The sequence below is a fragment of the Pseudomonas sp. SCA2728.1_7 genome (assembly GCF_018138145.1).
Classification (GTDB): domain Bacteria; phylum Pseudomonadota; class Gammaproteobacteria; order Pseudomonadales; family Pseudomonadaceae; genus Aquipseudomonas; species Aquipseudomonas koreensis_A.
In genome coordinates this window covers 3,022,980-3,079,574 of sequence record NZ_CP073104.1, presented here as the reverse complement: position 1 = coordinate 3,079,574, position 56,595 = coordinate 3,022,980, and the positions used below count along the sequence as shown (strand labels likewise).

Below are 56,595 nucleotides of genomic sequence, written 5' to 3'. Positions count from 1 at the left end.
TGGAATAGTAGATCCGAAGGCCTGCCACACTGCTCGTAAGCCATATCCAGCGCTTTGATCACCAGCTCAGCGTCTGGCTTTCCGACAGCGCCCAGCCCACGATCCGACGAGTACAAAGATCCAGGACGACAGCTAGGTAATGGCACTTTCCTTGCGCCCAAATGTTGGTGATACCGCCGCACCAGGCTTGATTAGGCGCTGGAACGTCGAACTCGCGGTTCAATTTGTTTGCTGACTAAATCAAGCTCGCGCATCAAGCTACGCACTTTGAATCGACCGAGTTGCTCACCGTCTTCACGCATCAGCGACAGGATTCTGCGACTGCCCGCAGAGCTGCGACTTTGCGAGAACAGGTCACTGACGCGACTACGCAATCGAAGCCGTTCAACATCGGGCGTGCGGCGCCGCGGGCGCTGGGCGTAGTAGCACGAACGAGTGACGTCAAACACCTTGCACAGCCAATCAACCGGCTCATGTGCGCTCAACTGGTCAATCAGCGCGAACGCTCGTGATCTTCCGACATCAAGAGCGCGGTAGCCTCTTTTAGTATTGATTTCTCTCGCTCAAGCCGAGCAATTCGGGCTTCCAGCTCCTGAATTTTTTGCTGTTCCGGAGTCAGTGCCTTGCTCTGCGGGGTGACGCCTGTATGTTCTTTCTGAATCTGGTCAACCCAGCGGCGCAATGCCGACTCACCAATGCCGAGTGAACGGCTGGCTTCGATGTCGCTGTAGTTTTGTTTGAGCACAAGGTCGCCAGCCTCGCGCTTGAATTCAAGAAGGAGCGGCGTTGTTTAGTCAGACACCTTGATCTGGCGAGCATTCTCACCTAAATGGATGTCCGTCTTCATTAGACCACTACAATCATTAGAGAGGTGGGTGGTTATTACCGAAATGTGGCAGTTATTTTCAGTTCCTACATTTGGACTTACGCTTGCCTTTCATGCTCAATCTCATAAAGCTGGAACGGTCAGGGAGGCCAGAGATACACCGTACCACTAGCACGGTGGAGCCTTGTTTCAAAATGTAAATGGGGTATTGCGTGTCTTTGTGTTTCGCATGTAGTCTGATTCTATTGCACAGTCTGAGTGCACCGGCCAGGGAAAAGGCCGCGAAAAAACAATGATTACATAGCACAGGATTGTCTATGGATTTTCATGTCCCAGAAGTAAACCATGGCCTGCTTGAGGATGTCCTGGACCGTTTTTGCGTCCTTCTCGAGAAAAGAGCCATCACCGGCATCGACAAAACTAGACTCGACCGCTGGATCGCAAGTTTTCGTACTTATGAAGAGCACTACTTGGCGGCATGCATGCTGAACCGCCTGATCTATCGCTCGCAGGCGATAATCGACAGCTCTATCGACCATCTGCTCAACTGCCTATTGCCGACGTACCTGCGGAAAATTGACCATTTTCCTCAGCTCGACATTGAGAACTTCCTCGAAGTGCTGCAACTCGACGACACCGACTTTCCGATTCGGATTGTTGGTGTGGACGGCAGTCGCGCGTTCGACGCGGGCAAAAGCGGCGGTGTAATCATTCGCCAGTATAAACGGTACGCCGCAATACCCAGATTCTTGACCTGTCGGTCCGATGCGCTTAGTGAACTTTCAAGAGTTGTCCGGCGCCTCGTTTCTGTCGATGACATGCTGGGGACGGTTACTCAGTTCGACAAACTCGCAAAGGAACATGCCCTGCCTGAAAAAGAGCGCGTCCACATCGTTTACTGTCCTCTGATCGCTCACGCCGGGGGTCTGAAAGCACCCAAAGACGCGTGTCCTTGGCTGATCGTCCTTCCGGTGGAAGTCTTCGATCACCGACATAACTTCTTCAGCGAGCTAAAAGACCACCCCGGTATCTGGGAAATATGCGAGCCGAAAATAAAGCCGCAGCTAATGCACTAAATAATTATGCAAATGTTTCATGACTACCATGGCCAAGAAGGGCTAGAGATTCAACTCACACAATAGTTGAATCAACGCGCATAGCGAAGAATCTAAGGGAATAGATTGTCATGCTGAACTACCCGAGTGAGCGCAAGCTGAACGTCCTGGGTCATGCTTTTTCTGAGCGAGATCAGCGGCCCATAGACGCTCATTTAACTTCAGTAGATCGGACCAGTAGAGATATTTTTATCTCGCTGAGATTAACCTTCTAGTGCAACTCCAAAAAGATCTATACCGATACCCGGGTGACATACGGTGCATACGTTAGCTCACTATCTTATTACACAATGACGCCAATTATCATGGAACTACACATGAAGCCCGAAATACTAATTTTTATCGACAACGATTATCTATCAACCTCATTATATTTATATAGAAAACTTCACTTTCAAGCCGCGGCAAAAGAGGGCGTCAGATGCATAACAATCATCGCAAAAGATAGCAAAAATATCAGGGAGTCCAGCGATGAAAGTGACGAAGTTTTCTTGGTTGATAGTATTGAAACTAGCGAAGTACTCTGCGCAATAGAAAGTTTAAGTCGCATATACAACGTGAAGGGACTGTTTTGTTACCCAGCGCATGTCACCCCGCGTGGGGACGCCAACCATGTAGTTGAAGAGGTCGCTATTCAATGCGGGCTCAAATATTACAGCGCCGAGCCGCTAGAGAACTGCAATAATAAGCACCTGATGCGTTCACAACTTAGCAATATAAAAGGTGTTAAGCCAGTAAAATTCCGGCTCTTCAACGGGGATTTCGAAACTATTGATGATCTTATATTTCCCGTAGTGATGAAGCCAGTATATGGAGGCGGCTCGGCGTTTGTCTCGATATGTGATGACCGGAAGGGTCTTGAACTGGCATACAATCACTTCATACAAAGATTTCCTGACGTACCTGGAGCGTGTTCTTTCTCAGGAACTAAAAAATGGCTTAGCTCTTCAGAGGAAGGCCCAGTTCTATATACTCCGGGTGTTTCCGTTTTAATTGAAGAATTTATCGAGGGGCCGGAAGGTTCTTTAGAGTGCTTAGTTATCAACGGTAGCATTCACCCGATGCTAATCTTCGAAAAGATGATAACAAGCAATACTTCTAATACGGTATTAGAAAAGGTCATAGTCACACCGCCTCAAAGCTTTTCCAACGACCAGATTTCGATAATAGTATCAGCTATTAGCGATTCTATAAAAGCGCTGAAGATAAAGAACGGATTTTTACACGTTGAGTTCAAGTTATCCCCAGACGGCCCCCAGGTAATTGAGGTAAATCCTAGGCTGGGCGGGTTCTTCGTGGACGAAGCCCTTAAGGATTTGTGCTCATGTGATGCGTATTCTTTAAACGTAAATTACCTAACAAATAAGCCAGTGACCATAGGGCATTATTTGGCGGATGACCTTCCGATCTTGCCTGAGGACGCCGTATACGCAATGCTCCTATTCTATCCAAATCGCTCAGGCTACATCAAAGCTATAAAACTCCCAGAAATTGATTCTGCATGTGAGATTTTATCGCAGGTACTGCCTGCAACTAACGGGCACAAAGATGGATTCTTCGATGTAGAGAACGAAGAAGCTTATATCGCTAAGATGTGGGTGAGGGCAACGTCTATAGACGAGATACTTAACTTCCATAAAGAGTATGAGAGAAATATTGAAATCGAAGTGTCTGAATATAGCGAAGACAAATTGATGGGGGAGTGCTAGATGTGTGGGATAGCTGCAGTATTTGAAACGTCTACTAGTTCTGATGGACAGCGCGACATTGAGGCTACTTTATTAGAAATGTTGGGGAGAATCTCTCATAGAGGCGCGGCTGAAAGATTTGGAGAGCGTTTTATATTTTCTAATGCTGCTATTGGTACCAATCGCTTGCCTATCGTGGAGAGAGAAGAAAATAATCAACCATTTATAGATAAAATTTCTGGCCACGCAATTATATTTAATGGCGAGATTTATAATCTGGATGAGTTGCGATTGATTTTATTATCGCAAGGAGTGGAGTTTTTAGGCTGCTCAGATACTGAGCTAGTTCTTAGAGCCTATATTCACTGGGGAAGGTCTTGTCTGAACCGGTTCAATGGAATATTCGCCTTTATTATCTACTCACCGGAAGACAACACTGTTTTTGCTGCGAGGGATCGGTTGGGCGTAAAGCCTCTATACTGGGCTCAAGTGGGATCCGTCCTCTATTTCGCATCGGAACTGAAAGCACTGATTGGGTTGACCAACAAGACACAAGAAATTCTCCCCGGATATTATTGGGAGGATGGTCGACAAAAAGCATATTATTTAATTAGCGAAAGCATAGAGCGGAAATTAGATTGCAAGTCCGCGGTAGCTAAATGCAACGAGTTACTGCACCTTTCGGTAAAACGCCAAGTTAATACGGATCTTCCAGTTGGAGTAGTTTTCTCTGGCGGGCTAGACAGCGCAATTATTCTTTATCTTGCTAACCTATATCATAATAACGTCACCGCGTACACGGTAGGCGTGCCTGGCTCATCTGACGTAGTATTCGCTCAGAGACTATGCAATGAACTCGGTATAAAAATAGTTTTTTGTGATGTTGATCGCGCAGACCTCATGCAATCTATTAGAACACACATATACGTGTCTGAACAGTTTGAGCCTGTGGATATAACTGACGCATTAACTATAAATGCTGCTTTCTCCCGGATGAAAGAAGACGGCATACGTATAGCTTTATCTGGAGATGGAAGTGACGAGCTATTTGCTGGTTATGACTTCTTTCAAGGGGTCATTGACCGTCGTGCACTTCAATTACATAAGGTTAGGAACTTGTATCGAACTGATCTACAACGTGTGGATAGAATGAGCATGTTCAATACGGTGGAATGCCGTGTGCCGTTTCTTGATAAAGATCTTTTCGATTTTATAATCTCGTTACCAATGGAATTTCATGTAAGAGATGATTTTACGAAAGCTTTGCTTAGAGACGCCTTCTCTCTCGAATTACCAGATTATATCACTCGGCGACCAAAAATGAGGATGTCCGAAGGGTCAGGTATAGGCGGACTCATATTTGACGTACTTCAATCCATGAATGAGAGCCTGGATAACAAGCCATTTCCGCTAGAAGATGATGCAGTTAATAATGCTGCTTTGATATTCCAAGAGTTCGGCTTTGGGCTTCCAACTAGTCGATATAAGATACAAGGTCTCGACTATCATAGCGGCGGATGGACGACCTCAAAAACTGCAGATATTGACAAAAATCTTATCAGTCACCCAGCCATCCAAGGATAATAAAATGATTATTGCAAAGGACACTTTGAGTAAACAGGATTTACTTTCTTCCGACCAATGGGGTGACTACAAGTTCCAGATGAAGAATGCCATCCGCACCAAGTCTCAGCTGGAAACCTGGGTGAATCTCAGTGAAACGGAGTTAAGGGGGATTGAGCAAACAGAGAGCCAGTATAAGTGGATGATTACTCCCTATTATGCATCACTGATGGATGAGACCAATGAGAATTGTCCGATTAGGCTGCAAAGCATACCCCACCCAAAAGAAGTTGAGGAGAGCAATCAGCAGGAGGAAGTAGATCCGGTTGGTGATATGGTTTACATGAAAACCAGGCGCGTCGTACATAAATATCCAAACCGAGTCATATTCCTAGTTTCGGATACTTGTCCAGTTTACTGTAGGCATTGTACGAGAAAATTCCATACAACTGATAAGTCAGGTACTTATTACAATAAAGAACTTCCCGCTTCATATGATCAAGACATAGAGTACATCGCGAATAACAAAAATATCAGCGACGTATTACTCACCGGAGGCGACCCGCTAATTCTTTCAGATAAGCTTCTGCATAGTATTATATCTAGGCTCAATGCAATCCCCCACGTCGATTTTGTACGAATTGGCTCACGGTATCCGGTTTTTCTCCCGCAGCGGATAACAGATGATTTTTGTAAGATGTTGTCTGAATTCAAATCGATCTGGTTTAGCACTCATTTCAATCATCCCGTAGAAGTGACTCCTGAGGCCTTAAGCGCGGTAGATAAACTCCTTTCCCACGGAATACCGGTGCAAAATCAGACAGTGCTGTTGCGTGGAGTTAATGACGATGTTGAAACTCTTAGAACGTTGAACCGGATGTTAGTGAAAGGCAGGGTAAGACCTTATTACCTTTATCACGCGGATAACGTTCAAGGCGTGTCGCACTTTAGGACGTCGATTGAAAAAGGCCTTGAGATTATGGAGCAGTTGCACGGTTATGAAACTGGTTTCAGTGTCCCACAGTATGTTTACACCACCAAACTTGGGAAGATTCCTCTGAATAACCAGTACTTTTATAAACTAGGCTCAAAGAATTTTGTGCTCGGTTATGATCATAAAACGCTTGAGATCTCTTGAGCTAAATTGACGAGTGAGTGGTTCACTACACCTCGTGGCTTTGAAGCTAACTAACTTACAATTTCTTCGGTGTTGATATGATACTTACTAAATTAGACTACTCGATGTTAAAACCAGAAGCTGTTGTAGCTCAATTTAAAGAGGACTTTAGTTTTTCGTCTGACATAGTAGTATTAGACCTCCCTAAAGCCGATGAACAGCGTCCAACGCCGAAACACTGGAAAGACGACTGTCATTCAAACTACGATGATTTGTTTCTTCAGCTTTCAAGGCATGTTGGTGATGTCTTCGGTTATAGCGACCTGCAGAACGGTAAGCTTATTCAAGAAATATTCCCCATATTCAAAGATAGAAATAAGCAGTTGGGGAGTGGTTCTGTGCATTTAGAACTTCATACGGAAGACCCCGCTCTAGCCTATAGGGCAGATGTGCTAGGGTTTTTATGCGTAAGAAACGACGATAAAATCCCTAACTTGCTGTCTTGCCCAGACTTCTCAACTATTGATGCAACACTCAAACATCGGTTAACTGAGAATCGTTATACAATTCTTTCCGACCGACCTTCTACGATCGAATATAAGCCGAAAGCTCTAGAGACGGCGGTATTGCAAGAGTCTCCAGCCGAAGGTTACAGCTTCATTTATGATCCGGTCTACGTTGACTACAGCAAAATGTCTCATTGTGAAGAACTGGTGTTTAAGGATTTTATCACGCTGGTTGAGTCAGCCACCTTTAACTTGTCAATGAATGAAGCGCAGGTTTTATTTATCAACAACTATAAGTGCGCTCACGGCAGGCCGGAATTTACACCAAGGTACGATGGAACGGATCGATGGCTAAAAAGAGTACAGATTTCCAAGGATATATCTAAGCACCTAGATCGGGAGTACAGTCTTGACATCATCGCTGATATATAATCGTGCCGTGAGGCTTTCCCGTAGATATACATCCGAGATGCGCGAGAGTTTCCGGCTTTCGCTTGCCTTTGTATTTGGCAATATCGCGCATGTGATTATTGCTACTACGGACGTAATAATGGCTGGATGGATTAGTACAGAGGCGTTAGCTGCGTCGACTTTGGCACAGGGCCTCTACTATCTCCTGTTTTTATTATTTTCCGGATTGCTAGTCTCTACAATCCCATTTATAACTGATGCGTTGGGCTCTAAGGGAAAAGAAGAACAATATATATCTGTATCAACCAGTTGCGTTCAGCTCATAGTAGCCGCTTTTTTAATATGCTTATCAATACTCTGTTTTACGAAAGAGATATTAGTTTTTTTCGGCCAGGATATTCTTTTGTCTCTCGAGGCCCAGAGATATATGAGCAGCCTGATGTGGAGCATTGGACCAGCGATTTTATTTGTACACCTCAGAAATGTTTTATCTATAATGGGGTCCGCGCGATATGCAGTTATCGCAATTATTATAGCGTCGATCTTTAACTTCGTTGCGCACCTGATTCTAATATTTGGGTTTTTGTGGATACCCCCCTTGGGTTTGTTCGGTGCAGGTATAGCCACGACTCTAACAAACGTCCTGCTTTGTATGTTGCTGATCACATTCGGTTTAATGAATCCGCAGTTTAGGGTGCGTCGGCACTGCATAAAATTGATGGTAGTGAGATGGCGGTTGATGCTGCCTATTCTAAAAAACGGTATTCCGGTCTCTTTAACTCAAGCAAACGACACGCTTTTTTTCTTCATCCTTACAATTGTAGTGGGTAAATTTGGAGTCGTTGCATTGGCTGCTCATGGTATCGCAATGCAAGTTCTTCAAGTTGTATTTACAATACCTAATGGTATCTCTCAAGCATCTACCACAAGAATAAGCCTCTGCTCACCTTTAGGTTTGTATTCGCGGCGGACTAGTGACGCAGGATGGAGTGCCCTATGGCTCAGCTGGATAGTGCTCACTGTGACATCTTCTATTCTGATTATTTTTTCTAATGATATCGTTCAGTTATTTGTTGCTCGCGATGACGGTGTAAATGACGAACTCATCATGCTATCTAGTCTCTTTGTCAGCATCTTGGGAATCTTCCATTTCTTTGATGGTAGTCAAATGGTCCTGCTCGGTATATTCAGGGGGCTGAAAAAGACTGTTATTCCGATGCTGCTCTCAATTATTTGTTTTTGGCTAGTGGGGCTGCCGCTAGCTCTATTACTTGCATTTTATACTGACCTAGGAGCAGCTGGTATATGGTGTGGCTTAGCGCTCGGACTTTTAGCGCTGTTCTCTCTACTTTTATTTAGATGGATTCGATACGAGCCTTCGGCGCAGGTTGCGACATGAGAAATCTATACGGCATTCGAGGCATAAATTATATACTGAAACACAGTATATCCGTGATAGCTTGCTTATTGTTATATGTATTTATTGTTCTGGCTGTTCCGATCGATCTCTTGTCGATATATGCTGTTTCCTACTGCTGTTTGCTATTTTTTCTTCTATATTCCGTCAGCTCCTGGCCGATTATTCGTTCCCAATTCGATATGCTTAATATCGTCGTACCTTACTCTGCCGTGCGACGCTATAGTAGCTACTTGTGTTGGCTCGTTCCTCTCTCTATTTTTACTTTGGTGGCGGGTCTATATTACAGAGCCGAATCATTAGGATTTGGACTTTTAGGAGCGAGCCAGTTATTACTCATTTACCTCATAATCCGGCTATATGCGACTGTAGTGATTGCCTGCAGGTCTGCTCTAAAGTGGCGGGAGCCAGTCGTCACATTGTGGCGCGATGTATTAGATGAACTTGGCGATATCGATGATAAAACACGTGAGTGTGTCCTTGATCTAATAGAGTTGGAATGTTATGAAGGTAAATCATCATTACCTAGCCGCTTATCCAGCGGCCTATCTAAGCATGTTACGCCTGTACCTTATGCTACGAATATAAATATCAATGGGTTTAAGTCGTTGTTTGGACCAAGAAAGCCTCTTTGGTCTAAAGACGATTTCAGCTTTCTCTCAGGCGTTGATACTCTACTCGCCGAGATGACGCAGGAATTAATCCAGCTCTATGATAAATATAAGAACACGCAAGAAAAATATCCCTTTCATGGCGACCCTTTGTGGAAATCAATTCCACTTTATAAAGGTGGTCAAAAAGTTGCTGTATACGCTGACCTTGTACCAAATACTATTCGCTTTGTTGAGGATATTGTGCCAGGTGCGACTATCAGAGAGGTTGTGCTTTCAAGCCTAGAGCCGGGCGGTCATATCGAACCGCATCTAGATTATGTTTATCCTATGCTGACGTTACATCTACCTATACTTTGTTCTGACGATGGTTTGTCTGGGCTGAGAGTCGGGGAAGAGATCGTTAGTTGGAGAACCGGTGACATAGTAATCATTGATACGACTTTTCAACATGAGTCTTGGAACTATAGTAAATGTACTCGTGTAAATTTAATGTTTGATTTCTGGCCCCAGGATCTGGGCCCGTCGGCAAAAGCTTTTTTCACTGAAGTCTACTCGCGGCAGATGCTGCGACATTTAAAATAATTACAGTTGGTGAGAATTATGTTAAACCCGAGTCAGAAGTTGTCGCAGGTCTTAAGTAAAAGTCCTCAAATGGGCGACTTAATTCAGATGCACGATGGTGAGTTCAATCTTGAAGTTCCGCAGGAGATTTCTCGCGCGACGATTAACGCCTTAACGAATGGATATACTGGCTATTGTGATCTTACCGGCATAGAGTCTTTAAAAAAATCTTTGATCGAGGGGTGTTTTCACAAGCATAGTAAGTTGTACGACCCAGCCGAGATTTTAGTCTCTAATGGCTCGAGTCAGGCTTTGTTTATGTTGATGAAATGCATATTATCCAAAGGTGACGAGGTTCTTGTTCCGAACCCATGCTGGCCCGCTTATATATCTTACATAGAGCTTAACGATGGCATTGCCGTCGATTATGAAATGGGCACTAAGCGTATCGACATAGCTGAAATTCGTAAGTTGGTCACTAGCAAAACTAGGGCGTTGATCATTAACTCGCCGCACAACCCCACTGGCTCGGTTCTAAGTCGACAAGAAATTCTAGAGTTGGTGCTCTTATCTCAAGAGTTTGGATTTTTACTAATTTCCGACGAAGCCTACGAAGGCATCGTTTTTGGTAGCAGTGAACATGTTAGTCCTCTGGATCTTATGGTGGATACTAGCCTGCTGGTGGTTACACGTACGTTTTCAAAACTATTCTCCATGTCTGGTTTTAGAATAGGCTATATGTTCGCGGATAGAAATATTATCAATCGCTGCTCCACGCTTCAGGGCGTCATGACGGATAATGCTTGTACATTTGCTCAGCACGGTGCCCTGGCAGCAACAGCTTTGCCTAAAAATATTCTTAAAACGCGTGTTGATGAGTTGCAACGCCGAGCCTATTACTGCCATCAGTTGTTAAGCACTACGTTTGATATTGTAATGCCGCAGGGTGGATTTTTCCTATTTCCTAATATTTCCCGCGTATTGGGTGCTACTTGGGATTCGGACGCCCAATTTGTAGACGATCTCCTCAACGTAAAATCTGTTTCTACCACGCCGGGCTCTTCTTACGGTATGAAGGACCATATCCGAATATCAATTGCTTCCGTTAATGAAGCTGAAATTAAAGAGGCTTGTGGGAGAATTGTAGATTTTGTCCACCGTCGCTGATTTTTATGCGGTAAGTGTTACTAGTGTGGAAAAATTTTTCAATTGGAGGTTGCGCTTTCTTGGTTAGCCCACGCTAACCTTGTTGAGGTTTTATTAAGTTTATATGCCTAAGATCCCATTGCGTCATCAGATATTATATGTGGTCACGCATTAATTTTAGGTCAAGACAGTTCGATATTTTATCATTTCCTATATTTCATTAAAGAATCTTATTGGCTACTAATTATGCATTCTATAGAAAATCTAGCGGTGAGTGTTGACGACTTCACAAACAAATCAGAGGTTGAACGTTTCAAGGTTTATACCTTGAAACAAATTGACCACATTTCTCAGCTTGCTAAATTAGACAGCCAGACTATTTGGGAGATGAAGGTTGTGGCAAGCGTCTTGCCATTTCGGGTCAATGAATATGTTATAAAGAATTTGATCGACTGGGACAATATTCCCAACGACCCTATATACCAACTTACCTTCCCCCAGAAGGATATGCTGGATAAAGAATCTTTTGATCTAGTGTCATCTTTACTTTTAAGGAATTCCGACCGTTCAACGTGTGAGGTTGCGATAAAACAGGTTAGAGCTAGACTGAACCCTCATCCAGCGGGACAGCTTGAGCGTAACATCCCTTCACTGTCTGGCGTGACGGTAACTGGTGTCCAGCACAAATATCGTGAGACTGTGCTTTTTTTCCCAAGCGCTGGTCAGATTTGCCATAGCTACTGTACTTTTTGTTTCCGTTGGGCCCAGTTCACTGGAGACCAATCGCTCAAAATTGCGGCTAAGGAAAACACCCAGCTGTTGGATTACCTGCGGGCCAACCCTCAAGTGACTGATGTTTTAATTACTGGTGGAGATCCGCTGGTTATGAAGACAAGCAATCTACGTGCTTATCTAGAACCTCTTTTGACTCCTGAGTTCGAGCACATCCACACTATCCGAATTGGTACGAAAGCGCTTTCTTTCTGGCCTCAGCGGTTTGTGACTGATAGCGACGCAGGTGAACTTCTTGATCTATTTAGGAAGATTAGCATGCATGGGAAACACTTAGCATTAATGGCTCATTATAATCATTGGGCGGAACTTGAGCCTGCAATTGCTCGAGAGGCTATTCGTCGTGTTCGAAAAACAGGTGCTCAAATACGTAGTCAGGGCCCGTTGCTGGCTCATATCAATGACTCTGCTGATGTCTGGGCGCGACTCTGGCAGACGCAAGTTGAACTAGGTATTATTCCTTACTATATGTTTATCGAACGTGATACCGGGGCTCGTCGGTATTTTGAAGTACCTCTTATACGTTCCTGGGAAATTTACCGAGACGCTGTCAAACAAGTCTCAGGTATTGCTAGGACCGCCAGAGGACCTTCGATGAGCGCAGATCCGGGGAAAGTTGAAGTCTGCGGTGTAGCTGAAATTAGAGGAGAAAAGGTGTTTGTTTTACGCTTTATCCAAGCACGAAACCCGGATTGGGTGCAAAGACCATTTTTCGCACGATTTGATCCCGATGCTACGTGGTTCGATCAACTAAAACCGGCTTTTGGGGAGGCTGCCTTCTTTTTCGAGGAGGAAGTTTCTTAACCCGTTTTTCCAGCCTTGCCGCTGATGATCAAACTACCAGGCTGGGAAAATGTGCTCTCACTCAATACGCTGTGCCCAGTTTTCATGGATCCGCGTTTCATAACCGAAGGAAGCGAGATCAACTGATCGCGGTAGGAATGGCAGTCACCTGCAACCCCCCGCACAGATCCGTACGTGCGGAATTACCGCATACGACTCCCGCCTTGGGTTTTGAGTAAGCGCTCCACAAACCCCACCGACTTCAGTGTGAGTAGCCCGCTCGTTAAGGCGATGCGGGTGGGCAGTTACATGGCAGCAGGGCTTCATAATTGTTGACTAAAGCCGCCATTGGTAGGCGCTAAAGTGCGTGGCGCAGCCACGCATAAGGTTCTTGGCCGTTGGCTTTGGCGGTCTCGACCAGGCTGTGACGTTGAGCGCTAGCCTTCGCGCCTTTGAGCGTAACGCTGAACAACCAGTTCTTTCTTCCGATCACGAAGGGGCGGATCACACATTCGGCGGCATTGTTGTCGATCGGCAGATTGCCTTCCTCGACCCTCGACGTACCGTCTCTGTCGCCGTCCACCAGGCAGCAGACCTTGTTATGAGTGGCCGACAGTAACTGGAACGTCTCGACCACTTTGGCATCCTCAGTGGGTACGACGCCGACCTCCAGTCCAAACATAGATGGCATGCTCGTGGACCAACCCTCGGTCAACATCAAAGGTCGTAGCACCGTTTTCAGTAATAGGAAATCTGCACGACCTTCAGGTACCAATACACACGGGTGCATTAAAGCCGACAGGACATCTACGCGACTTTGCTGAAAAAATTTCCTCTTCCAATTCTGAGCATTTGGTAGCAACGGCTCTGATAAAAAAGGAAGGGCCGAGAGATGACCGTCGACATTTCGCAGAATCAATACAGAGGTTGGATCTGATACCGCAGCGATCAATGGGAATGCGTAGTAATGAAGGTTTGGGTCGAAAGTGCTTGTACTCGTTGTACCAGCTGCTGCTGAACTGCTGGGGGCAGATGAAGCTCAGGCTCCTCCAAGGCCATTAGAAATCCTTCACCTTCAGCTGCACGTCCTCGACCTAGTTCCAGAAGCAGTAACAACCCTTGCAGAGACACCAAACCGCTGCCTTGTCTGGCTGGGGGTACGCCCAGTCCTCCGACGACAGCGAAATGTGCAGCGACAGAGTCGAGAAGCGATCGGCTATCAGTGCTCGTCACCCGAAGTTGAACATGTGGCGCGTTCGGTATGCATCTCGCTAACTCAGCGTTGACGTTCTGTATCAGTGGTGAAATTCGATCATCGTTCTCGATGGGGGCTTCCGGGCGTCTGAGCCGATCGCGCTCAGCTAAAATCGCTTCGGACGGTTGGGCTGCGGCTGCTTGCAGCGTGCGCCGGAACAGCTCTGAATGCAGCTGAAAGCGATCGGTTGTTTCGCTTCACGCAAACTAATGCCATGGCAGAGGTGATCTTCGGCGACGCAGGAAAGGCCAGAAATTGGCTTTCCACTCCTAAATCACGATTTTCGGGTGAAACCCCAAACGCCATTCTCTCTACATTCCCCCGGTATGCGCCTGGTAGAGGATATGCTTCTTCAGATAACTGAGGGGTTGTCGCTGTGATCCATCCGCACACTTGGTGGGTGTGCGTTGATGTCAGAATATTTTGTTCGGCACTAACGCCTCTGACATCCAGGCTATATATGCGTCAATGGTTCTGGACACGGTCATCTCGTTTGTACTGACGCCTCCGACTGTCGACGATATGGTGGAGCGTATAGCCGCAACGCTCCCGATGTACCTCTACCTGGTAGCGGAACTGGATGGCGGGGTCGTTGGGAATGAGAGCAATCTTGATTGCTGCTTGCAGCGTAGCGTTCTGATGAGGTGCACCATTCAAGAACCTAGTTGCCTGGTTTTTGCCCGCAATTGCGATAAAAACATAAAACATGTTAGTGGGATAAAAACCTTAAAAATCAATAGCTTGATCATTACTAACTGTTAGGGCCATTCAGATATAACGACGTCCTTCTCGTCAGTGTGACGGCATAGAGACCACCTATGAGCTGGATTGTTAAACCGTATTTCCTTAATCTTGCCCCCCTCGATACGCTGCACCCAACTTTTTACAGGACTGTCGAGCTCAAGCCTTCCCCAAGGTTTTCCACGGTCCTTTTTTATTCCCGCCGGCAGTCCGGCGATCCGTGCCTGTTTTTCGGCCCGGTCAACAGGAGCAGGTCATGTCTGAAGTCCGTCATTCGCGAGTGATTATTCTCGGTTCCGGCCCTGCCGGTTACAGCGCTGCGGTATACGCGGCCCGCGCCAACCTCAAGCCACTGCTGATCACCGGCATGCAGGCTGGCGGTCAACTGACCACCACCACCGAAGTCGACAACTGGCCGGGCGACGTCCACGGCCTGACCGGTCCTGCACTGATGGAGCGCATGCGCGAGCACGCCGAGCGTTTTGAAACCGAGATCGTTTTCGATCACATCAACGCCGTCGACTTCGCTGCCAAGCCTTACACCCTGACCGGCGACAGCGCGACCTACACCTGCGACGCCCTGATCATCGCCACTGGCGCCAGCGCGCGTTACCTGGGCTTGCCGTCGGAAGAAGCGTTCATGGGCAAAGGCGTTTCGGCCTGCGCGACCTGTGACGGTTTCTTCTACCGCAACAAGCCTGTTGCAGTGGTCGGCGGCGGCAACACCGCTGTTGAAGAAGCACTGTACCTGGCCAACATCGCCAGCACCGTGACCCTGATCCACCGTCGCGAAACCTTCCGCGCCGAGAAGATCCTGATCGACAAGCTCAACGCTCGCGTCGCTGAAGGCAAGATCATCCTCAAGTTGAACGCCAACCTCGACGAAGTGCTGGGCGACAACATGGGCGTGACCGGTGCGCGTCTGAAAAACAACGATGGTAGCTTCGACGAAATCACCGTCGACGGCGTGTTCATCGCCATCGGCCACACCCCGAACACTTCGCTGTTCGAAGGCCAGCTGACCCTGAAAGACGGTTATCTGGTGGTGCATGGCGGCCGTGAAGGCAACGCGACTGCAACCAGCGTCGAAGGCATCTTCGCCGCCGGTGATGTGGCTGACCACGTTTACCGCCAGGCGATCACCTCGGCCGGCGCCGGCTGCATGGCGGCACTGGATACCGAGCGTTACCTGGACGGTCTGCAGAACGCTTCGTTCTAAGATCGCAGGCATAAAAAAACCGGCCAGAGATTGGCCGGTTTTTTTGTGCCCGTTATTCACAGCCATCACACATCAAATGTGGGAGCGAGCCTGCTCGCGAATGCGGTGTATCCGTCGACATCAATGTTGAATGTCAGTCCGTATTCGCGAGCAGGCTCGCTCCCACAGGGATTTTGTGTGGATAGAGGTATCAGCGGCGGGTCAGGGGCTGGGCGGTGAATTTGACGCCGGCCAGACCGTGCTGGATCAACGCACGGATGTTGCCGTGATCGCTGCCCTCTGGCGTCGCGACCACCGAACGATAATGTTCGCCGAACGCCAACAGCGCTTCCTCATCGCTCAGACCTTCCAGCAGCGCCAGACCCAAGGTCTTGCACGAACCTTCGTTCTGCCCGGCGGCGTTTTCCACGCCACCGTTGTTGAAGGCTTGCGGCTGGTAGTCGTAACCCGCAGCAATGAAAGCCAGGGTGTCGGCGAAAGCGTGCTCGCCGCTCTTGAGGCTGGCGCGCAGGGTGTTCAGATCACTCATGGGTTTTTCCTTTGGCGAACGCCGCTTGCTGGTCGGCGTTGGCTCCTTGCTGATATTGGGCTTTCCACTCGGCGTACGGCATGCCGTAAACCACTTCGCGGGCGTCGTCGAGGCTGACCTCGATCTGGCGCTCATCGGCTTCGGCCTTGTACCACTTCGACAGGCAGTTGCGGCAGAAGCCAGCAAGGTTCATCAGATCGATGTTCTGCACGTCCTTGCGGCTGTCCAGGTGGGCGACCAGCCGGCGGAAGGCGGCGGCTTCAAGTTCGAGGCGTTGTTGATCAGTCATGGGGGTCTCTGCGAGACAGCTTTGAGCGGCAAGCTTCAAGCTGCAAGATTGGATCGGGGTCGGCCGTTAGCTTACCGCTTGCAGCTCGAAGCTTGAAGCTCAGCGGCTAGCCGCGAGCGTGATCGAAACCGATTCGGCAAACCGCAGCGCATGGGGCTTGTCGACTTCGACTTCGGCGTACAGTACCGAACCGTTGCTCATCACCAGATCGAGCAATTCCTGCGTCAGGCGTTCGAGCAGGGCAAAACGGTTGCCCTCGACGTGGGCGATGATCGCTTTGGTGATCGTGCGGTAATTCAGTGCGTGATCAATGTCGTTGTCACGCACCGCTTCCTGCGCGGCGTACAGAATGGTCAGGTTGATCAGCACATCCTGTTTGTTGAGGATCTCGTCCTCGTTGATCCCGATAAAGGTGCGCAAGCGCAAATCCTTGACCCGGATACGCGCCATTCCCGGCTGAAGTTGTGGCATTTACTTGCTCCGTCCAATCAATTGCAGGAACTCCTGACGGGTGTTGCTCGACTCGCGAAACGCGCCGAGCATGACCGAGGTGTTCATGGTCGAATTCTGTTTTTCGACACCGCGCATCATCATGCACATGTGTCTGGCCTCGATGACAACCGCGACGCCGGCGGCATCGGTGACCTGTTGCACCGCCTCGGCGATTTGTCGGGTGAGGTTTTCCTGGATCTGCAGACGCCGGGCGAACATGTCCACCAGTCGCGCGATTTTCGACAGGCCCAGCACCTTGCCTGTCGGAATATAAGCCACATGGGCCTTGCCGATGAAGGGCAGCAGGTGATGTTCGCACAATGAGTACAGTTCGATGTCGGCAACGATGATCATCTCGTCACTGTCCGAGTCAAACAGCGCGCCGTTAACAATGTCATCGACGCTCTGTTCATAACCGTGACACAGGTATTGCATGGCCTTGGCCGCGCGCAGCGGGGTGTCGAGAAGTCCTTCGCGGTCGGGATTTTCACCGAGACCGATGAGGATTTCGCGGTAATTATCGGGCAGTGAGCGGGTCATGGAAATCCTCGCGAATCGGCTTATTTGACGTGCCGTCCGCCGTTGACGGTCAGGGTCGTACCAGTGACATAAGGGTTGTCGAGCAGATAGCGCAGGCTTTGATAGATCACTTCGCTGCCGGGTTCGATGCCCAGCGCGGATTTGGCCAGGGCCTTGGCGCGGTACGCCGCGTCGTCGTCGGGATTGAACAATAGCAGGGCCGGCGCGATGCCGTTGACCTTGATGGCCGGCGCATAGCGGGCGGCAAAGGACAGCGTCAGGCTGTCGAGCCCGGCTTTGCTGGCGCAGTAGCCGATGTGCTTGCTGCTGCCTTTGCGGGTGACGTCGTCGCTGATATGGATGATGTCGGCGGGTGTCGAGCGCTTCAACAACTCACTGCAGTGCAGGTTGATCAGGTACGGCGCGAGCATGTGCAGATTGAACATGCGGGTGAAGGCTTCGGCCTCGTTGTCCGGGGTTTCGGCCAGCCATTCGGAGGCGTTGTGCACGATGGCGCGCAGGCTGTCGGTTCGGGTTTTCAGTTCGTTGATGAAGGTGAGAATTCCGGCTTCGCTGGAAAAATCGGCGAACAGGCCGATGGCGCCCAGATCTCGTAACGTCTGTACGCCGGGGCGTTCGCTGCGGTAGGTGAAGATGACGCGATAGCCGTCCTCGAGTAACCGCTGCGCGCAATGCAGGCCGACACGCTGGCCGGCACCGGTGATGAGGATCGGGGCTGCGGAATTTGGCATGAACGGCTCGCATCGAGGTAGGAGCAAAAACTATAACAGCGACATGGCTTGCCCACCTATCGTCGGCCCCCATTACTGTGAGAGCGAGCCTGCTCGCGAAAGCGGTGTCTCAGTCGACATCAATGTTGAAGGTCAGTCCGTATTCGCGAGCAGGCTCGCTCCCACACAGAGATCATCGATTCTGTGCAGAAGACGTCACTGGCAACGGGCGCACCGGGGTGCTGTTCAGCCAGTTCGCCAGCAAGCGCGTCGACAGCGGAATAAAGAAGTAAACCATCAGTGGCGTCAGGCACGCCGTGCTGATCAACACGCGCGGCAACAAACTCATGTCAGCGAGCAAAGGGCCGAGAACAAAGTTGAACAGCAGCGACACCGGAAAGAACGCCAGCCAGATCGCGACTGCCTGCTTCCAGCGCGGTGGACGCTGACCGGCCGCGCCGAACCAGCCTTCGATACCGCTGACCCGATGCTCTTTCGGGTGCGCGAAGAGATCGCTGCCACGGCTCAGCCACGCGGTGCGCGATGCCGAGTATTCCCACGCATGCAGCGTCTGTTCATCGACGAAACGGAAAATGATTTGAAACTCGTTATCACCGGGCGGCGGAGCGAGCACGCCAGAGCCGAGGTAACCGGGGAAGTCAGTGGCCAGTTGTTCGCCTTCGCGCAGCCAGGCGATCAAATCCTGATAACGGCCGTCGGCGACGCGACGGGCAACCATCAGCGTGACGGGGGAAGTAGACATTTTGTATCTCCGTATTTCGAGTGCGTCACTCCGGGTAGGAATTTCGCCTGACGCAGGGCCGGGGTAGAGGCCTGCGTTTTTCAACAAGCAAGGATTATTCCGGTTTTTCACGATTAAACCAGCGACTTTCGTCGCATTTCATCACTTGAACCCCATCGGGGCATAAGCGTTAGAATGGGATCCAATTGAACCGACATGGAAGTTGAACGCCATATGCCTGTCATCACGGACGCAAACCCCGCTACGCAGGCCTCTGTTGCGCTCGAACGCGCCGATCTGTTCCCGATCCGTGAGGTCGCACGTCTGACAGGCGTCAACCCGGTGACCTTGCGCGCCTGGGAGCGACGCTATGGCTTGATTCAGCCGACACGCACTGAAAGTGGGCATCGACTTTATTCGATGACCGATATCGAGCGCGTGCGCAGCATCGTCGATTGGATTGATCGCGGTGTTGCCGTGAGTAAAGTCGGCAAGATCCTCGCCAAGACCGAACCGATGAAAGTGCTCGCGCACATCATCCCCGATGATCTGGTGCAAGCGGATTACCTGCAATGGCAGGAGCAGATCCAGCAGGCGGTCAGTGCGTTCGACGACCAGCAACTGGACCGCGTCTATGGGCAGATTTTCTCTTCTTACGCGTTGCCCGTGGTGTTTCAGGACATCCTCATGCCGTTGTGGCTGCAATTGTTGCAGCGCCAGGAGGCTTTCGGGCAAACCAGCGAGTGGCTGTTCTTCGATGGATTCCTGCGCGCGCGCGTATTGCAGCGGATTGTCATGCTGCGCGGCACGCAACCGCGCCGGGTGATCGTCAGTGCGCTGTCCGGGCAGTGTCGGGAGCTGGAATTGCTGGTGGCGGCGTTGTTTCTCAGCGACAGCAATGCCGGTGTTCGAGTGCTGACTACAGGTCAGCCGTTCGATGAGCTGACGCTGGTGTGCGAAAAGATCAAACCTGATGCACTCGTGCTGTTTTCCAATCACGCGCCCAGCGCCGAATTACCTCGGCGTCTGAACCGGCTGGCGTTAAGCCTCGATTGTCAGTTGATGCTGGCGGGCGATGCTTCAGATCTGGCGCAGGACAGCCTGGCTGGCTCCTCTGTTGCCTGTCTGGGCAATGAAGGGGCGAACATGCGTCAGCGCATGTTGCAGTTTCTGGCCGGCAATCTGGATACCTGAAACTCAGGTGTGAAGGGCAGGATGCGTCAGGCGATGTTGCTGCAGGATGAACTGGCGCAGGCGTTCGGTTTCGTCGGTGTCGGTCTGGCTCAGTTCGTAGGCATAGAAACCACTTTCGGTTTCCCGTTCGAAATTGCCACGCAATGAAATCCGCTCGTAACCCGAAGGGCTGAACCACAACGCGAAATGCTTGGGAGGTTTGGTCTTGTTGCGCACTTCCAGTAGCACACCTTTGTGCGAAACCTCGTGGACCCACAACGTGCCCGGCTGACCTTTGGCGTTCTCCAGGGCTACTGGCTCTTCGAGAGTCAACCGCCATGGCCGCACCATCGGGCCGTCTTCATAAATACTCGGCACACCGAGGCGCAAGTGCAGCGCGTGAAACTCGTCTTCCACCAGATGCAGCGGGAAGGTCATCTGCTGATTTTCGAAGTTGGCCTGAATGGTCACTTGTTCGTGAGCGGCCAGACGCGTGAGCAAATCACGGATCTGCGAACCGCCGTTAACCAGCAGACTCGACGTCGCATCCCGCACGTTCAATTGCGGGTTGTGCTGCATGGTCTGGATGAAATCCAGCTCATCCTGAGTGAGGAGGGCGTCACGCTGCATGGCTAACTCGAAAGATATAGATACAAAGTCATTGGTGATTGTAGTTAATGACAATTAGTTCGCGATTTTGTTTTGACCGTTTGTCGCTTTCAACGTAGCCAGTTCTGCCTTGAGGGCTGCGACTTGCGCTTCCAGCTGTGCCACGCGCTGCTGAGCCTTGACCTGAACGCTAACGTCTTTCTGCACACCAACGAAATAAGTCTGCCCGTCATCGGCGTTTTTCACCGTTGAAAGCGACAGTTCATTCCAGAATGGTGTGCCGTCCTTGCGATAGTTACGCAGGATTTCCCGGCACGATCCGCCGTTATCCAGCGTCTCGCGAATCAGCTTCAGGCTTTCCTGATCGCGGTCCCCAGCCTGCAGAAAACGGCAGTCCTGATAGAGGATTTCTTCGCTGCTGTAGCCGGTCATGCGTTCGAATGCCGGATTCACATAAATCAGGATATTGTCCTGCTCACCTTCCTTCTCGGCCACCACGATCCCGTCGTTCGACGCGTTGATCACCATCTGCAGCAAGCTCGCTTTGATCATCCTTGAATCCTTTCAGAGTTGTCAGTGGCTCGCATTCTAGAAGAACCGTAGGCGCTGTCTACTGGCCATTATCGCCAGTTGAGATCCAATCGCAGCTTTGCGCTGGAGGCTGTTACTATCGCCGCTCTTTTTTTCCAGTTTCAGGATCAGATTGATGAAAGTCGCCATCCTCTCCGGTTCGGTCTACGGCACCGCCGAAGAAGTCGCCCGTCACGCCCAGAACCTGTTGAAAGCCGCCGGCTTCGAAACCTTCTACAACTCGCGCGCGAGCCTCGCCGACATTCAGGCGTTCGGCCCCGAAGCATTGCTCGCAGTGACCTCGACCACCGGCATGGGCGAATTGCCCGACAACCTGCAACCGCTGTATTCGGCGATTCGCGACCAGTTGCCAGCCGCATTGCTTGGTTTGCCGGGCGCGGTGATTGCCTTGGGCGACGCCAGTTACGGCGACACCTTCTGTGGCGGTGGCGAGCAAATGCGTGAACTGTTCGGCGAACTGGGCGTACGTGAAGTGCAAGAGATGCTGCGCATCGATGCCAGCGAAAGCGTCACTCCGGAAACCGACGCCGAGCCTTGGCTGGCGCAGTTGATCGACGCCCTCAAGGGCTGACCGCGCGCTCGCGCAACAAGCTCAGCCACGCCTGTGCGGCTTTTGACAGATAGGCGCCGCGACGCCAGATGAACGCGATATCCCAGCGCAGATAATCCGGCGCGCGCAAGGCCAGGCGTACAACGCCTGGTCGCACCAGCCCGCGTGCGACCACGCTGGGCAACAGCACCACGCCTTGCCCGGCGGCCACCAGCGCCGCGAGAAAATCCGCCTGACCGCTGCGTCCGCCTTCCTTCGGCGTGAAGCCCAGTTGCTGGCACGCCTGCAACAAGCGGTCGTTGAGCACGAAGCTGCGCTGATAGAGCAGAAAGGGCGTTTCGGCCAATTCTTCCAGCCCGATCTCACCCCGACCAGCCAGCAGATGATCGGCCGGCAACAGGGCGTCGAGTGGCTCATCGCAGAACGGCTGACAATCGAATTGCGGATCCTTTGGCAACAGACTGCCGCCCAGTTCCAGTTCACCGCTCAGCACCGCTTGCTCGACATTGCGGCTGCCACCCTCAAGCAACTGAATACTGATATTCGGGTAGCGTCGGCGGTATTCGGCAAACAATTCTGCGAACAGTGCATCGCTACCCAGCAGCGGCAAACCCAGGCGCAATTCGCCACGCGCCAGATGACTCAGATCATCCAGTTCCGCGAGCAATTCGTTACGCAAGCGCAGCATGCCCTCGGCCCGTTGCAGCACCACACTGCCAGCGGCGGTCAGGCGCAATTGCGAACCGAGCCGTTCGAGCAATGGCGTGCCGAGGCTCTGCTCCAGTTGCGCGATTTGCTTGCTCACCGCTGACTGGCTGATGTGCAGTGTTTTGGCGGCCTGGGTGAAACCGCCCTGATGCATGACTTCGACAAAACTGCGCAGCTGTTTGAATTCCATCGCCTGATTCCATTTTGGAATGGCTTTGAGTCTAACAATTCGCTTCGGCGATGGCAGGGCGCTTCGTAAAATAAGCGCCTGTCAGGAGCAAAATCATGAACGCCGTCACCCTCAAGCATCTCTCTCGTCTTCTCGCCGAACTCGCCGTATTGCTCGGTCTCTACCTGCTCGGCTGCCAACTGGCGGCCTGGCTGGCGTGGCCAATCCCCGGCGGCGTCATCGGTATGGCGCTGTTGCTGCTGGCATTTGCCTTTGGCTGGGTCAAACCGGCAGCCCTGCAACTGGGCGCGGGACTGCTGATGGCCGAGATGCTGTTGTTCTTCATCCCGGCGCTGATGAGTCTGCTCGACTACGGCGCGCTGTTGCGCAATGACGGCTGGCGGATCTTGTTGGTGATTGCTGCCAGCACCTTGATGGTGATGCTGGTAACGGCGTTCACCGTCGAGCTTGCGGTGCGCATGAGGCGGTCCCATGAAGCTTGAATGGATGCCGATGTTCTGGCTGGCCTTCACCCTGTTGGCGTATCTGTTCAGCCGCTGGTTGTATCGGCGCACCGGGCGCTACGTCTTGTCACCACTGATTCTGGTGCCGGCGTTGCTGCTGGCGCTCGCCGTGCCCCTGCACACCGCCTATGCCGAATATTCCAGCAACACCCACTGGCTGATGCTGGTACTCGGCCCGGTCACCGTGGCTTTCGCCGTGCCGATCTGGCAGCAACGGCGCTTGCTGATGCGGCACTGGTCGGCACTGCTGTTGGGCATGGTTGCCGGCAGTGCAGCCTCGATCGGCACCTCGTTCGGGCTGGCCAAGGCGCTGGCGCTCGACAGTTCGGTGACGATGTCGCTGGTGCCACGCTCGATCACCACACCGTTCGCCATGCCGCTGGCACAGAACCTGGGTGGCGTGCCGGAACTGACGGCGGTCTTTGTAATGTTCACCGGTGTGTTTGGCGCGATGCTCGGCGGCGTGTTGTTGAAGTGGTTGCCGTTGCGCAGTGCCTTGGCGCGCGGTGCGCTGTTCGGGGTGGGCGCGCACGGTGCCGGTGTCAGCCGGGCCCATGAAGTGGGCGGCGAAGAAGGTTCTGTCGCCGGACTGGTGATGGTGCTGACCGGTTTGCTGAATCTATTCGCTGCACCTTTGTTGGCGTCGTTGCTTTGACATGGATCCAAGGTGTTTGCGTTGCTGACTCGGTCAGTCATCAAGCTGGCTGCCAATGCAACTACGCGATCCTCTGCGCCTGACTAGACTGCTCGTACGTGCAGAACAATAAGAACGCAGAGGTGCATACAGTGAGCGTAGCCCCCGTCCAATCGTCCCTTAATGTCAAAGACCAGGTCAGTGCTGCGGAATGGCAGACCCGAGTCGATCTCGCCGCTTGTTATCGTCTGGTCGCGCTGCATGGCTGGGACGATCTGATCTTCACCCATATTTCCGCCAAGGTGCCGGGCACCGAAGATTTCCTGATCAACCCGTTCGGTCTGATGTTCCATGAGATCACCGCCTCGAGCCTGGTGAAAGTCGATCAGGCCGGCAACAAACTCATGGACAGCCCCTACGAGATCAACCCCGCCGGCTACACCATCCACAGCGCCGTGCACGAAGTGCGGCACGATGTGGTTTGCGTGCTGCATACGCACACCGCCTCCGGTGTCGCGGTGTCGGCGCAAAAGCAGGGTGTGTTGCCGATCAGTCAGCAGTCGCTGTTCGTTCTCTCGAGTCTGGCTTATCACTCCTATGAAGGCGTGGCGCTGAATCACGAAGAGAAGGCGCGGTTGCAAGCCGATCTGGGCGAGAACAATTTCCTGATGCTGCACAACCACGGTCTGCTGACCTGTGGTGGCACCATCGCCGATACGTTTCTGATGATGTTCACCTTCCAGCGCGCCTGCGACATCCAGGTCATGGCGCAAACCGGTGGTGCTGAACTGATCGCCATTGAACCGCACATTCTGGCCGGCGCCAAAGCGATGATCGCCGGCGTCACCAAAAGTGCTCAAGGCATGGGTGGCGCGCTGGCCTGGCCGGCGTTGCTGCGCAAACTCGATAAACAAGACCCCGGATATAAACTCTAATGCCTCTTGCCGAGATTCCTCTGTGTGTCTGGCGCAAACGCAGCCAGACGTTTGTCTTTCGTGGCCAGCCGATCCGCTACTGGACGGCGGGACAGGGTGAGCCGCTGTTGCTGATCCACGGTTTCCCGACCGCCAGTTGGGATTGGCATTACCTGTGGCAGCCGCTGGCCCAGCGATATCGAGTGATTGCCTGCGACATGCTCGGTTTTGGCGATTCGGCCAAACCGATCAATCACACCTACAGCCTGCTGGAACAGGCTGACCTGCAACAGGCATTGCTCGCGCATTTGCAGGTTGAACAACCGGTGCATGTGCTGGCGCATGATTACGGTGACAGCGTTGCGCAAGAACTGCTTGCCCGACACTACGAAGACCAGATCGAGATCGCCAGTTGCGTGTTTCTCAACGGCGGATTGTTTCCGGAAACCCATCGCCCGGTGCTGATGCAGAAACTGCTGCTTAGCCCGTTGGGCTGGATGATTGGTCGGGCGTTTACTCGTGATGCTTTGGTGAAAAGCTTCCGGCAGATCTTCGGTCCGCAAACGCGGCCGAGCGAAAGTGAACTGGACGATTTCTGGAGCCTGGTCGACAGCAATCGCGGGCCTCGGATCATGCACAAATTGATCAGCTACATTCCCGAGCGTCGGGTGCAGCGTGATCGTTGGGTGGCCGCCATGCAGCGCGGTGACGTGCCGTTGCGGGTGATCGACGGCGAAGTCGATCCGATTTCCGGGGCGCACATGGTCGAGCGTTACCGCGAATTGATTCCCGATGCCGACACGGTGCTGCTGCCGGGCATTGGTCACTATCCCCAGACCGAAGCGCCGGTGCAGGTGCTCAAGCACTATCTGGCGTTTCGCGAGCGTTTTGTGCTGCCACCGCGCAAAGTCGCCTGCTCCTGAAAGATCAACAGATCGCAGCCTGCGGCAGCTCCTACATTGGATTTGTGTAGGCGCTGCCGCAGGCTGCGATCTTTTGATCTTTTCACGCCCTCATCATCCCCCAACCTTATCGCGCACCATTCAGCCTCAGCCGTATTCGTTGTGACCCAAAGCCCTGTACCTGACACTCGGGATCACTACTGGTCTGCTGGAGTTGCTGCGATGAATGAGTCTGTGCGTTTCGAAGATAAAGTTGTCATCGTCACCGGAGCCGGTGGTGGCCTCGGACGCGCCCACGCATTGTTGTTTGCCAAGCAGGGCGCCAGGGTGTTGGTCAATGATCTCGGCGGCTCGACTCAGGGTGAAGGCGCCAATGCCTCCGCGGCCGATCGCGTGGTGGCGGAAATCCGCGAAGCCGGCGGCATTGCCGAAGCCAACCACGACTCGGTCACCGACGGCGACAAACTGGTGCAAAACGCCCTCGATGCCTTCGGCCGCGTCGACGTCGTGGTCAACAACGCCGGAATCCTGCGCGACAAGACTTTCCACAAAATGGACGACGCCGACTGGGATCTGGTTTACCGCGTCCACGTCGAAGGCGCCTACAAAGTCACCCGCGCCGCCTGGCCGCACCTGCGTGAGCAAAACTACGGCCGGGTGATCTTCACCGCCTCGACCTCGGGCATCTACGGCAACTTCGGTCAGTCCAACTACGGCATGGCCAAACTGGGCCTCTACGGCCTGACCCGCACGCTGGCCATCGAAGGCCGCAAGAACAACATCCTCGTCAACGCCATCGCGCCAACCGGCGGTACGCGCATGACCGAAGGCCTGATCCCGCCGCAAGTATTCGAGCAATTGAAGCCGGAGCTGGTCAGCCCGTTGGTGGTGTATCTGGCCAGTGAGCAATGCCAGGAAACTTCCGGGTTATTCGAAGTCGGTGGCGGCTGGATGGGCAAGGTACGTTGGGAGCGCAGCCTCGGCGCCGGCTTCGACCCACGCGAAGGCTTCTCGCCGGAAGATGTCGCGGCGCATTGGCAGCAGATTTGCGATTTCGAAGGCGCGGCGCATCCGAAGGACAATATTGAGGCGCTGAAGGAAATGATGGCGAATTTGCAGAAGTATTCGTTGTAAAGAGAGCGCAAAGCGAGCAGGCATCGAATGCCTGCTCGCTTTTTTATTCCGGCTTGAATCCAGGTTTTCCGTTTGCTGCGCGCCAAGCCTTGATGGCTTCTAATACGCCTGTCGGGCTATCTTCAACACCTTCTTCCGGGTAGTAAAGAATGTTTGTCCCATTCGGGTGTTCAGAAGTGTGAACAATGTTGTCGACGAATTGATCATGTTTTCGTTCTGATGAGAATTTTCCTTGGAATAGCCGTTCTATAACTGCCAGGTATTCGGACTCAGTGTAGTCTTCTAGTCTGTTTTTTAATTCCATCTTATAATTTTCCTTTTTTTAAGTGCAATTCAATATGCTGTTTTGGTGTTAGCACCGTTAGATTGTTTATATCGTAGACGTCGCCACCCTCGCTAATTGGCTTGTGGTGGTGTATTTCAAATTTTTTACGCTTGCCTATTTGCTCCGAAGGTAATGCGCTGGGAGCCAATCCGTCTCTCAAGTCTATTTTGTTGAGTCTTGAAAATTGTTCAAGTAATGCTGGGTCATTCCCAACTGCTTTCCAGAACGCCCTCCGAAATGCCCTGAAATTGGAAAACTCCTTTCCTCGAAGTTTATCCGCGATCTGCGCGGGAATGGGGGCGCCCTTCGACGTTGAAGCAGTTCCAAGCCAATTACCTGAAACCGGTTGCCCCAAACCGCTGGCAACCCCCGGATCCTGCCTTCGATCCCTGAATACCGTGAGTATCGGCGGTATGCCTGACTCAATCGGGAATAGGGTGATGTATCCGCCGAACTCATACAGATCCAATTCAGGAAATGGATCTATTCGTCCGTCGGCGGATTTAACTGTTGCACCGTCATAGACTGGTAGCTGTCTGTCGACCTGCGGAAGAGCAGACGACGGATCAATTGGCTCGATCAGCGGCGTCCAAGTAACGGTAGGGCCGTTGGAGCCGGCGGTAGCTACGTACACGTTTTTTTCTGGATCGAAGTCAGCGAGTCTTACCGGCACATCGCTGGGAACAGTTACGCCATCGGTGCTGACAATGACGATTTCTACCCGGTTGCCCACCGTTCTGGTGCCAAGTCTTACGGGAAGATGAGCGCGGCCGCCGACGGCCGCTAACTCATACAAATCGTCAGTCAGATCAGATGCAACATTTGATAACGGGACGCTTGCGGAAAAGAGATCACCGTTTCCCAGTTCAGAGGGGACTAGCAGGGCAGCAAAACCGACTACGGCAGGAGCAGCGAAAGCGGAAGCAGCTGCCACCGCGGAGGCGACGCCACGACGAAGTGCACCATTGAGAGCCAATGTTGTGGCTTGATCGATAGCGATCTCGCCAAGCGTTCCTGAGAAAGTTGATCCGGATACAGCCGCTGAACCGACGTGAGCGAATACCGGGTTTTTCCAGCGTGCCTCTGTCTGTTTTTTCCAATCGGCTTTCAAGCGAGCGTGTTCCGCTTGGACTTCGGCGTCGGCCCGGGCTTTCAGGCGCGCCAGCCGCTGTCTCTTTCTTCGCGCGGCTTGTTCTGCTTTTTTCTGTTGCTCGATGCGTTTTTTTTCATCGCTGAGTTTGAGTTCTTGCTCGCGATGCAGCGCTTCAACGGCTAACCGCTCTTGCTCGTCAGCCAAGCGCTGCTTTTCCGCCAACGCAGCAAGCCTTGTCTGTTCCCGGGCCTGGGCTTGTTCCTGCTCACGTCGCACCGCGTCCGCAATGTCTTTTTGCCGCTGTTGTTCTGCTGCGATACGGCTGCGTTGCGCAGCCAATTGTTGCGCTTGCTCCGCCGCAACTCTCGCCTGCTCGGCAGCCACTCGCGCGGCTTGCTCTTGGTTCTGCGCCGCCCTCAAATAGACGTGTGCAGTCGCCGATTGCTGCTGCAATAGCGCAATCGACTGCCTCAGAAGTTGTGCTTCGTGGGCCGCCAGAAAGGACTGTTCCCAGAGTTGTGTGGAGCGAGCCCCGGGCCAGATCAACGTGTCGATGGTGGTCGCTTTACGGACAAAGTCGGCAAACGATTTATCCCGAGGGTCGCTACCGAAAAAAGCGTTCGCAATGGTGGTTCTCTGCGCAAGCTCGGCAGTTTTTCTGGTGCGCAACGCCTCTCGAATATCCACCTCTCGTTGCCACGCCTGTACGGCGGATAAAGATGAGTTGGGATATTGAGATCGATGACTGGAAATTTCAGCGTCCAGATTCGTTGGTAGTGCTTGAGATTTGGTTTCGAACTCTTGTCGGACTGTTCTTGTTATTCCCTGGGTTCTGACGGATGTTTCTACCTGCTGAAGTTGACGGTTGGTTCCATTGCCAAACATTCCGCTGCCGCGAGGGCGTGAAGTAGTGGTAATGGGGGTCATCCATTCCGGCGCGGGTGCGTTAACAGGTGTGGCGGGTAGAGTAAGATCGGGTGGTCTGTGCATTTAAATTCCTTTTTAAATGCGATATCAAAATTTGCTGGCAGCTATCCGTTATTGACTGATGGCTGTCGAGCTGAGTGCCTGTGCCAATCTTGTGAACAGGTATCTATATGCTAAGTTAATAATCTCTCGGAAAGGGCGTAGAAGATTGTCGGAAGCTTCTTGTGAGAAATAGAGAAAAGTATTGAAGGGATCGAGAAGGGATAAGGCTTAATGAAGTTTCGGACGCTTCCTACAATACGCGGCGGTGAATGTTCAGCAGCGGCAACTTCTGACGAATTAATCGCCCATAAAAAAGGCCGCTGCAAACGCAGCGGCCAAGGTAAGACGTTGGATCAAGGAGCTACAAATCAACGTCAGTGAACACCGGGGCGATAAACCGAAGTCTTCGATTTATCTGAAATCTGTCAGCGATGGCCTGAGTTGCTCAAAGGCCAGTGCTTCGTGCTTCACGGCGTGTCCCGTGAAAGCGCGTTCAGAATAAGGTCTTGAGCGCGCAGGAAAAATACCGATTCCGGACATGCACTGTTGCGGGCCATGCAACAGTCCCACGAACCCATGCGCACCATGCGCTGCACTGATGATCCTCCATCCAGCCAATCCATGAGCGACGCAAAGCCCCGCGGCGCAAGGCCATTCATCCTTTCGAGCGACAACACGAATACCTCCTTGGTGCGCTTATCGACGCGGTTGCCCGGCAGTAGGGTGGGGCCTTCTGTCACTCACCGGGGAAGACGCATGACAAAAACAACAATGCGCGCCATCTTCACACCGCAGGCGCTGGCAGCCGCGGTGGCTCTGGGTTGCTGCGCCCAGGCGCAAGCGGTTGCGTTCAACATTGGCGAAATCGAGGGCACTTTCGATTCTTCGCTGTCGATCGGTGCGAGTTGGGGCATGCGCGATGCCGACAAGTCGCTGGTTGGCACGGTCAATGGTGGTACCGGGCAATCCTCGACCGGTGATGACGGGCGTTTGAATTTCAAGAAGGGCGAGACCTTCTCGAAAATCTTCAAAGGTATTCACGACCTCGAACTCAAGTACGGCGACACCGGTGTCTTCGTGCGTGGCAAGTACTGGTATGACTTCGAACTGAAAGACGAGGACCGCGAGTTCAAGCAGATCAGCGATAGCGGGCGCAAGGAAGGCGCGAAATCTTCCGGCGCACAAATTCTCGATGCATTCGTCTATCACAACTATTCCATCGCCGACCTGCCGGGCACCGTGCGCGCCGGCAAACAGGTGGTGAGCTGGGGCGAAAGTACGTTTATCGGCAACTCGATCAACAGCATCAACCCGATCGACGTTTCAGCGTTTCGTCGCCCTGGTGCGGAGATCAAGGAAGGCCTGATTCCAGTCAACATGCTGTTTGGTTCGCAAGGCCTGACCGATCAACTGACCGTTGAAGGCTTCTATCAACTGGAATGGGACCAGACCGTTCTCGACAACTGCGGCACCTTCTTCGGCGTCGACGTGGCGGCGGATGGTTGCAACAACGGCTACACCGTCGGCAACCCGGCGATCGCACCGTTTGTTCCGCTGACCCAGGCCTTTGGACAAGGCATTCAGGTAACTCGCGAAGGCGTGGTGATTCCTCGTGGCGGTGACCGTGATGCGCGGGATTCCGGGCAGTGGGGTACGGCGTTGCGCTGGCTCGGTGACGACACTGAATACGGTCTCTACTTCATGAACTACCACAGCCGTACGCCGACGGTTGGCACTACCACGGCCGGTCTTTCGACATTGGCGGCGTTACCGGGCATGGTCGGGATCGCCAATGGTCTGGCCCCCGGCAGCGGTTCCGGCCTGGCGCAGAGCGTCATGCTCGGGCGGGGTGGCTACTACCTTGAGTACCCGGAAGACATTCGTCTCTACGGCGCGAGTTTTTCCACCACATTGCCCACCGGTACCGCGTGGACCGGCGAGATCAGCTACCGCCCGAATGCGCCGGTGCAAGTCAACACCAACGACCTGACGCTGGCGCTGCTCAACCCGATTGCCGGTGGCACGGCGTCGCCACTTTCGACCTCACCGGGAGCGGACAACAAAGGTTATCGGCGCAAAGAAGTCACGCAAATCCAGAGCACCCTCACGCACTTCTTCGATCAGGTCTGGGGCGCTCAGCGCTTGACTCTGGTCGGTGAAGCGGCGGTGGTGCGGGTCGGCGGTCTGGAGTCGCGCGACAAGCTGCGTTATGGCCGCGACTCGGTATATGGCCAATACGGTTTCGGCGGCGACACCGACGGTTTCGTCACCTCGACCTCGTGGGGCTACCGCGCCCGGGCGATCCTCGATTACGCCAACGTGATCGGCGGGATCAACCTCAAACCCAACCTGTCGTGGTCGCATGACGTCGCCGGTTACGGCCCCAACGGGCTGTTCAACGAAGGCGCGAAAGCGATCAGCGTCGGCGTCGATGCCGACTACCGCAACACCTACACCGCGAGCCTCAGTTACACCGACTTTTTCGGTGGTGACTACAACGTCCTCGAAGACCGTGACTTCGTCGCTCTGAGCTTCGGCGTGAACTTCTGATCTGCCCGAGAAGGATGAAAGCAATGCGCAAAATGATTCTGCAATGTGGCGTGCTGGCCCTGAGTCTGCTGGCTGCCAACGTGATGGCGGCGGTGTCGCCGGACGAGGCCAGCAAGCTCGGCACCAGCCTGACGCCGCTGGGTGCCGAGAAGGCTGGCAACGCTGACGGTTCGATTCCGGCATGGACCGGCGGCATTCCGAAAAATGCCGGTGCGGTGGACAGCAAAGGTTTCCTTGCCGACCCGTTCGCCAACGAAAAACCGTTGTTCACGATTACCGCGGCCAACGTCGACAAGTACAAGGACAAACTTTCCGATGGTCAGGTGGCGATGTTCAAACGCTACCCGGAGACTTACAAGATCCCGGTCTATTCGACCCACCGCACCGTCGCCGCACCGGCGGAAATCTACGAGTCGGCCAAGCGCAGTGCGCTCAACGTGACCACCATCAACGACGGTAACGGCCTGGCCAATTTCACCGGCAATCGCTACTACGCCTTTCCGATACCGAAGAACGGCGTCGAGGTGTTGTGGAACCACATCACCCGTTATCACGGCGGCAACGTCAAACGCATCATTACTCAAGTGACCCCGCAGACCAACGGCAGCTATACGCCGATCCGCTTCGAAGAAGAGATCGCCGTGCCGCAACTGATCAAGGATATCGACCCGGAAAAAGCTGCCAACGTGCTGACTTTTTTCAAGCAGTCGGTGACCGCGCCGGCGCGTCTGGCCGGTAACGTGTTGCTGGTGCACGAAACCCTTGATCAGGTGAAAGAGCCGCGTCTGGCGTGGATCTACAACGCCGGTCAGCGTCGGGTGCGCCGTGCGCCGCAAGTGGCCTATGACGGTCCGGGTACCGCCGCCGATGGCCTGCGTACTTCGGACAACTTCGACATGTTCTCCGGTGCACCCGATCGCTACGACTGGAAACTGGTCGGCAAGAAGGAAATGTACATCCCGTACAACAGCTACAAACTCGATTCGCCGAAGCTCAAGTACGACGACATCGTCAAGGCCGGGCACATCAATCAGGACCTGACGCGCTATGAGTTGCACCGGGTCTGGGAAGTGATCGGCACCGTCAAACCGAATGAGCGGCATATCTACGCCAAACGCCACATGTATATCGACGAGGACAGTTGGCAGGTTGCACTGGCCGACCACTACGACGGTCGTGGTCAACTCTGGCGCGTAGCCGAAGGCCACTCTGAATATCACTACGAGCATCAGGCACAGGCATACACACTGGAAGCGCTCTACGACATCATTGCCGGCCGCTACATTGCCTTGGGGATGAAGAACGAAGAGAAGCACAGTTACGAATTCGGCTTTGAAGCCAAGGCTGCCGACTACACGCCAGCGGCCTTGCGTGCAGAGGGTGTGCGGTAACGGTTCTGATACATCAGTTGCACAAAAGGCGACCGCTCGGTCGCCTTTTTTATGGACGCCAATCAGCGCGCTGAATACTCGTCAACAAGCGCGCGGGAGAGGGCTAGGGTGAGCGCACAACGATAAGAAGGCTCACTCGATGACTGCCATGACTCCGTGCCTGGATCGACCCGGTTTTTTGCCCAGACTTTCTTCCCATCATCAGCCTCGCAGTCGCTTGAGTGCGCCTCTTCTGGCTTCGAACGCGCGGGTCAGGCTGTTGTGCGCACCCGCTGGCAGTGGCAAAACCGCACTGCTCAGCGAATGTTTTCTGCAGGTGCGTGCAGACTGCGAGACGATTTGGCTGCCGCTGGCGGGAGCAGCGCTCGACTGCGAGGAATTTTGCCTGCGTCTGACCCGAGCGCTCGGGCTGGTCGAAGACCTTGACGTTACGCAACTGATGGCGGAGCTGGCACGTTGGTCCAGGACGACTTCGCTGTTTATCGACGATTACAGTCGTCTGCCGGATCCGGCTCTGGATGCTTTACTGGATCGTTTGTTGGCGGTCAGCAGCCCGGCGCTTACCTGGTGGATCAGCACTCGTCGCCGGCCACAGTGCAACTGGCCGCGCCTGTTGCTCGATGACGAACTCTACGAATCCGAGCGCGCCAGCCTGGCACTGACCCACGATGAGGTTGTACCGGTGTTGCGCCATTTGCCGCCAGACCAGGCGGACCGCGTCGCTGCCCGTATCATCCAGCGTACCGGCGGCTGGTGCGCGGGTGCGCGCATGGCGCTCCTGCAAAAATGCGACTGGTCGCAAAACCTGCAGCCACAACAGCGTGTCGATACCCTGCTCGATTATCTGCAGCACGAACTCTTCAGCAATCTGACGCCAGAGCAGGATGAGGCATGGCGTGTTCTGGCTCACCTGCCACGGTTCAACGCGCCATTATGCGAGCATTTGTTCGGTCCCGGCGAAGGCGCACAGCTGTTGCATGATCTGCAAGTGCTGGGCTGCTTTATCGAGCCTTGGCAGGAGTCCGCCGATTGGCTGCAGGTCTTTCGCCCGCTGTCGCGAATCATGCAGGAGTCGCATTGGCCGTGTGCGCGTTCGTGGCACCGACGCGCCTGTCAGTGGTTCACTGCGGTGCAGGATTGGCGAGCAGCGTTCGAGCAAGCGTTGTTGGCCGAAGAGTACGAAACGGCCGTAAGCCTGTTGCAGCATTTGAGCTTCGAGGATTTGCTGGAAGACCAGACGGTCGTCCTGCTGTTGCGCTTGCATGAGCAGCAAAGCCGCGAGCTGACCTTGATGACACCGCAATTGATCGGGCTGGTCACCGGGGCATTGCTGTTCGCCGGCCGATTCGAACAGGCCGCGCAATGCATGGCCCATCTCGTGCGCTTCATGCCGCAGCCGACGAGGCATCTGGAGCAGCAACTGCTGGCACGTTGGCAGGCGCAACAAGGTTGGCTCTGCCATTTGCAGGGGCAAATGGAGCCGGCGCGCGCCTGTTTTCAGGAGGCATTGTCGGCCCTGACCGACGATGCCTGGCAGGCCCGTCTGATGTGTCTGTCGGGACTGACGCAGCAGGCCTTACTGTGCGGTGAACTCGATCAGGCCCATGCCCTCAACCGCGAGGCGCTGTGCCTGGCGCGCGCGCATGGCTCCCTGTTGTTCGAAGGGTTGCTCGAGCTTGATCATGCGCAATGGCTCGAGCAGCGAGGAGCGCCCGTGCGTGCCGAAAGTCTGCTGGTGGACATTGAGCATTTGCTGCGCCAGCGCACTCTGGTGCCCACGCCGCTGCTGGGCCGAATTGCCCTGCGACGAGGACGGCTGGCGCTGTGCATGGGGCTTGAAGAGCAGGCTGCGGATCTGTTCAGCCGAGGCCTTGAAGATTGCTTGCGCAGTGCAGACAAGCGGGTCTTGTATGGCTACCTCGGGCAGGCTCAACTGGCCGGCAATCGAGGCGATTATGCCTGCGCTTTCGAGCGCCTGCGCGAGGCCGAAAGGGTCATGCAGCAGCGGCAGATTCCCGATACGGTCTATCGCGGTGTCGTGCTTCAGGTCAGCAGCCAGTTCTGGTTGCAGCAGGGGCGACCGCAATTGGTGCAAGAGGCGTTGGGCCGGCTGTTACGGCATTACCGTGGACCCTCTGCACTCCAGGCGCCGCCCGCGACATTCGAGCTGATTATCCGCATTGAATACCTGTTGGCCTGCGCGCATACGCAGTTGAATCCGGATGAAAACTGTCTGCCAACCATTGAACGATTGCTGAGTCAGGCCCAGGCCAGAGGCATGTTGACGGCGGAAACGGAGTTGTTGCTGGCCTTCGCCCAGTTGGCCGAATCGAACGGTGACACGGAAGCGGCGCAGCAAGCTTTCCAGCGTGCCGCAATGCTGGTGGAACGCTGCCAATTGCAGCACGCCATGCGGGAGTGGGAATTACGCCGAGGCAGTCTCGGAACAGTGTCTGCCAAGCAGTTTCCTGCCAGGCAATGCGATAACCGTGATCTGGCGTCGGGCCTCAGTCGGCGTGAGCGCGAAGTGCTGATGTTAATTGCTCAAGGTGCTTCGAATCAGCAAGTTGCAGAACAACTTTTTATTTCGTTGCATACAGTAAAAACACACGCGAGACGGATTAACGGAAAGTTGGGTGTAGAGCGCAGAACTCAGGCTGTGGCGAAAGCAAAGTTGATGGGGATATTGGCTTAGTGTTGTGATTTTTTGCGAGTGCAAATGGTTCTGGTTATTTGTTGGCATGTTTTGTAAATTGTTCGGACTTCAGGTTGATTGAAAAAGAAACTACCTTGCGATCCTCTGCATGGCTGCACTCGCAGCCCTGGATAGTCAAGTAAGGAATTGTTGTGGCCAAGTTATTTAAAAGTTTGATGCGTGGTTCGTTGGGGGAGCAAGTTACATGGGCTGAAGAGTGGGATAAGGCAAGCCAGGCAAAAGCAGGTCTATTGAAGATCATCGATGCCATGCCAAGCGTGCTGGATATTCTTCGCAACATGCTTGAAAGTGAATTAAAGCGTTTGGGCAAAACGGTCGATATCGACAAAGTCTATGTCAATACGGATCCTGTTTTCCCCGCCAATGAAAAACGGCCTTCGGGCACTCTTTGGGACGTTACTGTTCATTGTCTTGATAACAACATCCGTCCCGCTTACATCGTGGGCGGCGATGGTGTGTTTTTTCTGCCGGACACGTTTAGTGAGCAATTCAAAGTCAATGCTCTGAATACGCTTATTGTCGAAGATCTGATCGCTGCTGTAGCTGCCGGACTGGAAAAAACATTGCGAACCGAGATCGCAAAGTTCTGGGCGGCGCCAGCGAAAACCATTCGCCCGGACACTGCATCGCTGTCGAACAAGCAGGCTTTCATCGCAGCGTACGCCGTGGTCACGAGTGCAGAGCTGTCCCTGTCGATCATGGCCAACAATTTCGATGCCCGGTTGGGTGAGCGATTCGCCCATCTGCTCGACGCAGACGCCGGTCGCGCAGTGTTCGAAGTGAAGTTGCAACCGGCGCAGGATTACCTACTGTCGCTCCAGCCCTGTTTCGTTCTGGACAACGCCGAGCGTGCGGGTGCAGAAATGACCGCTGGTCAACGAGTCGACCTCTTACCTCATGCACACGCCGGAAAGCGGCTTCGAGTTCTTTGAAAAAAATACCGATTTGCACCGCAAACTTCAGCAGCGATTGTCCTTGGGCAGTGACCAGATCCGATACCTGAAGGCTACGCGAAGTCCTCACGCCTTTTGTGTAGAGACTCATCTCGAAGGCCAGCTTGAAAGCGTGTCATCGTTGTTCAGTGGCCGGGAACAATTGGATAGTCCGCTCACCTCCGTACTGCAGGAGAATCAAGGCCTGCACGTGCTGCGCTACGGTATCGACACTCGCTTCTATCTGCTTTGGGCTGCGTTGAAACGCACCGACTGGCCGTTTTGGCTCCATGGTGCTGGTAGCGATATTCAACAGCGATATAACGAGCTTGAAGAGTCCAGGGATCAATACCAGACCGCGTATTCAACCGTCTTCGATGCGTACTTTTCGTTTAAGGATTATGTGGTGCGTAAGTTCGCCGAATGGGCGCACAGGACGCTCGGGGAACACCTCGATCCAGAAACAATAAGTGTCCATAGCTCGTACACCCTGCAAATTGCCGGACGTACTGTCGAGCAGGAAGACACCCGGACGCTGACGGAATTTATCGTTTTCGGTCTGCATGACAATGGTTATAAAGCCGCGCTGACTATCATCGGCGTTCCCGACGGCAGTCGGCTGACGACGGTGGCGCTCGAGCAGTGGCTGGAGAATCGCAACCTGCGACTGGAATTTACCGGCAGCCTTGCCTCCTCGCCCTCGATTGATTACCAGGAGGCCTACCGCAACTACCTCTTCAGCCAGATGGAGTTTGCAGTTTTTGTTGCTCGCCACTCCGGAAAGCTGGACTCCACCGATGCGAATATCATCGCGCGAGCCATGGCCAATGACTCAACGGTGACCATTCAGGGATTGCGAATCAAATTACAAGTACCCGCGTTGAAAGATGTCCTGATCATTTCGGCCAGAGAATATGTACCGTCGCTGATGCTGGTGAAAACGCCTGGCGGTGAATTTGAACTGCAAAAATTTTCCGATGTTTATGCAGCGAACCTCTGGCTGGAGTCGGCATTGTCCGCAGATCGTGAATACGCTGCATTGCTGATCCATCCAGACTACCTGCACGAAGCAGGTAAGTTGCTCGGCAGCGATCCCACACAGCTGAACTACCGCTACACGCTCGATGGCCGGCCGGTCGATCTTGGCCTGAATCTCAAGGCACCGTTGGCAGACTATGTAAATATCGCTTACCGAGCCGAAGTTGCCCTGCACAAGGCTATTGCTCCGGTAGGTTATCGGGCGCTGGGCATTGAAGGCCGCAAGCGCTATTCGCGTCTGACAACCGAGCTAAAGGCACTGTCTACGGTTGATGCACGGGATAATGGTTTTCCGACATTCGAGCAGTTCACTTATGACTCGGTGAAAGCGCAGATAGAAGACATTTTGCGTACTCGTGGGAGCAATGTTTCGGTCAATCCCGATCAGATCATTGTTCAAACCGAAGAGTTTCGTAAGAGCGTTACCGACGTTTTGCTCGAGGGACTCGCCTTTGAAGCGGTGCATCCGGCCTACGAAACGAAATTCAGCCCGAAATACTATTTGGTGAATGGCCATCCCGGCATTGAAAAACTGGATATCCGAGACCTGTCCTCACTGTCGAAAACTTTCCGTCCCGGCGACAGATATGCCGCGATGCTGAAAGCGCAATATCAGAACAAGGCTCATCCTGATTACGCGTTCAGGCGCGCAGTACACGCGCGAAGAATTCGCTGTGAAATGTACTGCAGTGCTTTTACCGACTTTACCAATGGCAGACTGTCAATAGAGTCTTTCTCTGCTATCCAGCGGACTATCGATAATCTGAAAGAAAGTGGCGGCTATCAGTCAATTGTGAATAGCGTCGCCGAAGGTGACGTCGGTCTGTATAAATTCAATATCGGTGAGCTGGGTTTGACGGCTGCCAGGGATCGCACGGTTGGCGGCGTTTATATTTTCCGACTGAAGATGTCTTCAGGGTTCGTCGATTTGCTCTATACGCCTGACGCGCCGGATCTGGTCAGCTTCCGACCAATCGCTGAGTTTATTCCTTCGATTCGTTTTCGATACGGCCCGTTCAGGAACTACTACAGCCAGCGGATACTGCTGCTCGACCAAAAGGTGATCAACACCTATTTCGACAATCTGGTTGCAACCGCCGATACCAAACCGGTCATTCGCACGCAGCAGCGTTCGTTATTGCCTGATCTGTTCACTTTCCATGACGAGCGAGTGCGCCGTGTATTGAGCGATATCGACGAACGCACCACCAGCCTCAATGAAATAATCGCCGGTATTATTTACGGCAACCTGTTGAAGGTCGCGAACATCGTGAGCCTGCTGGTGCCTCCCGTGGGCACTGTCGTGGTGGCTGTGCAGATGATGAAAAGTATCTACGACGCTTCGCAGTCGCACCGACGGGGTGATTATTCCGCTGCGCTGGGACATATACGGGATGTATTGAGCGAACTGCTGACATTGGGTCAGGCAGCGGCGGCGGGCGCACCGGTTAAAGAGCTTACTCGTGCGCAACGCTCGTTCCTCAGTTTGTTTGAAGACGCTCGGACAGTCGCGGAACTCGTTACGTATTACACCGGCCATGAAGACCCCACAGATGAACTGATTGGTTTCTTCAAGTCACTGATGGAAGATGCTGACTCGGCATTGAGCAAGACCACGGTTCGTTGAGCCGTTTCGAGCGCGCTTAGTCCGCGGATTTATCTTTCATAACCCATCCGCCAACTCACGGCCCGCGTCGCCGCCAGCAACCGCTGCGCCGCCGGGCCGTTTTCGTCGGCATGGAACAGCGAGGTCGGGCCAACGATGGTCAGCACGGCGGCGACTTGTCCGACAGCATTGAACACCGGTGCGGATAACGCATCCACACCCGGCATCAGCAGGCCATGCACATGATGCAGACCGCGTTCGCGGATCTGTTCGCACAGCGTTGCATACGTCTTCTCGTCTTTCAGCGGATGATCGGCAGCGGCGATTTCCTGCTCGCGCAATTCATCGGTTTCCCGATGCGGCAGGTAGGCGCTGAACACCAGTCCGGTCGATGAACTGAGCAGCGGCAACACTGAACCCAATTGCGTCACCACCGTCACCGCACGCACCGCCGGTTCGATGTGCACCACGGTCGCGCCCTGATTGCCCCACACCGCCAAAAAGCAGGTTTCGTTGAGTTCATCGCGCAGTTCGGCCAGCGGCAGGGCGGCGACCTTCAGCACGTCCATACTGTTGAGAGCAGCCAGGCCAACGCGCAACGCTTCACGGCCGAGACCGTAATGGTTGGTGGCGGCGTTCTGCTCGGCAAAACCCGAGGCAATCAACGCCTGCAGATAGCGATGCACTTTGCTTGCTGGCATCTGCACATGTTCGGCCAGTCGCGACAATGAAGTGGACGGCGACAACTCGGCCAAGGCCTTGAGGATGTCGGTGCCGACTTCGGCGGAGCGGACTTTCTGTTTGCCGTTGCTGTCGCTGGTTTTTTCCATGGTGCGGCCGGGTTCCGAAACGAATGGGCGTCTTTATAGCTTGACGCTGGATAGCGAGCAAATTACGTTATGCGTAATCGAATTACGATAATAACAACCCCGGCGTGCCGAAACCTCTGAGCCAGAGCGATGGGCCACTGCCGACTCCCTGTTCAGGAGGCTCCATGAACCTCGATTCAACCGCTCAGGCGCTGGCGTATCAGTCCGGTTTCGGCAACGAATTCAGCTCTGAAGCGTTGCCCGGCGCGCTGCCCGTCGGCCAGAACTCCCCGCAAAAAGCCCCGTACGGTCTCTACACCGAATTGTTTTCCGGCACCGCGTTCACCATGACTCGCAGTGAAGCGCGGCGCACCTGGATGTACCGGATTCAGCCGTCGGCCAATCACCCGGCCTTCGTCAAACTGGAGCGGCAATTGGCCGGTGGCCCATTGGGTGAGGTGACGCCCAATCGCCTGCGCTGGAACCCGCTGGAGATTCCGGCCGAACCGACCGATTTCATCGACGGACTGGTGAGCATGGTCGCCAACGCTGGTGCGGAAAAGCCGTCCGGCATCAGCATCTACAACTACGTCGCTAACCGTTCGATGGAGCGCGTGTTCTTCAATGCCGACGGCGAACTGCTGCTGGTGCCGCAACTCGGGCGTCTGCGCATCGCCACCGAACTGGGTGTGCTGGACGTGGCGCCGCTGGAAATCGCCGTGCTGCCGCGAGGTCTGAAATTCCGCGTTGAGTTGCTTGACCCGCAAGCACGCGGCTACGTCGCCGAGAACCATGGCGCGCCGCTGCGTCTGCCGGATCTGGGCCCGATCGGCAGCAACGGCTTGGCCAATCCGCGCGACTTCCTCACGCCGGTCGCCGCTTACGAGAACCTGCAGCAACCGACTACGCTGGTGCAGAAGTTCCTCGGCCAGCTATGGGCCACCGAACTCAATCACTCGCCGCTCAACGTGGTCGCCTGGCACGGCAACAACGTGCCGTACAAATATGATCTGCGCCGTTTCAACACCATCGGTACGGTGAGTTTCGATCACCCGGATCCGTCGATCTTCACCGTGCTGACCTCGCCGACCAGCGTGCACGGTCTGGCCAACCTCGACTTCGTGATCTTCCCTCCACGCTGGATGGTCGCCGAGAACACCTTCCGGCCACCGTGGTTCCACCGCAATCTGATGAACGAATTCATGGGCCTGATCCAGGGCGAATACGACGCCAAGGCCGAAGGCTTCGTGCCCGGCGGTGCGTCGCTGCACAGCTGCATGAGCGCTCATGGCCCGGATGGCGAGACCTGCACCAAAGCGATCAACGCCGAGCTCAAACCGGCGAAAATCGACAACACCATGGCCTTCATGTTCGAGACCAGCCAAGTGCTGCGCCCAAGCCGCTTCGCCCTCGACTGCCCGCAACTGCAATCCACTTACGACGCCTGCTGGGCCACGCTGCCCGCGACGTTCGACCCGACCCGGAGATAACCCATGACTCAGACTTCCATCACCCGCAGTTGGGTCGCTTCGGCCAACGGCCACGCTGATTTCCCGTTGCAAAACCTGCCGCTCGGCGTATTCGGCATCGCTGATTCGGCACCGCGCGCTGGCGTGGCGATTGGCGAGCACATCTTCGATCTGCAAGTGGCGCTGGAAGCAGGGCTGTTCGACGGTGCTGCACGTAGCGCCGTCGAAGCCATGCACAGCGGCCAGTTGAACGCGTTCTTCGACCTCGGTCGGGAGGCACGTGTGGCTTTGCGCACACGCCTGCTGGAACTGTTCAGTGAAGGCAGCACGCACCGTGGCAACATCGAAGCTCAAGGCGCGAAACTGTTGCCACTGGCCGCCGATTGCCAACTGCACCTGCCGGCACGCATCAGCGATTACACCGACTTCTACGTCGGCATCGAGCATGCGCAAAACGTCGGCAAACTGTTCCGTCCGGATAACCCGCTGCTGCCGAACTACAAGCATGTGCCGATCGGTTATCACGGTCGCGCCTCCACCGTGCGTGCATCCGGCACCGACGTGCGCCGTCCGAAAGGCCAGACGCTACCGGCCGGTCAGACCGAACCTGTGTTTGGCCCGTGCGCGCGCCTGGACTATGAGCTGGAACTGGGCATCTGGATCGGTCAGGGCAACGAGATGGGCGATTCGATCGCCATCGGTGACGCCGCTGATCACATCGCCGGTTTCTGCCTGCTCAACGACTGGTCGGCCCGCGATATCCAGGCCTGGGAATACCAGCCGCTGGGTCCGTTCCTGTCGAAAAGTTTTATCACCAGCGTCTCGCCATGGGTGGTAACAGCGGAAGCGCTGGAGCCATTCCGTACTGCGCAGCCGAAGCGTCCTGAAGGCGATCCGCAGCCGCTGCCGTACCTGTTCGACAAGCGCGATCAGGACGGCGGTGCCTTCGACATCGAGCTGGAAGTGCTGTTGCTCACCGAAACCATGCGCGAGCAGAACCTGCCGGCCCATCGCCTGACGCTGAGCAACACCCGCTACATGTACTGGACCGTTGCGCAAATGGTCGCGCACCACAGCGTCAACGGTTGCCAGTTGCAGGCCGGTGACCTGTTCGGTTCGGGCACCTTGTCCGGCCCGGAAAACGGTCAGTTCGGCAGCCTGCTGGAAATCACCGAGGGCGGTAAAAAGCCGATCGAACTGGCCTCTGGCGAGGTGCGTAAATTCCTCGAGGACGGTGACGAAATCATTCTGCGCGCTCGCTGCGCCCGTGATGGTTTTGCTTCGATCGGCTTCGGCGAATGCCGCGGCAAAGTGCTGGCGGCGCGCTGACAGGAGCGGCTTATGGATCTCTATACCTATTACCGTTCGACCTCGTCGTACCGGGTGCGAATTGCGCTGGCGTTGAAGGGCCTCGACTATCAGGCGTTACCGGTCAATTTGATCGCACCGCCGGGTGGCGAGCATCGGCAAGCGGCGTATCTGGCGATCAATCCACAGGGCCGGGTGCCGGCCTTGCGCACTGATGAGGGCGGTTTGCTGATTCAATCGCCTGCGATCATCGAGTACCTGGAAGAACGTTATCCACAGGTGCCGTTGCTGCCGGAAGATCTGCTCGCCCGTGCGCAGGTGCGCGGTGTAGCGGCGGTGATCGGCTGCGACGTGCATCCGCTGCACAACGTCAGTGTGCTCAATCGCCTGCGTCAGTCGGGGCACGATGAGGCGCAGGTAGTCGAGTGGATCAGTCACTGGATCAGCCAAGGGTTGGCGACAGTGGAACAGTTGATTGGCGATGAGGGATTCTGTTTCGGCGAGTGGCCGTGTGTGGCGGATGTTTACCTGATTCCGCAGTTGTATGCGGCGGAGCGGTTCAATGTCAGCCTTGAGGCGTATCCGAAAATTCGTCGGGTCGCCGCACTGGCGGCTGAACATTCAGCATTCATTAAGGCCCATCCTGCCAATCAACCAGACACCCCATAACCCTGTAGGAGTGAGCCTGCTCGCGATGAGGGAGTGTCAGTCACTCATGTTCTGACTGACCCACCGCTATCGCGAGCAGGCTCACTCCTACAAGGGAATATCGCCGTTCACATAATCATAAAAACAAAACAGGTACCTTGCGATGCACAACCAGATTGCCAGCTTCCGCGCGGCACTCGACGCCCGTCCAGTGTCCCGCTATCAGTGGTTACTGTTGATCCTGCTCGCGCTGTTGCTGGTCACCGACGGCTATGATGCCCAGGTGCTCGGTTACGTGGTGCCCGCGCTGGCTCAGGACTGGGGCCTGGAAAAATCTGCGTTCGGGCCTGTGTTCAGCGCCAATCTGCTCGGTCTCACCCTTGGTTCACTGGCGGTCACGCCGCTGGCTGACCGCTTTGGCGTGCGCCGGATCCTGCTCGCTTGCGTACTGATCTACGCCACGCTGACCGTGCTGATGGTCTTCGCCGATTCGCTGAACACACTGATGATCGCGCGCTTCATCTGCGGCATCGGCATGGGCGGAGCGATGCCCAGTGCCATGGCGTTGATGTCGGAATACTCGCCACCGCGTTTGCGTACCTTGATGGTGACGCTGGCAGCCTGTGGCTTCTCGTTCGGTGGCGCGGCGGGTGGTTTTGTCGCCGCCGGTTTCATCGACCAGTTCGGCTGGCAGGCGGTGTTTCTCGCCGGTGGCGTCACGCCGTTGCTGCTGTTTCCGTTTCTCTGGTGGATGCTGCCGGAGTCGCTGCCACGCCTGTTGCGTGATGCACCGCCGTATGTACGACTGCGCAAAGTTACCGCAAGGATGCTGCCGGATTGGCAACCGCCCGTTGTCAGTGTCGAGCAGAACGAGCGCGAGCAGGGCAGCAAACTGACCGTGGTCGAGTTGTTCCGCAACGGCTACGCGCGGCCGACTTTGCTGATCTGGGCGACGTTTTTCGTCAGCCTTATTCTGCTGTATTTCATGATCAGCTGGTTGCCGACGCTGTTGCTGGAAAGTGGCTTGAAACTCAACGAAGCCAATCTGGTGACGTCGATGTTCCTCTTCGCCGGTACCCTGGGTGCGATCTGCATGGCGTGGTTCGCCGACCGCTTGAAGCGCAAGGTGCGGTTGTTGTCCGGCGTGTTGGCGGGCGCTGCGCTGTGCACGATTCTGCTGGGGCTCAATCACGACAATCCGCGTTATCTGGTGGCCTGCGTCTTCGCCGCCGGATTCTGCATCATCGGCGGGCAGCTGACGCTGAATGCGTTTGCCAGCAATTTCTACCCGGCGCATGTGCGTGCAACCGGCACCGGTTGGGCGTTGGGTGTGGGGCGTTTTGGTTCGATTCTCGGGCCGCTGTTTGGCAGCCTGTTGCTCGCGATGCACATTCCGGTGGCGCAGATTTTCTTCTTTTGCGCGATCCCGGCGGTCATCGCCGCGTTGCTGATTATTCAGGTACGTTCGCCCACTGACACAGCGCAATCTCCTGTGGGAGCTAGCCTGCTAGCGAAGAACGATAACGCGGTTTAACTGAGAGACCGAGCCGCCTGCATCGCTAGCAGGCTAGCTCCCACAAGGTATCAGTGGACGACCGAGTTGGGCGGCAGGTGTCCGAGTCGTTCGGTCAGGCGTAGTCGCTGGATCGGATCGTCGCTGAGCAGCAAGGCGTGTTCCAGATCAAAGCGCTCGGCATTCGGACAGTCGAGCCGCTGATAAAGACTGGCCCGGGCCAGGTAATCAGCGGCTCCGGCGTCACCCAGTTCGAGCACGCGTTCGGCATCGATCAGCGCGGCAATGAAATCATCATGCGTCAGGTACAACTGGCGCAGGTTGCGCGATAGACGCTGGAGCATCTGTTGGGGTGTAGCGGTCAGCAGATGTTCGGCATTCAGTTTCATGTTCGGCCCGTACTGGCGCTGCAACAGTTCGCGACAGTCATTGGGGTACAAGCGCCGCCCGCCGCACGGATCAAGAAAGTGATCGGCACCGGGCACTCGCAACAGGAAATGCCCGGGGAAGTTGACCCCGACCAGAGGAATCTCCAGACCACGCGCCAGCTCCAGGGCAATCAGCGCCAATGCCAGCGGCTGGCCGCGACGGGTCTGCAACACCTTGTGCAGCAGCGCAGCCTGCGGGCGCAGTGGCAGAAAATCATCCTGTGCAAAACCCAGATCGGTCATGCGGCGTAACAACGGTTGCGCCAGCTCACTCACAGGCAGCATTGGCAAACCGTAACTCACCCGTTGTTGCAGGTCTTTGAATTCCTGCAACAGCGCGTCGGGGTCGACCGCTTTTTCGTGCTCGGCCGCCATCCACAGCGCGGCTTCGAACAGCGCGGGCGGTGAACGGTGCAGGCATTCGAAAAAACGTTGACGCGCACTCATCGAAATCTCCGGGGAATGCCTCGTTTTAGCCCGGTCCGCGAGATTCGTCCAGTGCCCCGCAACACCGGTGTCGGGTTATGCCGCAAAGCCGTTGTCGACGCGGGCGCTTATTCCGGTGCGCTCCAGCAATTTTCGGGCGCAGGCCTATACTGGCGTTCTACAAGAAGTGATTCGGGAGCCCAACGATGTTTGCGCTCATGCAAAGCACTCGCCTGGAATCGCTGCACCTTAGCGTCGACCCGGTCACCGGGTTGAAGGCGGTCATTGCCATCCATAACAGTCGCCTCGGGCCAGCCTTGGGTGGATGTCGTTATCTTGCCTATCCCAATGACGAATCTGCCGTTGAGGATGCCATTCGCCTCGCTCAGGGCATGAGTTACAAGGCCGCACTGGCGGGGTTGCCGCAAGGCGGTGGCGTTGCGGTGATCGTGCGTCCGGTGCATGTGGAAAACCGTGGCGCGCTGTTCGAAGCCTTTGGCCGCTGCATCGAACAGCTCGACGGTCGCTACATCACCGCGATCGACAGCGGTACCTCGGTGGCGGACATGGACTGCATCGCCCAGCAGACCCAGCATGTCACCAGCACCACGTCGGCCGGTGACCCCGCACCACACGCAGCGATGGGCGTGTTTGCCGGCATTCGGGCAACCGCCATGGCCCGGCTGGGCAGCGACAATCTCGAAGGTTTGCGCATCGCGATTCAGGGCTTGGGCAATGTCGGTTACGCATTGGCCGAGCAACTCCACGCCGCCGGGGCAGAACTGCTGGTCAGCGACATTGACCACGGCAAAGTGCAACTGGCGATGGAACAACTCAATGCTCACCCGATCGCTAACGACGCGTTACTCAGCACGCCGTGTGACATCCTTGCGCCGTGCGGTCTGGGCGGTGTGCTGAACAGCCACAGCGTTACTCAACTGCGTTGCTCGGCGGTGGCGGGTTCGGCAAACAATCAACTGACGCATCTGGATGTCGCCGATCAACTGGAACGGCGCGGGATTCTGTATGCGCCGGATTATGTGATCAATGCGGGTGGGCTGATTTACGTCTCGCTGAAACACCGTGGCGAGGAATTGCCGACGATTACTGCGCATCTGTCGAAAATCAGCTCTCGGCTGACCGAGGTGTTTGCGCATGCGCAGGCGGAGAAGCGTTCGCCGGCGCGGGTGGCGGATGAGTTGGCGGAGAAAGTTTTGTATCGCTGAGTTTCACAGGCATGAAAAAGGCTCTGAGCCATTCGACTCAGGGCCTATTCAATTCGGGCTGGATTACTTCGCAGCCTTCGCCGCTTTGACCGGCTTCACCGGGGCTTCAGCAGGTTCTGCCACTTCAGCTTTTTCGACCGGTTCAGCGGGTGCATTGAGCAGCTCGGACAGCGCATCCGGCTGGCTCTTGAACGCCCGGGCGAACACATCGCGATTCTTCGCCATGTAGATCCCGGCTTCTTCCACTTGCTGTTCAGTCAGGGACGGAACGGCTTTTTGCAGCACATCGGCCAGATATTCGGCCAGTTCGAGCATTTTGTCATGACGGTCAGCTTCGGCTTTATCCATGAACAAGCGCTCCAGATCTCGGCTGCTGCGGTATACCACTTCGACGGCCATTCACCACCTCACATGCCTTCACATTAAGTTGTCTTGACGACTACTGTATCCATATACAGCGAAAAGGATAAGCGAATCCCTGCGCCATGGGTAGTGGCTTTTCAATGTAGACCGGATTTCGGGTTTGTCAGGGAGACCGTGTCGCTGCATTCGCGAGCAGGCTCGCTCCCACAAAAGCACAGCGGTGCGACCAAACGCCACGGCGCGGGTCTGGCGGCGGTTCGCCATGATGGCGTGGCCTCTTTTCTGCATGAAAACCGTTACGTGCAGAAAACCGTCACGTCCAACACGCATCATCCGCTCGCATTCGAGCTAAGGAACATCATCGTGAAAATCAACTGGGCCGAGAAACTGCGGCAAAACGTGCATCAACTGGCCGAGTCCCTGGGCAACCTGTTCGTCGAGACCTTCCACTATCTGGCGCTGTTCGCCATCGGTGCGGTGACGGCGTGGGCGGCGGTGATGGAGTTTCTCGGGATGCTCGAGGAAGGCCACATCAAGATCGATGACATTCTGCTGCTGTTCATCTATCTCGAATTGGGGGCGATGGTCGGGATTTACTTCAAGACCAACCACATGCCGGTGCGCTTTCTGATCTATGTAGCGATCACCGCGCTGACCCGTCTGCTGATCTCCAATGTCTCGCACCACAACCCGCCGGACATGGGCATCATCTACCTGTGCGGCGGGATTCTGCTGTTGGCCTTCTCGATTCTGGTGGTGCGTTACGCCTCGTCACAATTTCCGTCGGTGAAGATCGAGAAACCACAGCGCAAACTTGGCGCCGGTTCCAGCGAGCATCCTGAAGTCGAGAAGGGCGAGCTTTAAAGCCCGGCCGCAGGTCGGGGCTGGCTGCTGACGAGGGGCGGTGGCGGGGTCAGCCCGTCGCCACCGGTCATCGCTTCGAGGATCGCCATAGCGCTGTGGCCCTGCTCGATGGCGATGCCGAATTGAATGCTTTGCACCAGCCGCTTGAGACGCGCAGGGTCATTGCGCTGTTCGGCACTGATCATCCGTTTGGCCACGATCCGGCCGCTGTTGGACAGGGTCAGCATGATGCTGCCATCCAGGCCCTGAATGCTCAGGTTGATCTGATAGTCCGGCGCGAAGGCATCGGTAATGATCTGAAAAGGATTGTCCATGATGCGTCACCGCCTGATTGAACGTGCAGTTGTTGACCGGCCGTGATCGGGTTGGTTCGCCAAACCGGATCACCGGCCATTCCGTGGCCTGTATTTGTTGCTTCATGTAGGAGCTGTCGAGAGAAACGAGGCTGCGATCTTTTGACCTTCAGTGTTTTGATTTCGATCATGAAGAGCAAAAGATCGCAGCCTGCGGCAGCTCCTATAGGGACGTAGCAAGGGCTGTGCCGGGAAAATTGTCGAACAATGAACACGGGCATAAAAAAGGCGAGCTACGCGGCTCGCCTTTTTTAATGGCCCGTTTTCAGGGCAGAACCAGGTAGATGATCGCTGACAGTGCAATCAGACCGATCAACACCACAAATACGTTGGACGCTTGCCCCGAATACTGGCGCAAGGCTGGCACGCGGCGGATGGCGTACATGGGCATCAAGAACAGCAGACAGGCAATCACGGGCCCACCGAAAGCCTCGATCATCCCGAGGATGCTCGGGTTGAAAGTCGCCACGGCCCAGCAACTGAGGATCATGAACACGGCGGTCGCGCGGTTCAGCCAGCTCGCCGACATCACCCGGCCACGGCTGCGCAGGGTCTTCACGATCATGCCCTGGAAGCCTTCGCTGGCGCCGATGTAGTGGCCGAGGAAGGATTTGGTGATCGCCACCAGCGCAATCAACGGCGCGGCATAAGCGATGACCGGGGTCTGGAAGTGGTTGGCCAGGTACGACAGGATCGAAATGTTCTGTGCCTTGGCGGTTGCCAGATCCGCCGGCGACAACGCCAGCACGCAACTGAAGCAGAAGAACATCACCGTGACGACCATCATGCCGTGGGCCATGGCGAGGATGCCGCTGCTTTTGCGTTCGGCCTGCTCGCCGTAGCGTTGTTTTTGATCAACGGCGAACGCGGAGATGATCGGCGAATGGTTGAACGAGAACACCATCACCGGAATCGCCAGCCATAGCGTCTTGAGAAAAACCGACATCGGCATGGCTTCTTGAGCACTGGCGAAAAACGCGCCGTTCCAGTTCGGAATCAGGCTGACCGCGAGCAGCAGCAACGCGGCGACGAATGGATACACCAACACGCTCATGGCTTTGACGATCACGCTCTGACCGCAACGAACAATCGCCATCAAACCGAGGATCAGTACCAGCGAGAGGATTGCCCGAGGCGGTGGGGCGATGTGCAGTTGATGTTCGAGGAAACTGCTCAGGGTGTTGGTCAGCGCCACGCTGTAGACCAGCAGGATCGGGAAGATCGCAAAGAAATACAGCAGCGTGATCAGCTTGCCGGCACCGAAGCCGAAGTGTTCTTCGACCACTTCGGTGATGTCCCCGGAGCGACCGGACAAGACAAAACGACACAGACCACGGTGGGCAAAAAACGTCATCGGGAAGGCCAGCACAGCCAGAATCAACAATGGCCAGAAACCGCCTACACCTGCGTTGATCGGCAGAAACAAAGTCCCGGCGCCGATGGCGGTGCCATACAGTCCAAGCATCCAGGTGGTGTCGAATTTGTTCCAGCCCTTGTGGGCTGTTTCTGCATTGCGTGTGCGGTCTACAGCGGGATTATCGGCAGCAGGTGTACGTACATCGGTCATCGGTATCGCCTCGTTATTATTTTTGCTCGGGCTCACGGTTGGCAGACCGTTGGGTGCGGTCTGCCTGGGCGGTCAGGGAATGCGCCTCAGCATTCCACCCAGCTCACAGCCAGGCCGCCCCGTGAAGTCTCTTTGTATTTGTCGTGCATGTCGGCGCCGGTATCGCGCATGGTGCGGATCACCCGGTCGAGGGAAATGAAATGTTTGCCGTCGCCGCGCAAAGCCATTTGCGTGGCGTTGATCGCCTTCACGGCGGCGATGGCATTGCGCTCGATGCACGGCACTTGCACGAGGCCACCGACCGGGTCGCAGGTCAGACCAAGGTTGTGTTCCAGGCCGATTTCCGCAGCGTTTTCCAATTGTTCCGGGGTGGCGCCGAGCACGTCAGCGAGGCCGGCAGCGGCCATCGCGCAGGCCGAACCGACTTCGCCCTGACAGCCGACTTCGGCGCCGGAGATCGAGGCATTTTTCTTACACAAAATGCCGACGGCGGCCGCACCGAGGAAGAAAGCGACGACATCATCGTCAGACGCGTCCGGATTGAATTTCATGTAGTAGTGCAGAACGGCCGGGATGATCCCCGCTGCACCGTTGGTCGGCGCGGTGACCATGCGCCCGCCGGCCGCGTTCTCTTCGTTGACGGCGAGGGCGAACAGATTGACCCATTCCATTGCCGACAGCGTCGAACTGATCACGTTCGGCTTGCCTATCTCCAGCAGGCTGCGATGCAGTTTCGCTGCACGACGCGGCACATTCAGACCACCGGGCAGGATGCCTTCGTGGCGCAGGCCTTGTTCGACGCACTCGCGCATCACCGACCAGATGTGCAGCAGGCCCTGGCGGATTTCCGCGTCGCTGCGCCAGGCGCGCTCGTTGGCCATCATCAGTTCGGACACGCGCAGGTTGTGCTGATTGCACAGCGACAACAGTTCGGCGGCGCTGGAGAAATCGTACGGCAACACCACGTCACCGGCCGGCGCCACACCGGACTCGGCTTCCGCTGCTTCAATGATGAAACCGCCGCCAACCGAGTAGTACGTCTGCTCGAACAGCTCGGCAGTTTCGCCAAAGGCTGTCAGCGACATGGCGTTGGGGTGGTAGGGCAGGCTCTCGTCCAGCAGCAGGAGATCACGCTGCCAGTCGAAGGCAATTTCTCTTTGCCCGGCGAGGGACAGTTGGCCTGTCTCGCGCAGTTCCTGGATGCGTGGATCGATGGTCGCCGGATCGATGCTGTCCGGCCATTCGCCCATCAGGCCCATCACCGTCGCGCGGTCAGTGGCGTGACCGACACCCGTGGCCGACAGCGAACCGTACAAACGGATTTCCACACGACGCACATCGTTCAACAAATGTTGATCGATCAGCGCTTGAGCGAAGGTCGCTGCTGCGCGCATCGGGCCGACGGTGTGGGAACTGGACGGGCCGATGCCGACTTTGAATAGATCGAAAACACTGATAGCCATGCTAAACCCTTACAAGCAATGGAGTAGGAATCGCTGCCATTTTTTGTAGGACAAGCGCAATGTCGGCGATACTGCCTACCTCGGTCCTACGTGACTAACGAAACTTCCTAAGTAAGCCTTTAGCAGGACTAAACGATGAGTCGTCAATTGCATGCCCAGACCTATGTCTGGCTTCAGGTGTTTTCCTGTGCCGCGCGGCATCTGTCGTTTACCCGCTGTGCCGAAGAACTGCACATCACCCCGGGGGCGGTCAGCCAGCAGATTCGCCAACTGGAAGAACGCCTCGGGTTTCGCCTGTTTCATCGGCGCGCGCGCGGTGTGGAATTGAGTGCAGAGGGGCAGCGGTTGGCGATTACCGTCAATGAGGCATATGGCAGCATCGATGCGGAATTGCGACGGCTTGATGCCGGAATGATCAGCGGGATTCTGCGCCTGCGCTCGATTCCGTCATTCCTCAGCAAGTGGCTGACGCCGCGTTTGCCGCGCCTGCAACAGCGCTATCCGGATATTCAGCTGCGGCTCGTCGCCGAGGACAGCAGCGTGCCGTTGCACGAGGGTGACTTTGATCTGGCGATTGATCTGAACGATGGCAGTTACCCCGGGCTGTTATCCACAGCGTTGCTCGATGAGCAGATTTTCCCGGTGTGTGCGCCGAGTCTGTTGCGTGGTCGTCCGCGATTGCATGGGCCAGCGGATCTGGTGCATTTCCCGTTGCTGCATGACATCACTGCCTGGCGTGGCAGTTATGAATACGCGGAGTGGGAGTTCTACTTGAACGCGATTGGCTTCGAGGGCGCCGACGTACGGCGCGGGCACACGTTCAATCGCAATCACCTGACCATCGAAGCGGCGATTGCCGGCATGGGCGTGGCGATTGCCCGACGCACGTTGCTTAACGATGAACTGGAGCGAGGCACATTGATTGTGCCGTTTGGCCTGTCGGTGCCCAATCACAAACGCTACGTGTTGCTGTATGCGCCGGGGGCGTTGAGCCATCCGGGCGTACGTGCGTTGCATGATTGGCTGGTCGAAGAGGCGGGGATTTTTCGCAGTCTGCACCCGTTGAACGACGGGCAATTGTGAGCAAATTTTGCCGGGTTGCGAGGCGACCCAACTCCCGACCTTACCAGTGCTTTGCTCGGTTGTCCGGCTTTTTTTGCGAATGAATATTTATCTTTTTTCAGGGGTTGAAATGTTCGCCGGTCGGGCCGATTGTTGTAACCAGGAGGTCAGGAAATTCAACTCAAGGCCTCTCACGAGCTAGCTGAAATAAGGGATGAACTATGCAAATCCAAGTCAACAGCGATAACCATATTCAAAGTAGTCAACGACTGGAGGAGTGGGTACGTACAACCATTGAGAGCACGCTCGAACGTTATGAAGAAGACCTGACCCGCGTCGAAGTCCATCTGGCCGACGAGAACGGTGACAAACCAGGTCCCCATGACATGCGCTGCCAACTGGAAGCGCGGCCAAAAGGCCATCAACCGATTTCCGTGACCCACAAGGCTGATTCGCTGGAACAGGCGATCGACGGCGCTGCCGAAAAACTCGAGCACGCACTGGAGCACCTTTTCGGCAAACTGCGAGGTAAGCCACGTGCCGCTGTGGTGCCATTTAGCAAGGCGAATGACGCTCTGCTGGAGGAAGAATTTCTTGAGAATGAACAGGCAGCGATCAACAGTTGATGCGCTGATTTCATAAGCCACCCAATGAGAACGGGCCTGCGAATGCAGGCCCGTTTTTGTTTGTGGCGGTTTTTGCGCAGGGCATAAGAAAGCGGCCCCTCACCCCAGCCCTCTCCCTCCGGGAGAGGGGGCCGACCGAGGTGTTTTGCGGGCTACATCGACCTGACAGACCGGGTCGATTATGGATTCGGCAAAGCGGTTTCAGGTCGATGTATTTCTGACGCATCCCGTAATCAGTCCCCCTCTCTCCGGGAGAGGGCCGACCGAGGTGTCTGAAGAGGTACGTCGACCTGAAAGACCGAGTCGATTATGGATTCGGCAAAGCGGTTTCAGGTCGATGTATTTCTGAAGCATCCCGTAATCAGTCCTCCTCTCTCCGGGAGAGGGCCGACCGAGGTGTCTGAAGAGGTACGTCGACCTGAAAGACCGAGTCGATTATGGATTCGGCAAAGCAGAATCAGGTCGGCGTAGCTCGCAAGCATCCCCCGGTCAGTCCCCTCTCCCTCTGGGAGAGGGTTAGGGTGAGGGCATTTTTCGATTCGCCGCAATTCTTATGATCTGCTCCAGCACATCGTCCATCTGCTGGATCACCTCGAGATTACTGAAGCGCGCGACTTCAATGCCCTTTTGATTCAGATAGTGCGTCCGGCGTTGGTCATGAATCAGTTCCTGCGTTTCAAAGTGCTGACCGCCATCCAGTTCAATCGCCAACTTCAGCTCGGCACAGTAAAAATCCAGTACGTAAGGCGGACAGGGAAACTGCCGACGAAATTTCAGATTGGCGATTTGGCGGGAGCGGAGTTTTTGCCAGAGCAGCTGTTCGCAATCGGTTTGGTTGACACGTAACTGGCGGGCGAATTGGGCGAGGGTGGGGCGGGTTTGCATGCTTCACGATCCTTGTGAAGTTGGTTTGAAGTTTTACTGTAGACCATGACCTGTTGACCTGTTGACCTGTTGACCTGCGGGCCCTCACCCCAGCCCTCTCCCGGAGGGAGAGGGGGCCGACCGAGGTGTCTGGTGTTGTACATCGACCTGAAAGACCGAGTCGATTATGGATTCGGCAAAACGGTTTCAGGTCGAGTCGATTATGGATTCGGCAAAGCGGTTTCAGGTCGAGTCGATTATGGATTCGGCAAAACGGTTTCAGGTCGAGTCGATTATGGATTCGGCAAAACGGTTTCAGGTCGAGTCGATTATGGATTCGGCAAAGCGGTTTCAGGTCGAGTCGATTATGGATTCGGCAAAGCACTTGCAGGTCGATGAATTTCTGAAGCATCCCCCAATCAGTCCCCTCTCCCTCTGGGAGAGGGTTAGGCGGGCGGCGTTCCGATGAGGGGCTTTTCAATCCTCAGAACGCCAAAGAAGTCTGCACATAAACTGTCCGCGGCTCCCCCACATACTTACCCTTGTTGTTGTCATCAAACGAACGGGTGAAGTACTGCGTGTTGAAGATGTTCTTCACGCCCACCGCCACATTCAGATCCGACAACTGCGGCCCGAAGTCATACCCGGCGCGGCTGCTGAACAGCATGTAGCCCGGGATCTTGCCGGTGCTGCCATCGGCACTTTCTTTCGAGGTATTGGCGTTGTCAGCGAACTGGTCGCTCTGGAAGCTGCTGTCCAGATTCAACTTCCACGGCCCTTCGGTGTAACCGACGCCAATCGTGCCTTTGTGTTTCGACGAGAACGGCACGCGATTGCCTTTGTTCGGTCCGTCTTCGCGGATGGTCGCGTCAACATAAGCGTAAGTGGCGTAGACATCAAAACCGGCCAGCGCCGGGCTCAAGTCATCCAGCGCGTAATTGACGCTGGTCTCGATCCCTTGATGACGGGTTTCGCCACGGGCGATCACCGAGTCGTTGGTCTGGTTACTTTCGTACTGATTGTCGAAGTTGATCAGGAACGCGCCGATCTCGGCCCGCAACGCACCGTTGTCATAGCGAGTGCCGAGTTCCCAGGTGCGCGCCTTCTCCGGTTTCACTTCACCGCTGGTCACACGGTTGGGCATCTGGCTGTACTGCACGCTGCCGAACGAGCCTTCGGTGTTGGCGTACAGATTCCAGCTGTCGGTCAGGTGATAAAGCACGTTCAACGCCGGCAGTGCGGTGTTGTAGTCGCCCTTGTATTTGACGTTGGTCAGGTTGTTGGTTTGTTGCGACTCGATCATCTCGTAGCGCACGCCCGGGGTGATCGTCCATTTGCCGATGTCGATGCGGTCGTCAACGAAGAGCGCGTTGGCCTCGGTGCCGCCACGGGTGTCGCGGTCGTTGCGGCTGGCAGTGGTCGGGTATTCGTTGCTGCTGATCGGCGTGCGATAGCGCAGTTCATGACCGGCCTCGTTGATGTAGCGGTAGCCGACGCCGACTTCATGGCTGGTCGGGCCGAGGTCGAAGCCTTGGGCGAAACGGGTTTCCAGACCGCGCACCCAATACTCGCGCGGCGACAGCGAAAGGAACGTGCCCTGATCGAGATAACCGCTGCGCAGGGTCTTGGTGAAGAAGGTATTGGCGGTGAATTCGCGGCGATCTTCCTGATAGCGATAGCCGAAATTGAACATCGTGCGGCGGCCCCAGAACTGGTCTTTCGGCCGTGTCGATTGATACGGGTCGGCGTCGTAATCGGCGACGTTCAAACCGCCGGGCATATCAGCCTTGCCTTCGTAGTACTGGGCCATGGCGTTGAAGCTGTTGGCGTCGTCGAGCTGGTATTTGCCCTTGAGGATCAGGTCGTCGATCTCGGTGTCGCTGTGTTCACGCCAGTCACCACCACGGGTGCCGGAGTAGAGCAACGCGCCGCCCAGACCATTTTCATTGGTGCCGCCGGCCAGCAGGTTCGCGCTGGTCTTGAAGCCGTCATGGCTCGACGATGGGCTGGTTTCGGTCTGGA

Annotated in this window: 52 protein-coding genes and 4 pseudogenes (2 of these 56 running past the window's edge); 33 read left to right on the top strand and 23 right to left on the bottom strand. The window is 54.8% G+C overall.

Going from position 1 to position 56,595, the window contains the following annotated elements; all coding sequences use genetic code 11:
* Positions 1-798, bottom strand: a pseudogene (locus KBP52_RS13855) (IS3 family transposase) (its annotated part extends 232 nt beyond the left edge of the window); the annotation flags it as partial.
* Between the two features lie 345 nt (positions 799-1,143).
* Between KBP52_RS13855 and KBP52_RS13850 the strand changes: the two are divergent.
* The 9 genes from KBP52_RS13850 (at position 1,144) to KBP52_RS13810 (ending at position 12,560) form a co-directional block, all read left to right on the top strand.
* Positions 1,144-1,902, top strand: coding sequence for a hypothetical protein (locus KBP52_RS13850; protein ID WP_077571148.1), 759 nt, complete (start codon positions 1,144-1,146; stop codon positions 1,900-1,902).
* Positions 1,903-2,258: 356 nt separating this feature from the next.
* Positions 2,259-3,650: an ATP-grasp domain-containing protein gene (locus KBP52_RS13845; RefSeq protein WP_176091682.1), complete on the top strand. Its 1,392-nt coding sequence runs from the start codon at positions 2,259-2,261 to the stop codon at positions 3,648-3,650.
* Entirely contained in the window at positions 3,651-5,213 is a 1,563-nt protein-coding gene (locus KBP52_RS13840; protein ID WP_116029494.1) for an asparagine synthase-related protein, read from the top strand. It begins immediately after the preceding gene.
* 4 nt (positions 5,214-5,217) lie between these two features.
* Entirely contained in the window at positions 5,218-6,330 is a 1,113-nt protein-coding gene (gene blsG / locus KBP52_RS13835; protein ID WP_077571151.1) for an arginine 2,3-aminomutase, read from the top strand.
* 104 nt (positions 6,331-6,434) lie between these two features.
* Complete coding sequence (locus KBP52_RS13830) at positions 6,435-7,247, top strand: clavaminate synthase (RefSeq protein ID WP_139353567.1); 813 nt, start codon at positions 6,435-6,437, stop codon at positions 7,245-7,247.
* 37 nt (positions 7,248-7,284) lie between these two features.
* Positions 7,285-8,625: an MATE family efflux transporter gene (locus KBP52_RS13825; protein ID WP_282961201.1), complete on the top strand. Its 1,341-nt coding sequence runs from the start codon at positions 7,285-7,287 to the stop codon at positions 8,623-8,625.
* A 437-nt stretch (positions 8,626-9,062) separates the two neighbouring features.
* A complete protein-coding gene (locus KBP52_RS13820) occupies positions 9,063-9,839 on the top strand; it encodes an aspartyl/asparaginyl beta-hydroxylase domain-containing protein (RefSeq protein ID WP_185057882.1) in 777 nt (258 codons plus the stop codon).
* 69 nt (positions 9,840-9,908) lie between these two features.
* Positions 9,909-10,985, top strand: coding sequence for an aminotransferase class I/II-fold pyridoxal phosphate-dependent enzyme (locus KBP52_RS13815; RefSeq protein WP_158559182.1), 1,077 nt, complete (start codon positions 9,909-9,911; stop codon positions 10,983-10,985).
* A 225-nt stretch (positions 10,986-11,210) separates the two neighbouring features.
* The gene (locus KBP52_RS13810) at positions 11,211-12,560 is read left to right on the top strand and encodes a lysine 2,3-aminomutase (protein ID WP_212622967.1); all 1,350 of its coding nucleotides are present in this window, start codon (positions 11,211-11,213) and stop codon (positions 12,558-12,560) included.
* 262 nt (positions 12,561-12,822) lie between these two features.
* Here KBP52_RS13810 and KBP52_RS13805 read toward each other — a convergent pair.
* A pseudogene (locus KBP52_RS13805) lies at positions 12,823-13,092 on the bottom strand (transposase domain-containing protein); the annotation flags it as partial.
* A gap of 395 nt (positions 13,093-13,487) precedes the next feature.
* Complete coding sequence (locus tag KBP52_RS30550) at positions 13,488-13,772, bottom strand: AAA family ATPase (protein ID WP_249122276.1); 285 nt, start codon at positions 13,770-13,772, stop codon at positions 13,488-13,490.
* A gap of 236 nt (positions 13,773-14,008) precedes the next feature.
* Here KBP52_RS30550 and KBP52_RS13795 point away from each other — a divergent pair, with 236 nt between their 5' ends.
* The 3 genes and pseudogenes from KBP52_RS13795 (at position 14,009) to trxB (ending at position 15,754) form a co-directional block, all read left to right on the top strand.
* A complete protein-coding gene (locus KBP52_RS13795; RefSeq protein WP_249122275.1) occupies positions 14,009-14,158 on the top strand; it encodes an MbcA/ParS/Xre antitoxin family protein in 150 nt (49 codons plus the stop codon).
* 56 nt (positions 14,159-14,214) lie between these two features.
* Positions 14,215-14,391: pseudogene (locus tag KBP52_RS30545) on the top strand (N-acetyltransferase); the annotation flags it as partial.
* 400 nt (positions 14,392-14,791) lie between these two features.
* Positions 14,792-15,754: a thioredoxin-disulfide reductase gene (trxB, locus tag KBP52_RS13790; protein ID WP_007912350.1), complete on the top strand. Its 963-nt coding sequence runs from the start codon at positions 14,792-14,794 to the stop codon at positions 15,752-15,754.
* Positions 15,755-15,944: 190 nt separating this feature from the next.
* Here trxB and KBP52_RS13785 read toward each other — a convergent pair whose 3' ends face one another.
* The 6 genes from KBP52_RS13785 to KBP52_RS13760 all read right to left on the bottom strand — a co-directional run bounded on the left by KBP52_RS13785 (position 15,945) and on the right by KBP52_RS13760 (position 19,077).
* Positions 15,945-16,283 (bottom strand): HopJ type III effector protein, encoded by a 339-nt coding sequence (locus KBP52_RS13785; RefSeq protein WP_047299789.1) that lies wholly within the window; start codon positions 16,281-16,283, stop codon positions 15,945-15,947.
* Positions 16,276-16,572, bottom strand: a complete 297-nt coding sequence (locus tag KBP52_RS13780) for a DUF1244 domain-containing protein (protein WP_212622966.1) — start codon at positions 16,570-16,572, stop codon at positions 16,276-16,278. Before KBP52_RS13780 ends, KBP52_RS13785 begins: the two co-directional genes overlap by 8 nt.
* A 99-nt stretch (positions 16,573-16,671) precedes the next feature.
* Positions 16,672-17,043, bottom strand: coding sequence for a dihydroneopterin triphosphate 2'-epimerase (folX, locus tag KBP52_RS13775; protein ID WP_007914273.1), 372 nt, complete (start codon positions 17,041-17,043; stop codon positions 16,672-16,674).
* Positions 17,044-17,604 (bottom strand): GTP cyclohydrolase I FolE, encoded by a 561-nt coding sequence (gene folE, locus KBP52_RS13770; protein ID WP_212622965.1) that lies wholly within the window; start codon positions 17,602-17,604, stop codon positions 17,044-17,046.
* Positions 17,605-17,624: 20 nt separating this feature from the next.
* Positions 17,625-18,335 (bottom strand): dihydromonapterin reductase, encoded by a 711-nt coding sequence (gene folM / locus KBP52_RS13765; RefSeq protein ID WP_212622964.1) that lies wholly within the window; start codon positions 18,333-18,335, stop codon positions 17,625-17,627.
* A 172-nt stretch (positions 18,336-18,507) separates the two neighbouring features.
* Positions 18,508-19,077 (bottom strand): antibiotic biosynthesis monooxygenase, encoded by a 570-nt coding sequence (locus tag KBP52_RS13760; RefSeq protein WP_077571162.1) that lies wholly within the window; start codon positions 19,075-19,077, stop codon positions 18,508-18,510.
* Between the two features lie 213 nt (positions 19,078-19,290).
* Here KBP52_RS13760 and KBP52_RS13755 point away from each other — a divergent pair, with 213 nt between their 5' ends.
* Entirely contained in the window at positions 19,291-20,250 is a 960-nt protein-coding gene (locus KBP52_RS13755; RefSeq protein WP_212622963.1) for a MerR family transcriptional regulator, read from the top strand.
* Positions 20,251-20,253: 3 nt separating this feature from the next.
* Here the strand turns inward: KBP52_RS13755 and KBP52_RS13750 are convergent, their stop codons facing one another.
* Complete coding sequence (locus KBP52_RS13750; protein WP_016987019.1) at positions 20,254-20,859, bottom strand: hypothetical protein; 606 nt, start codon at positions 20,857-20,859, stop codon at positions 20,254-20,256.
* Between the two features lie 54 nt (positions 20,860-20,913).
* A complete protein-coding gene (locus KBP52_RS13745) occupies positions 20,914-21,390 on the bottom strand; it encodes a PAS domain-containing protein (protein ID WP_212622962.1) in 477 nt (158 codons plus the stop codon).
* A 154-nt stretch (positions 21,391-21,544) separates the two neighbouring features.
* On the opposite strand from KBP52_RS13745, the gene KBP52_RS13740 reads away from it, so the two are divergent.
* The gene (locus KBP52_RS13740; protein ID WP_137219274.1) at positions 21,545-22,000 is read left to right on the top strand and encodes a flavodoxin; all 456 of its coding nucleotides are present in this window, start codon (positions 21,545-21,547) and stop codon (positions 21,998-22,000) included.
* On the opposite strand, the gene KBP52_RS13735 is transcribed toward KBP52_RS13740, so the two are convergent.
* Positions 21,990-22,877, bottom strand: coding sequence for a LysR family transcriptional regulator (locus KBP52_RS13735; protein WP_212622961.1), 888 nt, complete (start codon positions 22,875-22,877; stop codon positions 21,990-21,992). The two genes, KBP52_RS13740 and KBP52_RS13735, sit on opposite strands and share 11 nt — an antisense overlap.
* A gap of 95 nt (positions 22,878-22,972) precedes the next feature.
* Between KBP52_RS13735 and KBP52_RS13730 the strand changes: the two genes are divergently transcribed.
* The 5 genes from KBP52_RS13730 (at position 22,973) to KBP52_RS13710 (ending at position 26,964) form a co-directional block, all read left to right on the top strand.
* On the top strand, positions 22,973-23,359 hold the full coding sequence (locus tag KBP52_RS13730) for a CidA/LrgA family protein (RefSeq protein WP_095119438.1): 387 nt from the start codon (positions 22,973-22,975) through the stop codon (positions 23,357-23,359).
* Entirely contained in the window at positions 23,349-24,035 is a 687-nt protein-coding gene (locus KBP52_RS13725; protein ID WP_116029505.1) for an LrgB family protein, read from the top strand. Before KBP52_RS13730 ends, KBP52_RS13725 begins: the two co-directional genes overlap by 11 nt.
* Before the next feature lie 131 nt (positions 24,036-24,166).
* Entirely contained in the window at positions 24,167-24,949 is a 783-nt protein-coding gene (locus tag KBP52_RS13720; RefSeq protein ID WP_212622960.1) for a class II aldolase/adducin family protein, read from the top strand.
* Complete coding sequence (locus tag KBP52_RS13715) at positions 24,949-25,851, top strand: alpha/beta hydrolase (protein ID WP_116029507.1); 903 nt, start codon at positions 24,949-24,951, stop codon at positions 25,849-25,851. Before KBP52_RS13720 ends, KBP52_RS13715 begins: the two co-directional genes overlap by 1 nt.
* A gap of 201 nt (positions 25,852-26,052) precedes the next feature.
* Positions 26,053-26,964, top strand: a complete 912-nt coding sequence (locus KBP52_RS13710) for an SDR family oxidoreductase (RefSeq protein WP_077571170.1) — start codon at positions 26,053-26,055, stop codon at positions 26,962-26,964.
* Positions 26,965-27,007: 43 nt separating this feature from the next.
* Here KBP52_RS13710 and KBP52_RS13705 read toward each other — a convergent pair whose 3' ends face one another.
* The 3 genes from KBP52_RS13705 to KBP52_RS13695 all read right to left on the bottom strand — a co-directional run bounded on the left by KBP52_RS13705 (position 27,008) and on the right by KBP52_RS13695 (position 30,028).
* Positions 27,008-27,268, bottom strand: coding sequence for a bacteriocin immunity protein (locus KBP52_RS13705; RefSeq protein ID WP_212622959.1), 261 nt, complete (start codon positions 27,266-27,268; stop codon positions 27,008-27,010).
* 1 nt (position 27,269) lies between these two features.
* Complete coding sequence (locus KBP52_RS13700) at positions 27,270-29,372, bottom strand: S-type pyocin domain-containing protein (RefSeq protein ID WP_212622958.1); 2,103 nt, start codon at positions 29,370-29,372, stop codon at positions 27,270-27,272.
* Between the two features lie 446 nt (positions 29,373-29,818).
* Positions 29,819-30,028, bottom strand: a complete 210-nt coding sequence (locus tag KBP52_RS13695) for a hypothetical protein (RefSeq protein ID WP_212622957.1) — start codon at positions 30,026-30,028, stop codon at positions 29,819-29,821.
* Between the two features lie 79 nt (positions 30,029-30,107).
* On the opposite strand from KBP52_RS13695, the gene KBP52_RS13690 reads away from it, so the two are divergent.
* The 5 genes from KBP52_RS13690 to KBP52_RS13675 all read left to right on the top strand — a co-directional run bounded on the left by KBP52_RS13690 (position 30,108) and on the right by KBP52_RS13675 (position 39,605).
* On the top strand, positions 30,108-31,901 hold the full coding sequence (locus tag KBP52_RS13690; RefSeq protein WP_212622956.1) for a DUF1302 domain-containing protein: 1,794 nt from the start codon (positions 30,108-30,110) through the stop codon (positions 31,899-31,901).
* A gap of 23 nt (positions 31,902-31,924) precedes the next feature.
* Positions 31,925-33,292 carry a DUF1329 domain-containing protein gene (locus KBP52_RS13685; protein WP_212622955.1) on the top strand — a complete coding sequence of 456 codons (1,368 nt, stop codon included), beginning with the start codon at positions 31,925-31,927 and terminating at the stop codon, positions 33,290-33,292.
* Positions 33,293-33,431: 139 nt separating this feature from the next.
* On the top strand, positions 33,432-35,987 hold the full coding sequence (locus tag KBP52_RS13680; protein WP_212622954.1) for a LuxR C-terminal-related transcriptional regulator: 2,556 nt from the start codon (positions 33,432-33,434) through the stop codon (positions 35,985-35,987).
* A 152-nt stretch (positions 35,988-36,139) separates the two neighbouring features.
* Positions 36,140-36,940: a hypothetical protein gene (locus KBP52_RS30540; RefSeq protein ID WP_249122274.1), complete on the top strand. Its 801-nt coding sequence runs from the start codon at positions 36,140-36,142 to the stop codon at positions 36,938-36,940.
* Positions 36,906-39,605, top strand: a complete 2,700-nt coding sequence (locus KBP52_RS13675) for a DUF6543 domain-containing protein (RefSeq protein WP_249122273.1) — start codon at positions 36,906-36,908, stop codon at positions 39,603-39,605. The genes KBP52_RS30540 and KBP52_RS13675 overlap by 35 nt, the downstream gene beginning before the upstream one ends.
* Before the next feature lie 29 nt (positions 39,606-39,634).
* Here the strand turns inward: KBP52_RS13675 and KBP52_RS13670 are convergent, their stop codons facing one another.
* Positions 39,635-40,414, bottom strand: coding sequence for an IclR family transcriptional regulator (locus KBP52_RS13670; RefSeq protein WP_077571176.1), 780 nt, complete (start codon positions 40,412-40,414; stop codon positions 39,635-39,637).
* Between the two features lie 164 nt (positions 40,415-40,578).
* Here KBP52_RS13670 and hmgA point away from each other — a divergent pair, with 164 nt between their 5' ends.
* The 4 genes from hmgA to KBP52_RS13650 all read left to right on the top strand — a co-directional run bounded on the left by hmgA (position 40,579) and on the right by KBP52_RS13650 (position 45,352).
* Positions 40,579-41,883 carry a homogentisate 1,2-dioxygenase gene (gene hmgA, locus KBP52_RS13665; RefSeq protein WP_077571177.1) on the top strand — a complete coding sequence of 435 codons (1,305 nt, stop codon included), beginning with the start codon at positions 40,579-40,581 and terminating at the stop codon, positions 41,881-41,883.
* A 3-nt stretch (positions 41,884-41,886) separates the two neighbouring features.
* Complete coding sequence (fahA, locus tag KBP52_RS13660; RefSeq protein WP_212622953.1) at positions 41,887-43,191, top strand: fumarylacetoacetase; 1,305 nt, start codon at positions 41,887-41,889, stop codon at positions 43,189-43,191.
* A gap of 12 nt (positions 43,192-43,203) precedes the next feature.
* Positions 43,204-43,839 carry a maleylacetoacetate isomerase gene (maiA, locus tag KBP52_RS13655; RefSeq protein ID WP_077571179.1) on the top strand — a complete coding sequence of 212 codons (636 nt, stop codon included), beginning with the start codon at positions 43,204-43,206 and terminating at the stop codon, positions 43,837-43,839.
* Between the two features lie 142 nt (positions 43,840-43,981).
* Positions 43,982-45,352, top strand: a complete 1,371-nt coding sequence (locus tag KBP52_RS13650; RefSeq protein WP_212622952.1) for an aromatic acid/H+ symport family MFS transporter — start codon at positions 43,982-43,984, stop codon at positions 45,350-45,352.
* Between the two features lie 50 nt (positions 45,353-45,402).
* Here the strand turns inward: KBP52_RS13650 and KBP52_RS13645 are convergent, their stop codons facing one another.
* Positions 45,403-46,206, bottom strand: a complete 804-nt coding sequence (locus KBP52_RS13645; protein WP_212622951.1) for a transglutaminase family protein — start codon at positions 46,204-46,206, stop codon at positions 45,403-45,405.
* Positions 46,207-46,391: 185 nt separating this feature from the next.
* On the opposite strand from KBP52_RS13645, the gene KBP52_RS13640 reads away from it, so the two are divergent.
* The gene (locus KBP52_RS13640; protein WP_116029514.1) at positions 46,392-47,411 is read left to right on the top strand and encodes a Glu/Leu/Phe/Val dehydrogenase dimerization domain-containing protein; all 1,020 of its coding nucleotides are present in this window, start codon (positions 46,392-46,394) and stop codon (positions 47,409-47,411) included.
* Positions 47,412-47,570: 159 nt separating this feature from the next.
* Here the strand turns inward: KBP52_RS13640 and KBP52_RS13635 are convergent.
* A pseudogene (locus tag KBP52_RS13635) lies at positions 47,571-47,810 on the bottom strand (YebG family protein); the annotation flags it as partial.
* 327 nt (positions 47,811-48,137) lie between these two features.
* Here KBP52_RS13635 and KBP52_RS13630 point away from each other — a divergent pair.
* Positions 48,138-48,638, top strand: a complete 501-nt coding sequence (locus tag KBP52_RS13630; protein ID WP_026000737.1) for a phosphate-starvation-inducible PsiE family protein — start codon at positions 48,138-48,140, stop codon at positions 48,636-48,638.
* Here KBP52_RS13630 and KBP52_RS13625 read toward each other — a convergent pair.
* The 3 genes from KBP52_RS13625 to KBP52_RS13615 all read right to left on the bottom strand — a co-directional run bounded on the left by KBP52_RS13625 (position 48,635) and on the right by KBP52_RS13615 (position 52,021).
* Entirely contained in the window at positions 48,635-48,952 is a 318-nt protein-coding gene (locus KBP52_RS13625) for a DUF3509 domain-containing protein (protein ID WP_212622950.1), read from the bottom strand. The two genes, KBP52_RS13630 and KBP52_RS13625, sit on opposite strands and share 4 nt — an antisense overlap.
* A gap of 304 nt (positions 48,953-49,256) precedes the next feature.
* Positions 49,257-50,558: a serine/threonine transporter gene (locus KBP52_RS13620; RefSeq protein WP_212622949.1), complete on the bottom strand. Its 1,302-nt coding sequence runs from the start codon at positions 50,556-50,558 to the stop codon at positions 49,257-49,259.
* Between the two features lie 86 nt (positions 50,559-50,644).
* Entirely contained in the window at positions 50,645-52,021 is a 1,377-nt protein-coding gene (locus KBP52_RS13615; protein WP_212622948.1) for an L-serine ammonia-lyase, read from the bottom strand.
* A 135-nt stretch (positions 52,022-52,156) separates the two neighbouring features.
* On the opposite strand from KBP52_RS13615, the gene KBP52_RS13610 reads away from it, so the two are divergent.
* Entirely contained in the window at positions 52,157-53,104 is a 948-nt protein-coding gene (locus KBP52_RS13610) for a LysR substrate-binding domain-containing protein (protein WP_212622947.1), read from the top strand.
* 200 nt (positions 53,105-53,304) lie between these two features.
* Positions 53,305-53,709 (top strand): HPF/RaiA family ribosome-associated protein, encoded by a 405-nt coding sequence (locus KBP52_RS13605; protein WP_116029519.1) that lies wholly within the window; start codon positions 53,305-53,307, stop codon positions 53,707-53,709.
* A 516-nt stretch (positions 53,710-54,225) separates the two neighbouring features.
* On the opposite strand, the gene KBP52_RS13600 is transcribed toward KBP52_RS13605, so the two are convergent.
* On the bottom strand, positions 54,226-54,594 hold the full coding sequence (locus KBP52_RS13600; protein WP_077571188.1) for an endonuclease domain-containing protein: 369 nt from the start codon (positions 54,592-54,594) through the stop codon (positions 54,226-54,228).
* Between the two features lie 135 nt (positions 54,595-54,729).
* Between KBP52_RS13600 and KBP52_RS13595 the strand changes: the two genes are divergently transcribed.
* Positions 54,730-54,972 carry a hypothetical protein gene (locus tag KBP52_RS13595; protein ID WP_212622946.1) on the top strand — a complete coding sequence of 81 codons (243 nt, stop codon included), beginning with the start codon at positions 54,730-54,732 and terminating at the stop codon, positions 54,970-54,972.
* Between the two features lie 85 nt (positions 54,973-55,057).
* On the opposite strand, the gene fecA is transcribed toward KBP52_RS13595, so the two are convergent.
* On the bottom strand, positions 55,058-56,595 hold the 3' portion of the coding sequence (gene fecA, locus KBP52_RS13590) for a TonB-dependent Fe(3+) dicitrate receptor FecA (RefSeq protein WP_212622945.1). The gene runs 796 nt beyond the window's last position; the window shows 1,538 of its 2,334 coding nt (coding positions 797-2,334); its start codon lies beyond the right edge, outside the window; its stop codon occupies positions 55,058-55,060.

What these genes read in the sequence shown, in the direction of transcription:
- KBP52_RS13850 (WP_077571148.1), top strand. Translation starts at nt 1,144, where the DNA reads ATGGATTTTCATGTCCCAGAAGTAAACCATGGCCTGCTTGAGGATGTC.
- KBP52_RS13845 (WP_176091682.1), top strand. Translation starts at nt 2,259, where the DNA reads ATGAAGCCCGAAATACTAATTTTTATCGACAACGATTATCTATCAACC.
- KBP52_RS13840 (WP_116029494.1), top strand. Translation starts at nt 3,651, where the DNA reads ATGTGTGGGATAGCTGCAGTATTTGAAACGTCTACTAGTTCTGATGGA.
- blsG (WP_077571151.1), top strand. Translation starts at nt 5,218, where the DNA reads ATGATTATTGCAAAGGACACTTTGAGTAAACAGGATTTACTTTCTTCC.
- KBP52_RS13830 (WP_139353567.1), top strand. Translation starts at nt 6,435, where the DNA reads ATGTTAAAACCAGAAGCTGTTGTAGCTCAATTTAAAGAGGACTTTAGT.
- KBP52_RS13825 (WP_282961201.1), top strand. Translation starts at nt 7,285, where the DNA reads ATGCGCGAGAGTTTCCGGCTTTCGCTTGCCTTTGTATTTGGCAATATC.
- KBP52_RS13815 (WP_158559182.1), top strand. Translation starts at nt 9,909, where the DNA reads ATGGGCGACTTAATTCAGATGCACGATGGTGAGTTCAATCTTGAAGTT.
- KBP52_RS13810 (WP_212622967.1), top strand. Translation starts at nt 11,211, where the DNA reads ATGCATTCTATAGAAAATCTAGCGGTGAGTGTTGACGACTTCACAAAC.
- KBP52_RS13795 (WP_249122275.1), top strand. Translation starts at nt 14,009, where the DNA reads ATGGCAGAGGTGATCTTCGGCGACGCAGGAAAGGCCAGAAATTGGCTT.
- trxB (WP_007912350.1), top strand. Translation starts at nt 14,792, where the DNA reads ATGTCTGAAGTCCGTCATTCGCGAGTGATTATTCTCGGTTCCGGCCCT.
- KBP52_RS13785 (WP_047299789.1), bottom strand. Translation starts at nt 16,283, where the DNA reads ATGAGTGATCTGAACACCCTGCGCGCCAGCCTCAAGAGCGGCGAGCAC.
- KBP52_RS13780 (WP_212622966.1), bottom strand. Translation starts at nt 16,572, where the DNA reads ATGACTGATCAACAACGCCTCGAACTTGAAGCCGCCGCCTTCCGCCGG.
- folX (WP_007914273.1), bottom strand. Translation starts at nt 17,043, where the DNA reads ATGCCACAACTTCAGCCGGGAATGGCGCGTATCCGGGTCAAGGATTTG.
- folE (WP_212622965.1), bottom strand. Translation starts at nt 17,604, where the DNA reads ATGACCCGCTCACTGCCCGATAATTACCGCGAAATCCTCATCGGTCTC.
- folM (WP_212622964.1), bottom strand. Translation starts at nt 18,335, where the DNA reads ATGCCAAATTCCGCAGCCCCGATCCTCATCACCGGTGCCGGCCAGCGT.
- KBP52_RS13760 (WP_077571162.1), bottom strand. Translation starts at nt 19,077, where the DNA reads ATGTCTACTTCCCCCGTCACGCTGATGGTTGCCCGTCGCGTCGCCGAC.
- KBP52_RS13755 (WP_212622963.1), top strand. Translation starts at nt 19,291, where the DNA reads ATGCCTGTCATCACGGACGCAAACCCCGCTACGCAGGCCTCTGTTGCG.
- KBP52_RS13750 (WP_016987019.1), bottom strand. Translation starts at nt 20,859, where the DNA reads ATGCAGCGTGACGCCCTCCTCACTCAGGATGAGCTGGATTTCATCCAG.
- KBP52_RS13745 (WP_212622962.1), bottom strand. Translation starts at nt 21,390, where the DNA reads ATGATCAAAGCGAGCTTGCTGCAGATGGTGATCAACGCGTCGAACGAC.
- KBP52_RS13740 (WP_137219274.1), top strand. Translation starts at nt 21,545, where the DNA reads ATGAAAGTCGCCATCCTCTCCGGTTCGGTCTACGGCACCGCCGAAGAA.
- KBP52_RS13735 (WP_212622961.1), bottom strand. Translation starts at nt 22,877, where the DNA reads ATGGAATTCAAACAGCTGCGCAGTTTTGTCGAAGTCATGCATCAGGGC.
- KBP52_RS13730 (WP_095119438.1), top strand. Translation starts at nt 22,973, where the DNA reads ATGAACGCCGTCACCCTCAAGCATCTCTCTCGTCTTCTCGCCGAACTC.
- KBP52_RS13725 (WP_116029505.1), top strand. Translation starts at nt 23,349, where the DNA reads ATGAAGCTTGAATGGATGCCGATGTTCTGGCTGGCCTTCACCCTGTTG.
- KBP52_RS13715 (WP_116029507.1), top strand. Translation starts at nt 24,949, where the DNA reads ATGCCTCTTGCCGAGATTCCTCTGTGTGTCTGGCGCAAACGCAGCCAG.
- KBP52_RS13710 (WP_077571170.1), top strand. Translation starts at nt 26,053, where the DNA reads ATGAATGAGTCTGTGCGTTTCGAAGATAAAGTTGTCATCGTCACCGGA.
- KBP52_RS13705 (WP_212622959.1), bottom strand. Translation starts at nt 27,268, where the DNA reads ATGGAATTAAAAAACAGACTAGAAGACTACACTGAGTCCGAATACCTG.
- KBP52_RS13700 (WP_212622958.1), bottom strand. Translation starts at nt 29,372, where the DNA reads ATGCACAGACCACCCGATCTTACTCTACCCGCCACACCTGTTAACGCA.
- KBP52_RS13690 (WP_212622956.1), top strand. Translation starts at nt 30,108, where the DNA reads ATGACAAAAACAACAATGCGCGCCATCTTCACACCGCAGGCGCTGGCA.
- KBP52_RS13685 (WP_212622955.1), top strand. Translation starts at nt 31,925, where the DNA reads ATGCGCAAAATGATTCTGCAATGTGGCGTGCTGGCCCTGAGTCTGCTG.
- KBP52_RS13680 (WP_212622954.1), top strand. Translation starts at nt 33,432, where the DNA reads ATGACTGCCATGACTCCGTGCCTGGATCGACCCGGTTTTTTGCCCAGA.
- KBP52_RS13675 (WP_249122273.1), top strand. Translation starts at nt 36,906, where the DNA reads ATGCACACGCCGGAAAGCGGCTTCGAGTTCTTTGAAAAAAATACCGAT.
- KBP52_RS13670 (WP_077571176.1), bottom strand. Translation starts at nt 40,414, where the DNA reads ATGGAAAAAACCAGCGACAGCAACGGCAAACAGAAAGTCCGCTCCGCC.
- hmgA (WP_077571177.1), top strand. Translation starts at nt 40,579, where the DNA reads ATGAACCTCGATTCAACCGCTCAGGCGCTGGCGTATCAGTCCGGTTTC.
- fahA (WP_212622953.1), top strand. Translation starts at nt 41,887, where the DNA reads ATGACTCAGACTTCCATCACCCGCAGTTGGGTCGCTTCGGCCAACGGC.
- maiA (WP_077571179.1), top strand. Translation starts at nt 43,204, where the DNA reads ATGGATCTCTATACCTATTACCGTTCGACCTCGTCGTACCGGGTGCGA.
- KBP52_RS13650 (WP_212622952.1), top strand. Translation starts at nt 43,982, where the DNA reads ATGCACAACCAGATTGCCAGCTTCCGCGCGGCACTCGACGCCCGTCCA.
- KBP52_RS13645 (WP_212622951.1), bottom strand. Translation starts at nt 46,206, where the DNA reads ATGAGTGCGCGTCAACGTTTTTTCGAATGCCTGCACCGTTCACCGCCC.
- KBP52_RS13640 (WP_116029514.1), top strand. Translation starts at nt 46,392, where the DNA reads ATGTTTGCGCTCATGCAAAGCACTCGCCTGGAATCGCTGCACCTTAGC.
- KBP52_RS13625 (WP_212622950.1), bottom strand. Translation starts at nt 48,952, where the DNA reads ATGGACAATCCTTTTCAGATCATTACCGATGCCTTCGCGCCGGACTAT.
- KBP52_RS13620 (WP_212622949.1), bottom strand. Translation starts at nt 50,558, where the DNA reads ATGACCGATGTACGTACACCTGCTGCCGATAATCCCGCTGTAGACCGC.
- KBP52_RS13615 (WP_212622948.1), bottom strand. Translation starts at nt 52,021, where the DNA reads ATGGCTATCAGTGTTTTCGATCTATTCAAAGTCGGCATCGGCCCGTCC.
- KBP52_RS13610 (WP_212622947.1), top strand. Translation starts at nt 52,157, where the DNA reads ATGAGTCGTCAATTGCATGCCCAGACCTATGTCTGGCTTCAGGTGTTT.
- KBP52_RS13605 (WP_116029519.1), top strand. Translation starts at nt 53,305, where the DNA reads ATGCAAATCCAAGTCAACAGCGATAACCATATTCAAAGTAGTCAACGA.
- KBP52_RS13600 (WP_077571188.1), bottom strand. Translation starts at nt 54,594, where the DNA reads ATGCAAACCCGCCCCACCCTCGCCCAATTCGCCCGCCAGTTACGTGTC.